This window comes from Tsuneonella troitsensis (genome assembly GCF_001441535.1).
In the GTDB taxonomy this organism is placed as follows: domain Bacteria; phylum Pseudomonadota; class Alphaproteobacteria; order Sphingomonadales; family Sphingomonadaceae; genus Tsuneonella; species Tsuneonella troitsensis.
In genome coordinates this window covers 506,097-563,767 of the sequence record NZ_LMAU01000003.1, presented here as the reverse complement: position 1 = coordinate 563,767, position 57,671 = coordinate 506,097, and the positions used below count along the sequence as shown (strand labels likewise).

Sequence of the window (57,671 nt, the reverse complement as noted above, 5' to 3'; positions counted from 1 at the left end):
GTACACCAGGCCGCCGCGCCGAAAGAGCGGTGCCTTGCGGGGGAATGCTTCGTATTCGCGCATGACGATCGCGCGGGGGACGAGGTGCGCGGTATCCTTCCCGCGCTCGGTCAGGGCAATGTCGGCCGTGAACCGGCGGTCGAGCTGGGTTGCGTGCGGATCGACGAGCAGCTTGGCCTCGTCGAACCACATTCCTTCATCAGGATTCCATTCGCCACGCGCGCGATAGCCGTAGGTTTTGCCGGTGAGGTCCTCGGCCACCTCGACAAACCAGTGTTCGCCGTTGGGATCGCGCTCCATCGCTATTCGACGTTCGCCACCCTCATCATCGAACAGGCAAAGGATCAACGCCTCGGCCCGAGGAGAGCGAACCCGGAAACGAGTCGTGCCATCGCTCACGATGGCGCCCATTTCGGCGCTCAAGTGACGACGTCCGGTGCGTTGCGCCCCGTGATCGCAGCGATGCCGGCGATTTCCTCTGCAATCGTAACCAGGTCTGCAAGCATGGCGCCGGTTTCTCCGTCGGTCGTTCCATCCGCCGGCTCGAACCGTTCGAGGTAGAGGCGGATCGTCGCGCCTTCGGTACCCGTACCCGAAAGCCGGATCACGAACCGCGATCCACCGTCGAACACCACGCGCAGCCCCTGGTTCCGGCTGATCGACCCGTCGACCGGGTCGGTGTAGGAAAAACTGTCCGCAGTAGCGACACTCAAGCCACCGAACCGCGTGCCCGGCAGTGTCGCAAGTCGCTGGCTCACCCGTGCCACGACCGCTTCCGCAAGCGCGCTTTCGACGCCCTCGTAATCATGACGGGCGTAATAATTCCGACCGAACCTGCCCCAATGCTCATGTGCGATCTGCAGAACGCTCTTGCCCGTTGCGGCAAGAATGTTGAGCCAGAGCAGGACTGCCCACAGACCGTCCTTTTCGCGGACATGATCGCTGCCCGTGCCTGCACTTTCCTCGCCGCAGATGGTCGCGAGGCGCGCATCGAGCAGCGTACCGAAGAATTTCCAGCCAGTCGGCGTTTCCCAAGCCGGAATGCCGAGCGCTTCCGCAACGCGATCCGCAGCCGCGCTGGTCGGCATCGAACGGGCAATACCCTTGAGGCCAGCCGCGTAGCCCGGCGCGAGGTGGGCGTTGGCCGCCAGCATCGCCAGCGAATCCGACGGCGTGACGAACATCTGTCGGCCGATGATCAGGTTGCGGTCGCCGTCGCCATCGCTCGCCGCGCCTAGGTCGGGCGCGTCGTCGCGCATCATGGTCTCGTACAGATCCCGGGCGTGGACGAGATTGGGATCGGGATGGTGGCCGCCGAAATCCTCCAGCGGAATACCGTTGCGAACCGTGCCCGCAGGGAAACCCAGGCGCCGCTCAAGTATCTCGGCGGCATAGGGCCCTGTCACGGCGTGCATGGCATCGAAAGCCATCGAAAGGCGCCCTTCCGCAGCCGCCGCGCGGATCAGGGCGAAATCGAAAAGCGTCTCCATCAGGTCGGCGTAATCGGCGACGGGATCGATGACTTCGACCTGCATGGTCCCGACCGAGGTAACTCCCGGCGCGTCGAGATCGATATCGGGCGCGCTCACCGCAAGCCACCGATCAATCGTCTGGGTCCGCGCGTAGATCGCCTCGGTCACGGCCTCGGGCGCCGGGCCGCCGTTCGCGATATTGTACTTGATGCCGAAATCCTCGCCCGGCCCGCCCGGGTTGTGGCTGGCCGAGAGGATCAACCCGCCGCTTGCACCGTATTTCCGGATCACATGGCTGGCCGCCGGGGTCGAGAGAATGCCCCCTTGACCCACGAGCACCCGCGCGTAGCCGTTGGCGGCTGCGATCCGGATCGTCTGCTGGATGACCGTGCGATTGTGATACCGTCCGTCACCGCCGATCACCAACGTGCTGGCTGCGGGCCGTTCGGCCACGTCGAACACCGATTGGACGAAGTTCTCGGCGTAGTTGGGCTGCTTGAACACCCGAACCTTCTTGCGCAGGCCGGACGTCCCCGGCTTTTGACCATCGAATGGCGTCGTCGGATGCGTCACGATCATTGCGCGTCCCCGGCAAGCTGGCGGTACAGCGCGGCGTAAGCGGCGCCGCTGGCTCCCCACGAAAAGTCGGCCTTCATCCCGTTGCGCTGGAGCCGGCGCCATTCGCCGGGACTTCGATAGAGCTCTACCGCCCTGCTCACCGCAGCGGCGAGCGACACCTGGTTGACTGCGGTCATCTGGATTCCCGTCGCGACACCGGCTGCCAGTGCGGCCGGGTTGGCATCGATGACCGTATCGGCCAGCCCGCCCGTGCGCGCCACGACCGGTACGCAGCCATAGGCGAGGCCGTAGAGCTGCGTCAGCCCACACGGCTCGAACCGGCTGGGCACGAGGATCGCGTCACCCCCGCCCTGCATCCGGTGCGAGAGCGCTTCGTCGTAGCCGATCCTCACCCCGATCCGCCCGGGGTGACGCAAAGCGGCGTCGGCGAACCCGTGCTCGATCGTCGCATCGCCGGACCCGAGAAGGGCGAGCCGACCGCCGATCCCGACGAGGTGGTCCAGCACCTCGATCAGGACATCCATCCCTTTCTGCCAGGTGAGCCGGCTGACGACCACGAACAACGGGCCCTCGTCCGTGCCAAGCCCGAACTCGCGCTCCAGCGCCCGCTTGTTCGCCTTGCGCCGGGCAAGCTGCCCCGCGCCGTACTGCGCCGCCAGATAGGGATCGCTGGCCGGCGACCATTCCGCCGGATCGATGCCGTTGAGAATGCCGTGCACGCGGTTCGATCGGGCAAGGACGATGCCCTCGAGCCCCATGCCGAACTCGGGCGAGCGAATTTCCTGCGCATAAGTCGGGCTGACCGTGGTGATGCCGTCGGCGAGCTGCATCCCGGCCTTCAGGAACCCGACCCCGCCATAGCTTTCGACGCCGTCGACGGACCATGCCTCATCGGTCAGTCTCAGTTCGGCAAATATCGCTGCGTCGAAGTATCCCTGGAACGCCATGTTGTGGATCGTCACGACGCTCGGCACCGACCTGCCCCCATCCAAGGGAGCGAACCGAAGGTAGGCAGGCGTGAGTGCGGCCTGCCAATCGTGCGCGTGTACGATGTCGAAGGCCAAACCCTTTGCCGCTCCGCCCGCTATGTCGGCGGCCGCTCTGGCAAGCGCGGCGAACCGGCGCCAGTTGTCGTCCCAGTCGCGGCCCGCCTCGTCGCCATACGGCCCGCCGACCCGGTCGAAGTATGCCGGAGCGTCAAGCACGAGTAGCGGGTTTCCGCCCAACTCGCCTGCCAGTAACCGGGCCGGCTGGCCCAACAGCATCGGCCACTTGTGGACGACCTTGGCCTTCTCGAGGCTCGACATCACCGAGCGATAGCCGGGGATCAGGGTCGTCAGCTCGACGCCGTGCGGCGCAAGTGCAGCCGGCAGGGCACCGGCAACGTCCGCCAGGCCACCGGTCTTGACCAGCGGCACGGCCTCCGAGGCGACGGACAGGACCCTCAGTGTCAAACCAGGCGAGCCATCATGTCGCGGGTGACCAGCACGACCCCCCGCTCGGTGACCCGGAAGCGCCGCGCATCGAATTCGGGATCCTCGCCGATGACCATGCCTTCGGGAATGCGCACCCCGGAATCGACGATCACGCGATTGAGCCGCGCGCCGCGCCCTACGTTGCAATAGGGCAGGATCACCGCCTCGTGAGCGCGCGAGTAGCTGCCCATCTTCACCCCGGTGAACAGCAGGCTTCGGCTGACTTGCGAGCCCGAAACGATGCAGTCGCCGGAAACGAGCGAGGACACCGCGTGCCCGCGGCGGCCGTCTTCGTCATGGACGAACTTGGCCGGTGCGGCGACCACCGCATCGGTCCAGATGGGCCAGTCGCGGTCGTACATGTTGAGCTTTGGTACCGTGTCGGTGAGGTCGAGATTGGCGTCGAAATACGCGTCGAGCGTGCCGACGTCGCGCCAGTATTCCTCGATCTCCTCGGCCGCGCGAATACAACTGGCCGTAAAACGGTGCGCGACCGCTTTCCCGTGCTTGACGATGTAGGGGATGATGTCGCCGCCGAAGTCGCGCCTTGAGTTCGGGTCCTCGGCGTCGCGGCGCAACTGCTCGAACAGGAACCGCGTCTCGAACACGTAGATGCCCATGCTGGCGAGCGCCATCTCCTCGTTGCCCGGAATGCCGGGCGGGTCTTTGGGTTTTTCGACGAACGCGGTGATCCGGTCGGTATTGTCGACGTGCATCACGCCGAAGCCGGACGCTTCCGATCGCGGAACGACGAGGCAGCCGACCGTCACGTCCGCCCCCGAATTGACGTGCTGCTGCAGCATCAATTCGTAGTCCATCTTGTAGATATGATCGCCCGCCAGGATGACCATGTAACGCGGCGCGTGGGCTTCGATGATGTCGATGTTCTGGAATACCGCGTCGGCGGTACCTTCGTACCATTGGCTCTCCGAAACACGCTGACTGGCAGGAAGGATGTCGAAGCTCTCGTTGCGTTCCGGGCGCATGAAGTTCCACGCGCGCTGCATATGCCTGATCAGCGAATGCGCCTTGTACTGCGTGGCGACGCCGATCCGGCGAATGCCCGAATTGATTGCGTTCGACAGGGCGAAGTCGATGATCCGGCTCTTCCCCCCGAAGTAGACCGCCGGCTTCGCTCTCCGGTCGGTGAGTTCCATCAGGCGGCTTCCGCGACCGCCGGCCAGGACATAGGCCATCGCATCGCGCGCCAGCGGTCTGCTACTCCATCCCTCTCGCATCCCAGTCTCCTGTTTTTCTTATCCTTCGTATCGCAGCATCAACGTTCCAAGCGGAGGAAGGGCCACGTTGGCCGCCCCGCTTTCAGCGAAAACCCCGCCAAGGTTTCCCTTGCCGCTGCCGCCATAGGATTGCGCATCGCTGTTCAGGACCTCGGCCCAGCGACCGTCTCGGGGGAGCGGCACGCGGTAATCGTCATGCCCCGTCGGCGTCATGTTGGCGATGATCGCCACCGGCGCCGCGCCCGGTGCCTTGCGGACCCACGCGAAGACCGAGTTGGCTTCGTCGTCACCGATCAGCCACTCGAACCCCTCGGCTTCGCAATCGCGCGCATGGAGCGCCGGCTCTGATCGATAAAGCCTGTTGAGGTCCGCCACGAGGCTGCGCACCCCGGCGTGAAGCGGCGACTGGTTCAGCTCCCAGTCGAGGCTCCTTTCCTCGCTCCACTCGCGGCGCTGGGCGAATTCCTGGCCCATGAACAGCAGCTTCTTACCAGGATGGCCCCACATCAGCGCGTAATAGGCGCGAAGGGAAGCGAACTTCTGCCAGTCGTCGGCCCCGCTCATCTTGGTGAGCAGGCTGCCCTTGCCGTGGACGACCTCGTCATGACTCAGCGGCAGCACGAAGTTCTCGCTGAAGGCGTAATGGAGGCCGAAGGTGATTTCACCATGGTGAAACTTCCGGTGGACCGGATCCCGCCCCATGTATTCGAGGGTGTCGTGCATGAAGCCCATGTTCCACTTGAAGCCGAAGCCCAGCGCGGTTCGCGGTCCTTCTTCGTACGCCGGGGCGGTAACGCCGGGCCAGGCCGTCGATTCCTCCGCGACCGTCATCACCCCCGAATGCGTGCCGTACAGCGCACGGTTGGTCGCGCGAAGGAACTCTGCCGCCTCCCAGTTCTCGCGCCCGCCGTGCTCGTTGGGGATCCATTCGCCGGCCTCGCGGCTGTAGTCGCGGTATAGCATGGACGCCACGGCATCGACCCGCAGGCCGTCGACGTGATACTTCTCAGCCCAGAACAGCGCGTTGTTTACCAGGAAGCTTTGCACTTCGCGCCGACCGAAGTTGTAGATCGCGGTGTTCCAGTCGGGATGGAAGCCGAGCTTGGGATCCTCGTGTTCGTAGAGCGCGGTACCGTCGAACCGGGCCAATCCGTGTTCGTCGACCGGGAAATGCGCGGGCACCCAGTCTATCAATACGCCAACCCCGGCGCGGTGCGCCCCATCGACAAAACGGGCGAACCCTTCGACATCGCCAAATCGGGCCGATGGGGCATAGAGACCCGTCGTCTGGTATCCCCACGACGGGTCATACGGATGTTCGGAAACGGGCATGAATTCGATATGGGTGAAACCCATTTCGACCACGTAGGGGATTAGCCGCTCGGCCAGTTCGTCCCAGGTCAGGAACCAGTCGTGCGGGTTGCGCTGCCAAGATCCCGGGTGGACTTCGTAGATCGAGATCGCCTCGCGCCGGGGATCGACCGAAGACCAATGGGCGCGATGGTCCTGGTCACCCCATTCCGCCTTGCCGGCCCGCGCGACGATCGACGCCGTCTTCGGGCGCAATTCGGAAGCGAAGGCGAACGGATCGGCCTTGAGCGGCTGCAAGGCTCCGTCAGCCCCGACGATCCGGTACTTGTATGCCTGCCCCTCGCCGATATCGGGGATGAAAATCTCCCAGATGCCGACGCTCTGGCGGGCGCGCATCGGATGGCGCGCGCCGTCCCAGTCGTTGAAGTCGCCCACCAGGCTGACGAGCCGGGCGTTGGGCGCCCAGACGGCGAAGTGGACCCCGTGACAGCCTTCATGTTCGATCGGGTGGGCACCCAACTTGTCGAACAGGCGGTAATGCGTGCCCTGCGCAACCAGCAAGTCGTCGACGGGGCCGAGCACCGGCCCGAAGCTATAGGGATCGGTGACCCACCACTCGTTTGCCTGCGACCGACAGCGATATTTGACCGGTTTGGGCTTTCCGCGCAGTTTTCCTTCGAACAGGCCCCGCTCGTCGACCCGTGTCAGCTTCCCCAGAATGCCGCCGCGAAGCGAATACGCGACCGCTTCCTCGGTCGCCGGAAGGATCGCCCGCGCGAACGTGCCGCCCGGCCCGTCGTGCGAGCCAAGCAGGGAGAAGGGATCGGAATGTGTTCCCGCCAGCAATGCGTCGATCGCGGCGGGCGGCGGCTTCAAGCGACGTTCCAGATTTCGCGGGCGTATTCGGAAATCGTCCGGTCGGATGAGAACCAGCCGACGTTGGCGATATTTCGGATCGCGCTTTCCCTCCACGCCCTGCGATCGCGCCAGCGATCGTCGACCGACCGCTGCGCGGCCGCATAAGCGTCGAAATCGGCGGCCAACATGAACCAGTCGCTCGACATCAAGCCGCCCATCCAATCCGCGAACCGCGAGGGATCGTCGGGACTGAAAACCCCGCTTGCGATGGAGTGCACTGCCTGCGCCAGTTCACTCGACCCCTCGATCACCGAGCGCGGGTCATAGCCCGCGTTTCGCTTGGCGGACACTTCCTCGGCCGTCAGGCCGAAGATGAACATGTTGTCCGCGCCGACGCGTTCGAGGATCTCGATGTTCGCACCGTCCAGGGTGCCGATGGTCAGCGCGCCGTTCAGGGCGAACTTCATGTTCCCGGTGCCCGAAGCTTCCATGCCCGCGGTGCTGATCTGTTCGGAGAGGTCGGCTGCGGGAATGATCCGTTCGGCCAGGCTGACGTTGTAGTTCGGGACGAACACGACCTTCAGGAGGTCGCCGACCGCAGGATCGCCGTTCACCCGACGCGCAACGTCGTTAGCGAGTTTTATGATCAGCTTGGCGTTGTGGTAGCTCGACGCCGCCTTGCCGCCGAAGATCTTCACCCGCGGTGCCCAGTCGCGTTCGGGATGGCTGCGGATCTGATCGTAGAGCGCGACCGTTTCGAGAAGATTCAGCAACTGTCGTTTGTATTCGTGGATGCGTTTGACCTGTACGTCGAACATCGCATCGGGATCGAGCTGGACGCCGGTGAGGTCGGTCAGGTGCTGGGCAAGGTCCACCTTGTTCGCGCGTTTGACCGCGTCGATCCGCTCACCGAACGCGGCATCGTCGGCATGATCGGCCAGCGCCTCGAGCTGCTCGGCGTCGTCGAGGAAGCCATCGCCGATGGCCTCGCGGATCAGGCCGGTGAGGCGCGGATTGCACTGCTGCAACCAGCGCCGCGGGGTGACGCCGTTGGTCTTGTTGTTGATGCGGTCCGGATAGAGCGAGTGCAGGTCCGCAAAGACGGTCTGCTTCATTAGTTCGGTGTGAAGCGCCGCCACCCCGTTGATGCTGTGCGATCCGGCGAATGCCAGGTTCGCCATGCGCACCCGGCGCTCGCCATGCTCGTCGATCAACGAGATCGAGGAGATCGCCTCCGGGGTGAGACCGGCCTCGCGCGCTTCCCGCAAAACCACCGCATTGATGGCATAGACGATTTGCATGTGGCGGGGCAGCAGCCGCTCGAACAGCGCGTGCGGCCAGCTTTCCAGCGCCTCGGGCAACAGGGTGTGGTTGGTGTAGCTGATCGTCCGCTTGGTTATGTCCCACGCTTCTGCAAAGGGTATCGCGTGCTCGTCGATCAGCAATCGCATGAGCTCGGCGACCGCGACCGAGGGATGCGTGTCGTTGAGCTGGATGGCCGCCTTGTCGGGCAACGTGCGTACGTCGCCGTGATACTGCGCGTGGCGGCGAACGATGTCCTGGATCGATGCCGACGAGAAAAAGAACTCCTGCCGCAAACGCAGTTCCTGCCCCGCGGGCGAACCGTCCGCAGGATAAAGCACGCGCACGAGGGTATCCGCTCGTAGCTGCCCCGCAAGCGCACCAAGGTGGTCGCCTGCGTTGAATTCATCGAGCTTGATCGGATCGAGCGCATTTGCGGTCCAGAGCCGCAGTGTGTTCACCCGCTTGCCGCGCCAGCCGACAACCGGAGTATCGACCGCAACCGCCTCGATCACCTCGGCAGGATTCCAGGTGGCGCGTTCCCCGTCCGCCACGACCTCTCCCCCGAAACCGACCGGATAGGCGCTTTCGGGCCTTTCGAATTCCCACGGATTGCCGTGCGCCAACCATGTCTCGGGCAGTTCCACCTGCCAGCCGTCGTCGATGCGCTGCCGGAACATCCCGTTCACGTAGCGAATGCCGTATCCGTAGGCAGGGATGTCGAGGCTGGCGAGGCTTTCCATGAAGCAGGCGGCAAGCCGTCCCAATCCGCCGTTGCCGAGCGCGGCATCGGGCTCGAGTTCCTCCACGGCCGCAAGGTCCAGGCCCAGGCTTGCCAGGGCCTCTTCCATCTCGCCCGTCAGGTCGAGGTTGGACATCGCATCGCGCAAGAGCCTGCCGATCAGGAATTCGAGGCTGAGGTAATAGACGCGCTTGCCCTTGGTATCGTGGGTGCGGGTGGTCGACGCGATCCACGCATCGATCACATCGTCGCGCAGGGCATAGACGGCGGCGTTGTACCAGTCGTGCGGCTTGGCGGCGCGCTCGTTCTTGCCCACGCGGTGACGCAGGACCTTGACGATCCGCTGTTCGAGGGCGTGCCTGGTATCCATTGCGTGCCGAAAGTCCCTGTCTTCCGGGATCGCAGTTGCGAACCCTGGTTTGAGAATGCGCATCCGTCCCGACCGGACCGATCGGCCGCCCAGCGTTGGCCGACCGCGGGAGCAAAGTCGACTCGCATACGATTGCAGCATGCTGCACTGCATCAAGAACACTTGCCAGCGGGACATCGAGCGATGATGCAGGATCCGCTTTGTCGCGACCCCCATGCCCACGAGGACCCTATCGACCCGCTTCACCAGTTAGCCGCCGCCGCCGGTCTCGCCCGACACTGGCGCGATGTCACCGGTCGCGAGCGCGTTGTGCCGGATGAGACGCTCGAAGCGATTCTCGCTCGGCTGGGGATGGACCGCGCGACAGTAGAACAGGGCCTTCCGTCGCTCATCGTGGCGGACGCGGGCAAGCGTTTCGAGTTGCCGTTCGTGCCGGTCCGGGCCGAGGCAACCGGTGAAGACGGGGCGACGTTGGGGCTGATCGTCGACGGGGCAGGGTTCCTGGCCCCCGATCGGCCCGGTTATTACGACCTCTCGATCGACGGCCAGGCGACCCGGCTGGCGGTCGCGCCCCAACGCGCGCCCAGCCTGCCTGCATCGGCCCGCAAGTGGGCGGCGGCAATCCAGATACCTGCGCTACGGGGTGATCGATCGAGTGCTTTCGGCACCTTCGCGGAACTTGCTGCGGCCGCACGCGCATTTGCCGGCAGGGGTGCAGCAGCCTTGGCGATCAATCCTGTCCATGCCCTCTTTCCCGGCGAGGGGCGCGATTTCAGCCCCTATTCGCCTTCGAGCCGGATATTCCTGAACGGAGCGATGGGCGATCCGGCGCTCGCCGGCCTCCCGCCCCTGCCTCAGGCCAAGTGTGCACCACTTATCGACTGGCAGGATGCCCTTCCCGCGCATTTCGCGCAGCTGCGCATGGCATTCGCAAGCCTCGACCAGCAGACCCGCGCACGGATTGCGGCAGATCCGGCGAACGACGAATCCGACCTGCGCCGCCACGCGTTATTCGACGCGCTCTACTGCCACTTCGCCCCCCGCGGAGCGCGCGGATGGCGGAACTGGCCGAGCGGGTACCGCGATCCTGCGAAACCGCTCGTTGCCCAGTTTGCACGCGAGAACGCGGACGAGATCGAGTTCCATCTGTTCGTCCAGTGGCTCGCCCGCTCGGGTCTCGCGGCCAGCCAGTCTGCCGCGCGCGAAGGGGGGATGAGCTTGGGCCTGATCGCCGATCTGGCAGTGGGCGTCGATCCCAACGGTAGCGACTGCTGGTCGCTGAGCGACACGATGCTGGAGGGGCTGACCGTGGGCGCTCCCCCGGACCCGCTCGGCCCGCTGGGGCAGAACTGGTGCCTCAGCACCTTCTCGCCTGCCGGGCTTCGACGTGCGGGCTATGCGCCCTTCATCGAGATGCTCCGCGCCGGCTTTGCAGCTGGCGGCGGCCTGCGGGTCGACCATGCTTTCGGTCTTGAGCGGCTGTGGGTCATCCCCGACGGTGGCGGAGCCACCGATGGGGCATACCTCGGCTATCCCTTCGAGGATCTGTTGGGGTTGCTGGCGTTGGAAGCCGGCCGGGCTGATGCAATCGTGATCGTCGAGAACCTGGGCACCAGTCCCCACGGATTTGCCGAGGCGGTCGCACGGCGCGGCCTGCTCGGCATGGAAGTGCTGTGGTTCCAGCGCGCGTACGACCATGGCTTCATCGGCTCTCCAGATTACGCGTCGGACTCCGTCGCGATGACCGGGACCCATGATACGGCCACGGTCGCCGGCTGGTGGAGCGGACGCGACATCGACTGGGCAGAGGATTGCGGCCGCCTGCCACCGGGAATCGAGCGCTCCGCAGTCGAAGCCGATCGCGACTGGGACCGGGGCCTGTTGTGGTCCACCATCGGTCGGGGCGCCCCGCGACCGGCGCCCGAAACGCCCGAAGCTGCGATTGATGCCGCGATCGCCCACGTGGCCGCTACGCCCTCGCCACTCGCCATTATTCCGATGGAAGACCTTTTGGGAGACATCGAACAGCCTAACCTTCCCGGCACCACGGCACTGCACCCGAACTGGCGACGTCGACACAATGCACCGATTGGGGATTTGCTCGCGCAGCCGGTTGTGACCCAAAGGCTCGGACTGCTGAGTGAGCGTGCGGAGCCAAACGCCACTGGAGACGGCAAACTTTAAGGCCGCAAAGCCCTTTTGCCATCGAACCGACGCGCGGGCTATGCCACTGGCGCCCGCAACTGCTGCGAGAGACCAGACCCTTATTCATGCCTTCGACGTTGACCCATCTCGAGCGGCTCGAGGCCGAAAGCATCCACATCATGCGTGAGGTGGTGGCCGAGGCTGACAGGCCGGTGATGCTCTACTCGATCGGCAAGGACAGCGCAGTCATGCTGCACCTCGCCAAGAAGGCCTTCCATCCCGCGCCCCCGCCTTTCCCGCTCCTTCACGTCGATACCACGTGGAAATTCAAGGCGATGTACGAGCTGCGCGAGAAGAGCGCGCGCGACGCGGGCATGGAACTGCTGGTCCATCGCAATCCCGAAGCCGAGGCAAAAGGTATCAATCCGTTCGACCACGGGCCTTTGCATACCGACATGTGGAAGACCGAAGGTCTCAAGCAGGCGCTCGATCACTACGGTTTCGATGCGGCGTTCGGCGGCGCGCGGCGGGACGAGGAGAAAAGCCGCGCGAAGGAACGCATCTTCAGCTTCCGCACCGCCAGCCATGGCTGGGACCCGAAGAACCAGCGGCCCGAATTGTGGAACCTTTACAACGCGCGGATCAGGAAGGGCGAGAGCATTCGGGTGTTTCCGCTGTCGAACTGGACCGAGCTCGACATCTGGCAATACATCATGGCCGAAGGCATCGAGATCGTGCCGCTGTACTTTTCGGCCCCGCGCCCAACCTACGAACTCGACGGCGGGCTGTTCATGGCCGACGATATCGACCGGCTCGAAAGCGTGCTCGGTTACCGCCCCGAAATCACCGAGCGGTCGATCCGCTTCCGCACCCTCGGGTGTTTTCCGCTGACCGGTGCGGTCGAGAGCGAAGCCGCGACCTTGGCCGACGTCGTGCAGGAAATGCTGCTGACCACGACGTCCGAGCGCCAAGGCCGCGTCATCGATCGTGACGGCGGCGATGCCTCGATGGAGAAGAAGAAGCAGGAGGGCTATTTCTGATGCCCGCCGATCCGACTTTCCGCACCGACGCGCTGATCGCCGAGGACATAGACGCCTACCTCTCGGCGCACCAAGCCAAGACCATGCTGCGCTTCATCACCTGCGGCAGCGTGGACGACGGCAAATCGACGCTGATCGGCCGGCTGCTCTACGACAGCAGGATGATCTTCGAGGACCAGCTCTCCGCGCTAGAAAGCGACAGCAAGCGGGTCGGCACGCAGGGACAGGAGATCGACTTCGCCCTCCTCGTCGACGGCCTCGCCGCGGAGCGTGAACAGGGCATCACGATCGACGTCGCCTATCGCTTTTTCGCGACCGAGAAACGCAAGTTCATCGTCGCCGATTGCCCGGGCCACGAACAGTACACGCGCAACATGGTCACCGGCGCAAGCACGGCCGACCTGGCGGTGATCCTCGTCGACGCGCGCAAGGGCGTGCTGGTCCAGACGCGGCGACACAGTTTCCTCTGCCACCAGCTCGGCATCCGCAATCTCGTGCTGGCGGTGAACAAGATGGACCTCGTCGGCTTCGACCAGGCCACATACGATGCGATAGTGGCCGACTATGCCGCTTTCGCCGAGAGCATCGGGATCGAGCGTTTTACGGCCATTCCGATCTCGGGCTTCAAGGGCGACAACATTACCGCGCGCTCGGACAATACGCCGTGGTACGACGGACCGCCGCTCATCGAGCATCTCGAAAATGTCGAGGTGAATGCGGCTAACGACGCCGAGAAGCCGTTTCGAATGCCGGTGCAATGGGTCAACCGCCCGAACCTGGACTTTCGCGGGTTCGCCGGATTGATCGCCAGCGGGACCGTGAAACCCGGCGACGCGGTGCGCGTGCTGCCGTCGGGCAGGACGAGCACGGTCAAGTCGGTCGTAGCCTTCGGAGGTGACCTGGCTCAGGCGCAGGCTGGCCAGTCGGTCACGCTGACGCTGGACGACGAGATCGACTGCTCGCGCGGGAACGTGATCGCGGCTGCCGACGCGCCGCCCGAAGTCTCTGACCAGTTCGAAGCGACGCTGGTCTGGCTCGACGACGAAGCTCTGTTGCCGGGACGTGGCTACTGGCTCAAGCTTGCAAGCCAAACGGTCACCGCCACCGTCGCGGAGCCGAAGTACGAGATCAACGTCAACACGCTGGAGCATCTCGCCGCCAAGACGCTCAATCTCAATGCGATCGGCGTGGCCGAGATCACCACCGACAAACCCATCGTGTTCGAGGCCTATGCGGACAATCGCTCGCTCGGCGGGTTCATCCTGATCGACAAGCTCACCAACCGCACGGTCGGAGCAGGCATGCTCCACTTCAGCTTGCGCCGCGCGCAGAACGTGCACTGGCAGGCGACGAGCGTCACGCGAGAGGATCACGCCGCGCTGAAGAACCAGAAGCCGCTGGTGCTGTGGTTCACCGGCCTGTCCGGATCGGGCAAGTCGACCATCGCGGACGCGGTGGAAAAGCGGCTCAACCTGATGAACCGTCACACCTTCCTGCTCGACGGCGACAACGTGCGCCACGGGCTGAACAAGGATCTCGGGTTCACCGGAGCGGACCGCATCGAGAACATCCGCCGCATCGGCGAAGTCGCAAAGCTGATGGCCGACGCGGGCCTCATCGTCCTCACCGCCTTCATCAGCCCGTTTCGCGCCGAGCGCCAGATGGTGCGCGACATGCTGCCCGAAGGCGAGTTCGTCGAAATTTTCGTCGACACCCCGCTCGAAGTCGCCGAGGCGCGCGACGTGAAGGGATTGTACAAGAAGGCGCGCGCCGGACAGCTCAAGAACTTCACCGGGATCGACAGTCCGTACGAGGCGCCGGAAAACCCGGACATCGTCGTCAACACCGTCGAAATGAGCGCCGACGATGCCGCCGAAGCGATCATTCGCAAGCTCCTTCCGCTGCGATGAACGACGCCGAACTCGCCGCGCACCTGGCCGCCGACGCGGGGCGCATTCTGCTCGAAGTGCGCGAGAGTGGTCGCCACCACGGCAAGGATCTCGGACGTGCGGGTGATGCCGAGGCGAATGCGGTGCTGGTCGCAGCCTTGCGCGAATTGCGACCGGACGACGGACTTCTGTCGGAGGAGGAAAAGGACAACCCGCTTCGCCTGAACAAGGAGCGTGTGTGGATCGTCGATCCCGTCGACGGGACGCGCGAATACGGCGAGGGCCGCACGGACTGGGCGGTTCATGTCGCGTTGGCGGTCGGCGGTCTGGCCGAAGTCGGGGCGGTGGCGCTTCCTGGACTCGGCATGGTGCTGCGCACCGACCGGCCGCAGCCGTTGGCGCAAGGAGCCGAACGACCGCGAATGGTGGTCAGTCGAACCCGCCCCGCCCGCGAAGCTGTGGCCGTTTGCGAAGCGATCGGTGGAGAGCTGGTTCCCATGGGCAGCGCGGGCGCAAAGGCGATGGCCGTCGTTCGTGGCGAAGCGGAAATCTACCTGCACACCGGCGGACAGTACGAATGGGACAGCTGCGCCCCCGTCGCCGTCGCCCGCGCGCACGGCCTGCACTGTTCGCGGGTGGACGGCAGTCCGCTCGTTTACAACCGCGCCGACACCTACATGCCGGACCTGCTGGTCTGCCGTCCGGAGTGGAGCGCGCGGGTTCTGGACGAGGTCCGCAGGATACCTCTCGGCAACTTCGGCCAGGAGTAGGGCTGCCTAGTCCCTGGGCGGTGCCCATCGCGCGGCATCGGCATGGTCCGCTTCGACCGGTTCGATCCATCGGCTGCCGAGCGCGGTTTCTTCGCGCTTCCAGAAGACCGCCTCGGTCTTGAGCCGGTCCATCAGGTAATCGGCCGCCTCGAATGCTGCGCGGCGGTGGGCCGATGCCGTGGCGACGAAAACGATCGCTTCCCCCGGTGCAATATGCCCGGCGCGGTGGACGACCATCGCGCGGGTGATTGCGAATCGTGAAGTCGCACTGGCGGCGATCGTTTCCATCGATCGCAGAGTGGCTCCGCGATGACTTTCGAGCACCAACGACTCGAGGGCCGTGCCATCGGCTGCCGTCCGCCGCGCGTGGCCGGAAAAGCTGACCACCGCGCCCTCCTCTTCAAGCAAGCGGGTGAACTGCCCCAGCAATTGCATGGGGTCGATCGGCTCCAGCGACAGTCGGACGTCGACGCTCATCCACCCGACACCGGAGGAAACAGGGCGATCCGGTCATGCGGCAAGAGCCGCGCCTCCGCGGAAACCACCGCATCGGTGATGCAGACCTTCACTCGTCCCAGGTCGATATCATCCTTAAGCGCCGGGCAATCATGCGCCACGCATGCAAGCAGCTCAGCTGCAGTGCACCCCGCAGCGGGGATTGCGACCGAAACGAATGGGTCGCCGGCGTCCGCCAGCCGACCGCACAATTCGACCGTGACGGTAATGCAATCCTTCGTCGCCGACATCGCGTCAGGCAGGCCGTCTCGCATACCAGCCGAAGCCCGCGATGATGGCATAGCAGATCGCCGGGAGGATCATCGCGGTGGCCAAGCTGCCGCTGGCATCGGCGACCATCCCGGTGAGGAGCGGGATCACCGCGCCGCCGAAGATCGCGATGTTGATGATGCCCGATCCGTCCGCGGCCCGTGCGCCGAGCTTTTCGCACGCCAGGCTGAAGATCGTGGGAAACATGATCGAGTTCATCAGGCCGATGGCGAGCAGGCTGTACCCGGAAATCGGACCAGTCGTGTTCGTGCTGATCGCCAGGAGCGTGATCGCTCCGACCGCGACCGCCCCCAGAACTAGGCCGGGGCTCACCACGCGCAGCAGCGCCGAGCCGATCAGTCGGCCGACCAGCGCGCCGCCCCAATAGTAACCGATCATTTGCCCGGCAGACTGCTCTTCCAGGCCCATGACGTTGGCCTGCATCAGGTAATTCACGATCAGCGAACCGATGGCGACTTCGGCACCGACATAGAGGAAAATGCACAGCGCGCCGTAGCCGAAGCGGGTCCGCTTCAGCAGCTGGAACCCGCCCGAGATCGAGCTCTGCTCGTGAACTTCGCCCTGCAGGCGATTGCGGAACATCCACACGACGGCGGCAATCACCGCCAGCGCCGCGGCGAGTCCGATGTAGGTGCTGACGATCGCGCGGCTTTCGGCGGTGCGATAGGCGTCGAGCGCGGGGCCGGACAGTTCTGCGGCCGTCACGCCGGCGAGGCTTCCGAGGATCAGGGTCGCGCCCACGATCGGGAAGATCGTGGTTCCCAGGCTGTTGAACGCCTGTGCGAAGGTCAGCCGGCTATGCACGGTCTTCTGCGGGCCGAGCAGGCTGATGAGCGGGTTGGTCACCACCTGGACCACCACGACACCGCTCGCCAGGATGAACAGCGCGAACAGGAACAGGCCATACGTCGCCGTCTGGCTCGCCGGGATGAACAGCAGGCATCCTGCCATCATCGTCAGCAGGCCCACCACCGCGCCGCGCATGTAGCCGATCCGCTTGACCAGTTGCGCACCGGGGATGCCGATCACGAGATAGGCCGTGAAGAAGCAGAACTGGACCAGCATGGCCTGGGTGTAGTTGAGCGTGAACAGCTCCTTCAGCTTGGGCAGGATCACATCGTTCAAGGACGTGATGCCGCCGAAGATGAAGAACAGCGCGAAGACGAAGTAATTCAGGCCCGGCGCATGGATCGGTGTCCCCTCGCCCTCGACCGGATGGCTATCCGTACTCGTGGCGACAGACGGTGCGATGGCCATGAATCGATCTCCCCTCGATGTGAGCGTTCACATCTACAGACTGCCTGCGCTTCGGCAACTGCCTTCGGCATCTTGTCCGGTTAGCGCAAACGTATTCTGAAGCGACTCGGGGCTCGCGTCCATCTGAAGTCAGCGGACCTACAAGGTGCGTATGATCCCACTGAAATCGACGTCGGCATTACCGGCGCCCACGAAGTCTTCGTAAAGCGCCCGCGCCCGCTGGGCGAGCGGAACGGCTGCGTCGGCCTGGTCGGCGGCGTCCATCGCCAGGCGCAGATCCTTCAGCATCAGTCCTGCTGCAAAGCCCCCCTTGTAGTCGTTGTCCGCAGGCGTCGTGGGTCCCACCCCGGGTACCGGGCAATAGCTGGTCATCGACCAGCACTGGCCGCTGCTGACGCTCGATATGTCGTAGAACGTCTGCGGATCGAGTCCGAGCTTCTCGGCCATCGCGAAGGCCTCGCAGGTGCCGATCATGTGGATGCCGAGCAGCATGTTGTTGCAGATCTTCGCCGCCTGACCGTTCCCGGCGGCTCCGGCGTGAATCACGGCCTTGCCCATCGCCTCGAGGATCGGCTTTGCTCGTTCGAAGGCCGCTTCGCTGCCGCCGACCATGAAGGTCAGCGAACCACTGTTCGCCGCCGCGATACCGCCGCTGACAGGTGCGTCGACCATGTCGAAGCCGCCGCCTTCCGCCGCCGCGATCACCTCGCGCGCGGTCGCAACATCGATCGTCGAGCAATCGAGCAAGATCGCACCGGCAGGGGCATGCCCGATGACGCTCTCGGAATAGACCGACTTCACGATCGCGCCGTTCGGCAGCATCGTGACCACCGCGTCCACGCCGCGAACCGCCTCGCGCGCGTCGGTGAACGCCGCGCAGCCGTTCTGCTTTGCCGCCGAAAGCGCCGTTTCCGAAAGATCGAACGCGTTAACGGAGTGCCCCGCCTTGACGAGGTTCGCGGCCATCCCGCCGCCCATGTTGCCGAGGCCGATGAATGCGATTTTCATGGTCCGGTCCCCCTCAACCCATCGTCGGAATGACGAAAGCGTTGGCATCGTTGCCGACGCCGCCGTCGGGCCAGCGCTGGGTGACGGTCTTGACCTTGGTCCAGAACTTGAGCCCCTCGGTGCCGTACTGGTTGGTGTCGCCGAATGCGCTGCGCTTCCATCCACCGAACGAGTGATAGGCGACGGGCACCGGGATCGGCACGTTGATGCCGACCATGCCTACGTTGACGCGGCTGGCAAACTCGCGCGCGGCGTGGCCGTTGCGGGTGAAGATTGCGACGCCATTGCCGTACTGATGCTCGCTCGGCAGGCGCACCGCCTCTTCGAAATCCTTCGCCCGGACGATCTGCAGCACGGGGCCGAAGATTTCTTCCTTGTAGCTTTCCATGTCGGGCGTCACGCGGTCGAGCAGCGTGGGGCCGACGTAGAAGCCCTTTTCATGCCCTTGGAGAGTGAAGCCGCGCCCATCGATGACGACTTCGGCGCCTTCGTTCTCGGCGGTGTCGATCCACGCTTCGACCCGCGCCTTGTGCTCGGGCGTGACGACGGGACCGTAGTGCGCGTCCTTGTCGGTCGAGACGCCGATGCGCAGCGCGTTGATCGCGGGGATCAGCTTTTCGCGCAGGCGGTCCGCCGTGTCCTCGCCCACCGGGACGACCACGGGGAGCGCCATGCAACGCTCGCCGGCAGAGCCGAACGCAGCACCGGCAAGGTCGTTCACGACCTGGTCGAGATCGGCGTCGGGCATCACGATGCCGTGATTCTTCGCGCCGCCCATCGCCTGCACGCGCTTGCCCGCCGCGACGCCGCGCTTGTAGACGTAGTGGGCGATGTCGGATGAGCCGACGAAGCTGACCGCTGCGATATCGGGATGGTCGAGGATCGCATCGACCATTTCCTTGTCCCCGTGGACGACCTGCAGCAGCCCTTCGGGTGCTCCTGCTTCGAGGAACAGCTCGGCCAGACGCACCGGAACGCTGGGATCGCGCTCGCTGGGCTTGAGGATGAAGGCGTTGCCCGCCGCGATCGCCATGCCGAACATCCACATCGGGATCATCGCCGGGAAGTTGAACGGGGTGATGCCGGCACCGATGCCGAGCGGCTGGCGGGCCGAATACACGTCGATCCCGGGACCCGCGCCAAGGGTGTACTCACCCTTCAGCACCTGCGGGATGCCGCAAGCGTATTCGATCACTTCGAGCCCCCGCTGGATGTCTCCCTGCGCGTCGTCGATTACTTTGCCGTGTTCGCTCGACAATAGATGGGCGAGTTCGTCTCGATTCGCTTCGACCAGTTGCTTGAATGCGAACATGATACGCGCCCGCCGCTGGGGATTGGTAACCGCCCACTCAGGCTGGACCTTCTTCGCCGCCGCAACCGCACGGTCGAGCAGCGCGGCATCGCCGAGCGCAACCTCCGCCTGGATTTCTCCCGTCGAGGGGTTCCAGATGCTGTGATTGCGGCTGGACGAGCCTCCGGCTCCACCCACGATGAAATGGTCGACCTGGCGCATGGGACTACTCTCCGATTTTCGTTTGCCATTCCTTTTGCGCCCCAAGAAATTTGCAGACAACAGATATTCGTGCGGATAGGGCCTGCATTTATGCAGGCAATGGACTGGAGCGATCTTCAGGTATTCCTCGCCGTCGCGCAGACGGGCCAGCTGGGCCGCGCCGGTGCCGCATTGCGGATTGACGCCACGACGGTCAGCCGGAGATTGCGCCGGCTGGAGGCAGCCGTTGGCGCCAACCTGTTCGAACATACCCGCGAAGGCCAGGTTCTAACCGAGGCGGGCGAAGCCCTGCTCGTCAGGGTCGAGCGCATGTCGCACGAAGCTGCCGGAATCGATCATGGCGGCGATGGCCAAGGCGCTCGGTTGTCCGGCACCCTGCGGATCAGCGTGGCCGAGGGTTTCGGCAGCTGGGTTCTGGCCCGGCGCCTCCCCCAGTTCGCACAGGCGCATCCCCGACTGACCATCGACCTGGTCGCCAACAGCGGCTTTCTCAGCATGTCGAAGCGCGAGGCGGACATCGCAGTCATGCTGTCGCGACCCAAAGCCGGCCCTATCATCGCAGGAAAGCTGTCGGACTACGCCCTCGGCCTTTATGCATCGCTCGACTATCTCGAAATGCACGGCGCACCGGCACGCGGGGCGGATCTTGTCGCCGGACACAGCCTGATCGGGTACATTCCCGACCTGCTCTATGCGCCGGAGCTTCGCTATCTGGACGAAATCCATCCAGGACTGACCCCGCGGCTGCGCTCTTCCAGTATCAACGCCCAGCACCAGCTGATTGCGGCGGGCGCGGGCATCGGCGTGCTCCCTTGCTTCATTGGAAACGCCGACGCTACCCTGTCGCCAGTCCTTCCCGACAAACGCATCTTCCGCACCTTCTGGATGGTGACCCACAAGGACACACACCAGCTTGCCCGGGTCCAGGCTGGAAAGGAATGGATCGTCGCGATGATCGAACAATGCCGCGACCTGCTCGTGCCGAGGGCCGCGCAATGATCGCCTTGTCCACTCGTGCGGAGTTGGCAGGCGTGACGCAATGATCACCTTCGACGAAGCGTATCGACATGTCTCGCAATTGGCGGTCCCCTTGGGAAGCGAGCATGTGGCTCTGGCCGAGGCGGCAGGCCGCGTCCTCGCGGCCGCCGTCACAGCGCGCCTCGACGCGCCGCGATTCGATCAGTCGGTGATGGATGGCTACGCGGTCCGTAGCGCTGACTTGCCGGGCAGGCTGACCGTTATTGGCGAGTCGCTGCCAGGTGCGGCATTTGCCGGGACGGTATTGCCGGGTACTTGTGTCCGGATCCTTACCGGGGCGCCGGTGCCCGCCGGAGCGGACCGGGTCGTCATTCAGGAAATCGTCGAGCGGGACGGCCATCTCGCCACTATCGCCACGCGCCCGGAAGACGGCGCATATATCCGCCCGGTCGGTAGCGATATTCGTGCGGGCGAAGTTCTCCTGAATTCCGGCCAACACCTCAGCGCGCGGGCCATGGTCGCTGCAGCAGCCGCCGACGTTGCCAGTCTGGAAGTGGTCCGCCGGCCGCGCATAGCCATCCTCGCAACAGGCGATGAACTCACCGAACCGGGCAAGGCGCATTCGAACGCACATGCGGTTCCGGAAAGCGTGTCGTTCGGCATCGCCGCTCTCGTCGACGACTGGGGCGGTGAGATCGTCGGTGTTCGCCGCCTCAGGGACGAATTGGACACCCTGAAAGCCGCGGCGCGCGAAGCGCTCGGCCACGCCGACCTCGTAGTGGTGACCGGCGGCGCTTCGGTGGGCGATCGGGATTTCGCTCAGGCCATGTTCGCCGGGCCCGGATTGGAGACGATCTTCTCGAAAGTCGCCATGAAGCCTGGCAAGCCGGTCTGGCTCGCAAGATCCGGCGGACGCCTGGTGATCGGCCTCCCCGGAAATCCGACCTCTGCCATGGTGACCGGACGCCTGTTGCTTGCCCCGCTCGTAGCGGGAATGGCAGGTCGTAGCGGCGCGGCGGAGTGGATGAATGTGCCGCTAGCGGGGCCACTTCCGGCGACCGGAGATCGCGAGACGTTCGTGCGCGCCTGCCAAACAGAGGGCGGGGCCGTCCCCGTGACCAACCAGGATTCGGGATCGCAATCGGCTTTGATCGCATCGGACCTGCTCATTCGATGCGCACCGAACAGTCCGAGTGCTTCGCCCGGTACGGAAGTCCCGGCGCTGCGGTTCTGATTGCACACGCCCGGCAAGTCAGCCCCACTAGCCCCCGGTCACACTCATATGACGATCGACCGCCGGCGCGGCGGACGGGCCGATTACGAAGTCATGTCGGCGTGGCTTTCCTGCGAGCAACCTGTCGAGCAGGGAATCGACTTCCTCCCGCCCCCCGCTACGCAGCGCATCGCGCAGATCCACGTTCTGCTCGTGCCCCAGGCAGCCATACACGGTCCCGGTCGCGGAAACGCGAATCCGATTGCAGCCATCGCAGAAGTTGTCGGTGAGCGGCGTGATGAAGCCGATGCGAATCCCGCTTCCGGCCAGATCGAAATAGCGCGCCGGACCGCCGGTTCTGATCACCGACGGCAGCAGTTCGAATTCGCGCGCCAGCAAGCGGCGCACCTGGTCCAGCGGTAGGTAACGGTCGGTCCGATCCTCTTCGATCGATCCAAGGGGCATTGTCTCGATCAAGGTGAGATCGTGACCTTGCCCCGCGCACCAGCGAACCATTTCGCCGATTTCGTCTTCGTTGATCCCGGCAAGAGCGACCATGTTGATCTTGATCGCCAACCCAGCGTTGCGCGCTGCCTCCAGACCACGCAGCACGGCCGAAAGGTCCCCGCCCCGCGTGATGTGCGCGAACCGATCGGGACAAAAGCTGTCCACACTGACATTGATCCGCCGCATGCCCGCAGCATGGAGCGACGAAGCAAACCGTTCGAGCAGCGTGCCATTGGTCGTGAGAGTCAGCTCGTCCAAGCCCGATCCAACCTTCGACCCGATGGCCTCGGCAAGCTCGACGATCCCTCGCCTGACAAGCGGTTCGCCCCCCGTCAGGCGTATCCGGCGAACCCCGCGACCAACGAAGAGCTCCGCGAGCCGGGCGATCTCTTCCAAGGTCATGACTTCACGCCGGGGCAGGAACTTCATGTTTTGCGGCATGCAGTATCGACACCGCAGATCGCACCGATCCGTAACCGACATTCTTACGTATGTGATGCGCCGCCCGAAGCTGTCGATCATCCCGTTCGACCGCTCAGGGCTCTCTACCGCAGGGTCGGAAGTGGGCGCGATCGGCATGAAGACACCATAGCGCGCGCCCGAGCGCTGCCAATCACGATGATGACCGGATATGACGGGACCGATTTTCGAAGATTGGTAGCGGAGGAGGGACTCGAACCCCCGACACGCGGATTATGATTCCAACGGAACTGATCCGTAGACGCGTCTACGTAAACGCGTCTACATAGCTAATTTACCAACGATGCTTTGCCTGTTCCCCACAAGCAGGTGACGAAGTCCAACTCAACCTGTGGGCACGAGCGGTTAGCACTTCGCTGCACATTGATCTTCGCCGCTAGTAGGTTGCCACTGCCGTCGTAGTGCTTTTGGGCCAAAGAACCAATCATGAGCACATCAGGTGGGGAGGATACGACCCTGCCCCAGATTGTCGCACTTTCCCTCATATAAATTGTCCATAAACTGATATACGATGGCACTAGTCATTAGTTAAATCCAAATACCAGACTAACGATCAGATAAAGTTAATGCGAAATCAGCCACATCTCACGTATTGAATTGTTGTATATTTCAGACTCTTCTATAGCATTGCATGTTGTGATAACTCTCCGAGTCGAGGTGTTAGAACCTCCAACTCCAAAAGGTCGCGTCGACGCCGCCAGCAACAGTAGTGCCGGTGGCTTAACTGCAAGCCAGGAGTGTGCACATGCCAAATCCAACGGTCAAAATGAATCCGATTCAGGCGCAAATCGTCCTGCGGCACCTACGAACTGAAGTGAAAGAAAATCGCGACTTTGCGGAGACGGTGTCAGATAATCCGATTGACACCTTGGTGCAATTTGGATTCTCCAAGAAGGCGGCCGCAGCCATGATCGCCCAAGAGGTCGGGCTAGGGTCCAAAATGGGCATTACTGACATTACGACATGTTGCGCCACGAACATCACCTCTTGCTGCGTGAGCAACAAGGGCATTTTCGATCATGCAATTCGGACGAAGTCATTGCCCGATGTCAACGACTCAAAAGCTTGGAAAGCACTTCTTTCTGGAAGATGATGTTTTCGGGAGGCATCAGCGAAGTAGATAGTCGAAGTTTCTCCTCTTGAAGGTCCCGACACTCTCGACGCCGCGAGATGCCTCCCGTCATCAACATTGCCTAGCGACTCTGTTGAGGCGCCCCGCGATTGGCTATCGCAGACGACTCTATTTGTCCGGCCACGTTCGTTTTCTGTCGTTTGACCCGATCGCACGTCGCACCCCGCGTCAAGGGTGGAAACTGCATCTGAGTGCGACAGTTCCGGCTTACACAGAACTCCTGCGCCGCACGATCCCCCTGCTTCGAGCTGAGCGCGCCGCGTTCAAAGTTGCCGCCGACTTGCCGAGCGCGATGCACATCAATTCTGGCCGCGGCGGGCTAAGCCAAGTTGGAAAGCTGATTACTGTCTATCCTCGCGACAGGATTCACGCCCAGCGCCTGGCTCAAGCGCTCACCCGCGTCACTGTCGGCCTACCGGCCCCTGATGTTCCAGGCGATTTCCGGTTTTGCAAGGTAGGCTGCGTCTTCTTGCGCTATGGAGCATTCGCTTCTCGGTGGACTTCGGACGTCGACGGCCTACCCCAGCCAGCGCTTCGCGGACCAGATGGTGAATTGAGGGCGGATGTTCGCACGCTGCAGCCAGCAAAACCACGCGGAGTTCGGCCGCTGCTTCGCGCCGATCGCCAAGAACGTAATGCAAGCGTGGCTCGCGGCCGATATTATCTATTCGGAGAGATTGCACGAAATCACAAAGGTGCCGTCTTCGCGGGTTTGGACTTACGCACTCGGGAAGGTTGCGTTGTGAAACGCGCATTCGCGAACGCACATCCCTACGGTGATAGGATCACCGCAGTAAGCCTAGCCCGGTCGGAGCGAAACGCGCTTGGTGCTATCGCGGATCTTTCAGTCGCGCCCCGGCTCCTGGACTATTGGGAGACGAGAGATCAGGCGTTCCTTGTTCTCGAAATGGTCAACGGCCTTGATATTCAGAGCAAAATGAAAGCAAATGCAGCAGAAACTGGGCTCGGAGGACTTTCTTTCGAGTGCATTTCCCAGATAGCTTCTTCTATCTCTGTCGCGATAGATTCAGTTCACAAGCGAGGCTGGGTTCACCGTGACATTAAGCCTGGCAACATCATTGTCGGATCTGACGAGCCCGCTCGCATCTTTTTGATCGATTGGGAAACCGCTGCTCGGGAAGGCTCCCACCGTTTATCTGCCTCAACCCGCGGGTATAGATCTACGATAGATACCCGCGCTGTGGCGTCGCGATCTGAGGATTGGCAGGCGTTTGGCAGAGTGCTCATTTTTCTTTGCACCGGGTTCGACCTCTCCAAGCTACCCGACGAAGATATCGATCCTCGGCTAGTCTTGGCGCTTCACAGGCGCGATTGCCCGAAGTGGTTATCCGCGCGAATTGATGCATGCCTCGCCGGAGGGCAGTGGAGTGATACTAATCCAGTGCAGCATGCGTTGAGGCCATCGCTAAACCTCGGTGGCCGTAAGCAGATTGCCGGCGCCCGCGAGGCACTGTTTGCAACGCTTGCCGCACAGGCTGAATTTTCTGCACCTGATCGATGCACTTGGCGCAGCGGACAACCGTATGCATTCGGTCAACCAACGCCCTACATCAACATTGGCAGCGCAGGTGTCGTTTTGTATCTGGCAAGACGCCTGACTCGTATTGGCGATCTTCGCACACGTCGCTTGTTGGTCGCCGGTCTTCGAGGACTAAAGGGACAGGCAAACGCCCCGACATCTCTTCGGCCGGGGTTGATGATGGGCGCGGATGGCGTGAACCTCGCCGCTCGAGCCGCCGCGGAGGTGACAGGAGAACCTTGGACGCTCGTGCGTTCCAAAATGCCGGACTGCTTGGACTTCTTTGATGGGCTGGCCGGAAGCCTGTTTGCTACGTCAGCGCTGCAAATTTCGTCTACCGCAACTGCCAAGCGCCTTATTGCTGCTGTGCAGGACTCGAACGTGGAGGTCGAGGCTCTTGCATCCGATCGCTGTGAAGGGCGACTGGGCTATGCCCACGGAGTCGCTGGCATAGCAGCTGCGCTTGCGCTTCACGCCGCCAGGACCGGAATGTCTCAAGCACAGGAATTGGCCTTTCAACTGGGCAACCAGTTGCTTGATCATTGTCGCTCGATACCCGGCAGGCCTGCACAGAAAGTGTGGCCAGCTGCTCTAGGCGATCTGTCGGTGAGTCATGGTTGGTGCCATGGCACCGTCGGCTTTGGAAAGGCATTCCTCGGCCTACATAACGCCACCGGTGAACATCGATTTCGCTCCGCTGCGGAAGCGGCTGGTCAGACACTGATTGAACATTGCGGCTCACTCGACAGCACGCTCTGTCATGGTCTTGCAGGCGTCATCGATTTCATGCTGGACTTGGCCATGACGACCTCAGATCCAAGGGAGCGAGAGCGTTGGACGGCTGAAGCCGGTGCGGTTGCTGATTGTATGCTGCTTCGGTCCGCAGTCCGTGGGGGGCACCTAATCTTTGTTTCTGAAACGCCGGAAATAGTGACATGCGACTACATGGTTGGAATGGCGGGTGCTGCGGCAGCGCTCGAGCGTCTTGCCGCACCAAATCTTCCCTCGTGTCTCCCGGCCCTTTGAATCCGGCCGTAGACTACGCGTCGGCCAGTGTTCACTGACGGATTGGGAGCGCTGGCAGCAGACTGCGACGCGCTCCTGCTTTTGCGAGACGGCCAGCGACAAGCGATACGCCGCTCGCCAGCAGCTGAGCAGCCGATCTATATCGCTTCAGTAGGCAAGGTTCTAGCGGCCCTAACGGTTGGTGTGCTCGTGGACCAGGGTAGGATCCAGGGGGTGCACGAACCCCTCGCGAATTGGTTTCCTACTTGGCGTGAAAGTTCTCACGCGTCGATTACTTTGGACCATGTTCTGTCCCATCGAAGTGGGCTTCAAGCTGCCACCGATGCGGTGGAGCTCGAGATTGCGCATGATGTTGTATCACTTGCGCTTAGAAGCCCCCTCTCGGAAACGCCGGGATTGGTGGCTCGCTACAACAACAAGGCATTTGCTCTCATCGCGGGCCTAGTCCGGAATGTGAGTGGGCTCCGCTTTGACCGGTTCTTTGATCAAGTTATCGGTGAGCCGCTTCGCATTGGCCATCATCAGTGGTTCACAGACGGGTCGGGCACGCCGGCAACTTATGGTGCATTTTCAACCTTACCCGATGACCTACTCACACTTGGATCGCTGTTCGTCGGGCATTCGGAGCCTAAATGCGCGGCTGTAATCTCGCGCGAATGGTTGCAATACATGTGCACACCAAGCGGTTTGGATACTCCGGAACTGTGTCATCCTTGGCATCGACGGGTGGTGGGGACGACGGGCAAGTCGACGGAAGTCTTTTTCCACGGAGGGTATCGCGGAAATCTGCTCGCGGTGATTCCATCCAAGAACATTGTCTTATTGCGCATGGTCACCGCAGAAACCTTTGCTGCTGGGCCCGGTGCGCTCGATTTTACTCCTCAGCTTCTAAAGTGGTGTGCCGGCTTGTGAGATGCACACAGAGGGTCGAGGCCTGCTCGGGACGAAGCGCCTAGCTCCGCGTTTGTCGCCTCTAATTCGGTTATAACACTGCCTAGATGATTGTTCGCTCTGTGGCGGAAGAGCCGCAGATTATGATTCAAACGGAAGCACGAAGTAGACGCGTCTACGTCGAACGGGTTCCTTATTGTTTCGATTGGATCAAGGGTGAAAGTAACCGACCGTCGTCCACGCTGCCCTCCTGACTTCTAACTGCGCCTAACAACCCGAGTTTTGGCGATAGGGTGTCGTCCAGCCTAGCTAGGCGTGCTGGGTTACTAAATACGTCAACAAGAACGTTGATATCGACCGGCGCTTACGCTCACCCGTCTTGCTGGCGAGCCCTGCCTACGGCATGTCAAACACGCTTAATTGCCAGGGGAGTTTCGATGCCGAGTGTCGAGCAGTTATTGGAGGCTCTCGCGGATTGGGGCCAACAGGCGGTGAAATCCCTCGGCGCAGACGGTGTATATGCCTTCGGCAGCCTAGTATACCTTCGAGGCGAGCAGCTTACACCCACAAGTGACATCGACATTGCGGTCCGGCTCCCGAGCTCTCTCACCGATGCTGTTAGCCGTGCAGAATGGCTCGAAACTTTTTTCTCACATAAGGCCGCTTTGGAACTCAAGCTTCTTCAGGTTCTTGAACGGCAAGTCATAGAAGAGCCCTTTGCCAGTGTCATTCCGGTGACTCAGCTCGAGGTTGAACTTGATTTACACAAGCAGAACCTGCCTGAGTTCTACTCAGCCAATCAGTTCCTTGATCTCGCCTCGCAGAAGGTAGAGGATGGCTTGGCGGGGGCGGCTTCCAAGCCGTGTCATCGGTTCGCCGCGGGCAGCATAAGCATGACCCAGGGCATACGTCACAGTTTCCTCGGAGTTGCAGCCAACACGAGGCGGTCGCTTGAGCCTTTCGATGGTGTTGATCCTATCCCAAAGCCCATCATGCGCGCCGCTGCGATGGCTCGTAGGCTGACTGAGCCGACCGCTCCACCGGGCGCAGAATATGATCTACGGCTTGGTTTGGACCACGTAAGCCAATTTCTTTTAAGCCACGAAAGCAGCTCTGCGCGACTTAAAACACTAAGTATGCTCGTCTCCGAGCGGAGAGGTGGCCGCGGGCATGGCGGACCACTATCGGACGCCGACCAATTGCTGCTTGCTGAAATTGTCTACGATCTCGCTGCCACAGCCGTGGAGTCTGCCGGCTCTCCGCCGGGTGATACAAGCTCGAATGGGACCAAATCTGCGCCAAGGCTGCCGGAACCGGTGGGTCGCGACGACGGCATGGCAATGATGCACTTTCGACAGCATCCCCCTGCCGGCACAGGCAGTAAGCCTGAGCCTGCCGGCACAGGCAGTAAGCCTGACGGCGAGACCAGAACAGATGGTGAAGTTGTTGACATGCCAGCAGCAAAGCGCCCCCTTTTCGGAGACCAGACCTCACTCGTTTTCTTCCATGACCGCTTTATGCAAGCCTTCCCCGGCACGCGTGAGATCAGCTGGTTCGATAAACCTGAAGACATTATTGAGCGCCTATGTCGCCTCCTGAACGAGCCGATCAAGTTTGCTGACGCCTCTCCCATCTGGTGGTGGCGAGGGGGGAATTTCCAGATCGAGCGATTTGAGCGACTTGACGCTGACATGGCTCTGATGAACTATGAAGAGTTAAAGATCAGTCGCGCAGCCGCAGTGCCGGGCCCCAGTTACAAATGGAATTTTGTTTATATCGAAACTGAAGCTATGGCTCCTACGGGACTTTATGACTATAGTGAGTATTCGATCGAGGAACGCGCGGGAGACCGCAGCTATGTTTCTGAAGAGTATGGATTGGTCAACGGCGAGCACCACATAACTAGAGCGGAGTATGACGACGGAGGCGCTTACATCGGCGGCTCATACGTTAACACTGTCGGGCAAGCTGCGCTGAGAGTAAGATACATCACACCATATAACTTCGTCATTGCGCCTCAGGCTTCCCCGATCAACAACGCAGCCTTCGATCGTGAGCTGGTTGCGCTACTGGATTCTGCGTTGGCCGGGGAACGTGAGACAGTCATCAGCAAGCTGGCTGAGGAGGTTGCACGATTGCCCCTTCGACGGGAATGGTAGCTACGTGTGGCGGCCTATCGTCAGCCAAGGCTGGCGCACCAATTACGCTGCGAAAAGCTCCCGCTCCATCTCGCCCATGAGGTCCACACCCTTCGCCGGATCGTGAAACAGATGACCGTAGACGTCATTAGGTCATGGTAATGGACGAATGCCCCAGCATGGTCTGGATCTTCTTCGGCGCCCATCCCTGCTCGATGAACAGAGAAGCGGCAGCTTGGCGCAGCGCGTGCATTAAGAACCGCGTCGCGCCCTCGTTATCGACGGTCTCACCTTTGAACAGCAATAGCTTGGAGATGTGGAATGATTTTCAACTTTGCAAATGCCGTTGAAGAAGACCAAGTCCAGCAACACGATAGGGCGAGCGAGCTTTCCATGAAATTTATAAGTCAGTTTTTCTGTTGATGGAGTTTGCTTCACTCTACTGCTAAACGCAGAGCTTCGAGACTCCCCAGCGCGATCGGCTTCGTAAGAATGACATCTGAGCTTGCGGCAAGCGCTTTCGCACTTTTAGTAAAACCTGCTGGAGCGCAGACCACGGCGTAGTCTGTTCGATAAAAAGACTTGGCCGCGAGCGCCTGCTGAACGGCAGCATTACCTACCGCCTCTGCGTAGTCCTTACACTGGACAGCATAGGTGAGCCCGTCCTTCTCCGCGATTAGATCAGCTCCTTGATCACCAGTCGCACCAACGCGCCTGATGCTAAACCCCGCATTAGTTAGGATTACTGCGGTTTCCGCCTCGAACTGGGCCCCGCTGACGGAGAGTGGAGCACCCGCCCGACCGATAAGTGACTCTTCGATCGGGTAACGCGAGATAGCGAGCTCAATGGCCGCGCGAAATAGGTCGTCATCCTCGTAAAAACCCATAGCTGGTGCAATCTGCTCGCATAGCTCGTCAGCTGCCAACGACAGGCGCTTAGCCAGCCACTGTGTATTTCGTCGATATCCGCTGAAGTGCCTGATGCACGCGCGCTCTACATCCTTCGTGTAAGTGACCTGCACAGAACAGCCGAGCTGAATTGCGCTACTTACGCCTTCAGCGATGTTCCTCATTTGGCCCTCCAATTGCCCCGCAAGCGTGCCCAAAGGACCGCCCGCGCCGCCACTACTTTCGATAGTTGCGAAAGCCCCAGAGAAGCGGGATCTGAATGATGAGCTTTCGAGAACAAGGTGCAGTCCTCGCTCGTCACCAAGTATATCACTGGTGCGCTCGGTGAAATCACCGCTGTCGTCGGCATAATCGTTCAGCACAGATGCAGCGATGGAACCAAGATCCGATAGCGCCGACGGATCTGATGTCGTTTGAATGTAGTGAGCGCCAAGCTCCGCAGCGCTAAGTTCTATCCCTGATGCCTTAAGCGCACCGACCAGGCGTGGTGAGTTCAAGCAAAGCATACGCGTTGTCACACCACCAGCATTGAAATCGAGTGATGAACCTGCCTTTATCAGCACCTTTAGAGCCACTGGGAGCCTTAGGTATGCCGCCAGATACGAACTAGTGATGATTAAACCGCTGCTGTCATTGATCAGAAAATCAACATCGCCGAGCTCAGCAACCATTTCTCGAATAGCATTCTCATCCTGGCTCATCAGGATGCTGACTACGTCTGGTTTTCCATCAGTCACCGTATATCCCCGAAATTGCGGAAATCGCCCTTAGTCATTTATCTTAGTCACTTCCGACTAGATGATCGATCTTAGGCGCTCAGGTGACGCGATTGCCGACGTGACATCGACTATTGCGCCGCAACTGGGGCAGTTCGGTGACTGGTCAGAAACCTCGCGCCCACACTCCCCGCATCGTATCAAAGCCATCACTATCCCCCTGAAATCTAGACGAGAATGCACATGGCGGAGTCGAATTGCAATCGTGGCACCGCTGGCGTCGTCAACATTTCAGGCAAGGAACACGATGACAGCAGCTGCACTAAGCTGCCAGCAACCCTCTCTCCATCTCGCCCATGAGATCGACGTCTTTCGCAGTGTCGTGAAACAGGTGCCCGTAGACGTCATACGTCCAGCCCAGACGCGCTTCCTTTGACGCTATGACTTTCCGCCGCGCCCTCGCCGTCAACCTCCCAGCTATTTGAACTGGCAACTCGTTACTCGGCTGGTCTCGGCGGCTCGCTTGTCGCAGTTTGGGGAGCGTCTGGTAGAGCCTGGACGACGGGTTCAGAGATGAACTGGACCTGCTCCGTTGGCTCCGTCGCTGGGGTCGGCTCTTCTGGCTGCTCGGCTGGTCCAGTCGTCACGCTATCGATAGCTTGAGGGAGATCACTAGGTTCTGCATCCTCCAGGTAATCCTCTGCCGGCGGCTCTCCAGCCTGCGCCTCCTCGATCGTCTCGCCCTGTTGCCGATTGTCGGCCCCATGGGATCCAAGATTGCTCAGGACCAACACGACCGCACCTAAAACGAGTAGTGCAACGAAAGCGAGGCAGCCTTCCTTGCGCTTAACGCTGTCGATCTCGTCCTCGGTCATGCCTCGAGCACGCATGCTCGCGATCCTATCGCGCTCGCGTTCGAGGCTCATCCTTTCCTCGTGCCGACGGTCTTCCGCCTCGGCTTGTTGCCTCAGACGTTGCTCCTCCTTCCACTCGCGTTGCCGTCGCTTTTCATCGTCAATCCAGTCCGACATGCTTGCCCCCATGAAGCTTGTTACCAAAGCAAATCAGGTTTTTATCCGTTTGCAAAGGCACAATCGCCGTCCTGCGGAACGGCGAATGTTGCTCTACTTCTTTGCGTGGGCACGCTGTTATTTTCTTTCTACGCCGCCAGTAGTCCCCGCTCCATCTCACCCATAAGATCAACGTCCTTCGCGGGGTCGTGAAACAGGTGTCCATAGACATCGTAGGTCATGGTGATCGACGAATGCCCCAGCATCGTCTGGATCTTCTTCGGCGGCCAACCTTGTTCGATGAAAAGCGAAGCAGCGGCATGCCGCAGCGCGTGCAGTGAGAACCGCGGCGTGCCCTCGTCATCAACGATCCCGCACTCGAGCATCAGTGGCTTGAAGATGCGGTTGTAGATGTTCGAGTGGGTTTCAACCTTGCCCACGCCGTTGGGGAACACCAGGCCGAGCTCACCGGCGGGGCAAGAGAGCTTCCACTCCTTGAGCACCTTAGCGAGCTGCGGCCCCATCGGGATCTCGCGTCGACCCGACCGGCTCTTGGTATTGCCCATGTCGCAGTAGCGGTCGGCGCGCTTCCTGACGGTGATGATGCTCCGCTGAAAGTCGATCGCAGCCCATGTGAGCCCACGAAGCTCCGACATGCGCATACCGGTGAAGATCGCGGTCAGAATGAGCGGCTGGTGCCTCGGCGGTGCAGTTGCGATCAGCGCCTTGATCTCGGCCTTGGTGGGGAACACGCGGTCGGGTTCATGACGTTCAGCACGACGAAGCTTCACGTCCCTCGCAACATTGTGCAGCACCAGGCCTCGCTCCTGCGCTGCGCTGACGATCGACCGGAGCGTCGTGAGGCATTTCTTCGCCATAGCGCGTGTGCTGTCGCGCAGCATGTCATCAAGGAACTCGCGAACGTGAACGGCGCTGAGATCGGTGAGCAGCAGATGACCTATCTTCCGCTCAATATGGTTCGCGACATGGCCGCGGTAGGAATGGAGGGTCGCGCGCTCCAGCTTCTCGAGCTCGCACCGCGTCATCCAGATTTTGGCGGCGTCACTGATGGTAATCACGTCTACGGGGGTAATCATTTTGCTTATCCTAAGTGGTTAGTATGTCCCACTATTCTAGGAGAAGCGGAGTGATCTGTCGGGCTGTTTCCCATCCTAGTCGGTGGGTTTTTGCGCCTTCAACGCCCTGAGATCGTCTGCAACCTCGCGAACCGCTCTGTTAACATCTTTCAAGTGTGCGAGGACAAACCGCTTACGCTCCTCGGCGCTCGCCCGCGTCCAGTGGTAGGACAGCTTGGCGGCTGGTGATCGAGGCCCCGACTTGCGGTAACCGGCAAGCTGGGTCGCCTTATAGACGGTGATTTCGCCGAGTTGAACGCGGTCGAGAAGAGTGTCGTGGCCGTCCTTCTTCAAGCGCTTGGTCCAGTAGGTGTTGTTGCGTTCGCTCGGCACGGTCATTCATGAGCCTGTAGACGCGTCTACGTTACCGCGTCAATGATCTTGGAAACAGGAAACGCACTGTGTCTCGATTTTCCCACGATTGGGCGTCGGCTCGCTCTTTTCTGTCCATTTGGAATGCCGGCGGTGATATACTGAGCGCAAGTCATTTCTGGCCCGCGACAAAGGGTTAGCCACCGCGAGTTGTCATACGCACAGGGGATTGGAGCCGATACCCCACGGCAAGATGGTAGCCGAGACGAAGATCGGAGCCAGGCGAGTGCGCGTTAAGGGAAAATCGGCCGGCACCACCGGCAGGTGAAAGCCCGGCTCCGTCAGAGGGAGTGAAAGATTGCAACAAGATGGGGGCAGTGAGCCCCCTGCCCTGCTCGAGTTGAAGGAAAGCTCAGCAGGGTGCTTCCAGCGTGTGCTGGATAACCGGACGGGCCGAGAGGCCGGGGTTTCGGAGCAAGTCGATCGGTAAAGCGTCCCACCGATCCCAGTTGTCGCTCAACTCAATGCTCTTCACCACTTCCCATGGATAACACCACGGAATGACCCCCTCGCAGCTGTGATGATCTCTTTTCACGGCTGCGGGGGGATAAGAGTCTTCCCATGATTGGTTCGTGAAAATTTGAACCTCGTCCGAAGATCTAAGAAAAGCAAAACCGATGCTGCGAAGCAGCGTCGGTTCGACGCCGGGCGCAGCCCGGTGTTATTTATTTCAACGTTCTCATGCATCATTCACAAGAACTAAAATCCTTCCCTTCAAAACATTGCCCCTCGCTACGCGAGTGGCAAAACGAACTCGGTGTGTCTTACGCTCGCTGCGCTCGCGCTCACACACCGAGCGTCGTTTCTTCTTAGAAACAAGATTTACATCTAATGTTCCAGATGTAACTCGAACTGATAACTCATGCAATGTTCTAGATCAGGGACTTATTAGGAAATCAATTTAATAACATCTTCGGAGTGCTTAGGAGTAGTAACTCCTACATTTAGATTCCCCAAGATACTAGAAGTCGGGCACCGAGCCAATCAAGGAAGTCCTAGAAACTAGCCGCCTGTATGACCAGGATGGCGCCGAAATCCCTCTACTTCCGGCTTAGTGCCATCCACCGGCGAGTCCTTTACCCGCTGATCCCCCACCTCCTTGGGCGCAGCATCATGGCTGGCAGCGGCGTGTCTCAGTGAACCCCATGGCGGCGCCGATAGGCGCGGCTACCATTGTTCAACCCTGCCAAGGCTCCATCGACGGTAAATACGAGCGCGGCCCGGTAAGCCCCTTATGCAACATGTTGCGCTCCTGGTGCTCACCGTTCGGTGGTCGATCGTAGGGGTCTTGGCCGAGTATCCCGAGCAGGTTGTCAGCGCCATGCCGGCTGGTAACGCACCTTGTCGCGATGCAGGCATGGTATCGATGGCTGTCCCGACGAAGGCCGCCGCAACGCCTCTTAGGGTGGACGCGGCAGTTGTTAAAAGTTGCACCAATCTGGAATATTTTTGCCCTTCACTGGCGGTGCTCGGATCCCATCGTGCGCAGCAAAAATGGGCTCTCCCGCCTGATTGATTTAGACAACCAGCGGTGCGAACCGGTGCAGAATGTGCTATACTGCGAGATGATCAATGCACCTCATTCGCCCTCACGAACAAGACGGCTTACACCGACCGAATGGTCTACCATCGTCGACCTTTACGAGTTCGGTGATACGAACCAGCGACAGCTTGCGGAACGCTTCGGTGTGACTTCCGCTGCCATTCAAAAGGGGCTGAAGAAGCGAGGTGCGATAAAGGGCCGACGCGTTGGAGAGCATCCCGCCCTCATCCATTTGAAGCGGGAACTGAGGGTCAGATGGCGAGCCAAGCAAGCAGCCGAGGCCGCATCTTTTGAGCGCATGAACGAGCGCACGGCGTTCGTTGCGGCCTTGACGGAAATGCTCTTGCGTGCGGACAGCAGCGGCACGCTGGATCAGTTGCCCCCCCTGTTTAGCGAGCTTCGTCGCGGGCTTTGACCGTTGTTGCCAGTTGCCTTCACGGTCGCGAGGCGCACCTCAGGATCGGTCCTCAATAGCTTCGGCTGTCATTGGTCGACCAGTTCTATGAAACCTTTGCGGAGATCATAGCGAATATCGTCTCGGCGAAGGCCTGCAGAAATTGCAGCACCGACGGTTGTAACGCCTGGTTGGAAGTAACCCTCGAAACGCTGGGCTGCCTGCGAGCCTGGTTGCTTAGGGTTACCCTGCACCTTAAGCGTTATTCTCGCAGTGTCTGGGATTCTGCCGCTGGTTGGTTCTTGAGCCGCAAAGGGGCGCTGCCGTCCCGCCGCCGGACTTTGCTCCCTCAGAAGGAGTTTAGCGACCACGGAGGACACTTGATTGGCGTATCCGTCCGCCGCAACTTGCCGAATCTGGTCCCTAAGCCAGTTAGGCGAATAGAACTGCCAGCCCTTCTCATCGAATAGCTCGCGCAGCCGCGTTTCGTCTCCTCTCTTGATCTTGCCGGCCACAAGTCCGAGTTTCACGTTGGCGCCCGGCTGACATCGGCCCTCCTCCGCCAATTGTAACGCCAATCTATTTAGGACGGTCTCCCGCAACCCCTGCTCCCGAAACAGCTTATACCTAGTGCTTCTATGACCATCTTCGAACTCGACAAACTGAACGCCAGTCGAGTCTAGAAAGCTCTTGCACTCCAGCGCGACGATCTCGTTTCGGGCAGCGTGATAGGCAACTACGTCTATTTCCCAACGCGGAGATGAGTGTCGATTAACCTGGCGCTTTTCCTCCTTGGTGAGCTTTACCTTCAACGAAGTCTGGACCCAGTAGCCTTCCATGAAGAAGAGCTCCGCCACTAGCTGCTCAAACGCATCCATTTCGGTATGCTCCTAAACGAGCGCTCGGGGATGCGGCCGGCTGGTGCCGTCAAAGCAATCCCCGCGAGAGCAGCCGACGTGACGCTCATAGTGCTCCATGTGCGCACGCTGACCGGTCGAGCCCTCTCGGTGAGCGCGAACCCTCCCCTGACACTCAGGGCAGCGCAAGACACGACTTCGCGGCATGCTAAGGGCGTGCTCGACCGAGATTAAGTTCCAGCGCTTGTTCGCGAATAGCTCTGCTGCTTGCTCGTAGCGTCCATCATCCATGCCGGTTCTATTCTGGGTTTGCGGCAAATGATCAAGCGTGCGGGACATCGGAGTTAGGGAGTTGAAGAGGCCCCAATCGGTCGAAGATAAGCGACGTGAAATCCTAGAGACAACTGGTCGCACTGACCAGGATGCAGCCGAGGTTCGATCAATAGAGAGCTTCTGCCATCCACAGCCGATGCGGTCGAGGGCTGCGAAGGGGTTCGGCAGTTTGGCACACAGGAAGATCCGTGGCGCCCCGACGAGCCATGCTGGCCGCGGTTCGGGTCAGGTTTGGACGCTGACCGGTATGTGAGCGAGTTTCTGCCCTCGCAGACTAGTCACAAGCCAACACGAAGCCACCCGCAGGCCACCGCAAGCGGTGTCACAACCTCATGGTCAACAACCAAGAGGTAATCACATGAAACTATACAGCATTCACATTCGCGAGACCGGCGAAAATCTGTGTGTCGCAGCGCGATCGGCTGACCATGCAGCCGAGGTGCTGGTCACCTTTTGGTGCGCACGCTCCGGCACCATGCCCGGCCGGTTCTATATAACCGCCGGCGCCCCGCCGCTCTACAAGGGCGATACGTTGGTGCGGCGGATAGCTCGAGGTAAACTTGCCGGCGTGATCATCCGTCAACTCGACGGAACCATGATCTTCGAACCGGCAATTACATGACCATGAGCCGGGACATGCACAATTCACGGACGCCGCGGAAAGAGCCTTCTTACAAAGCCTACCGTATCACAAGCCCCGGCCACGAGACCAAGATCGTGTTCGCTGCCGACATCTGGAGCGCGGTAGGCGCTCTTCTCCAATGGCGTGTCACAAACGGAATCAACCAGGTCGGTTTCAGCCTCGATCCGGGGTGGGCTCATTGTCTGGAAGGAGTGGCTCGCGAGCACATTTATCACGCACGCGCGCACTGCAAGGGGCCTCGCATCGGCGCTCGATACAGGGCTGACGTGGGCTGGGGTCTCATGGCCCCCACGGTCCGGGAGAAGGAGCCCGACTAACTGCGCGATGATCATGCAACGCCGTGAAACTTGCAGTGAAACGGTAATAGGAAAGCACCTTGCCTCGAAACGGCTTACCGTTTTTGGGCAAGGTTTCCCGCTTGCCCCCTTTCTGCCCCCTTTGCGGTGTGGGGAGAGTCGAGCATGCCGATCGACGGCGCGCCCCGCCTGTTTCGCATTCACGATGTTTCGGTAGGGCTTTCGGAGCGCCAGCGCGAACTGTTGGCCACCAACCTTGAGTTCGGACCCATCGGTGTGGCGACCTGGGACGAAGACGAATGCTGGACCGTGCAACCGCCGGCGTGATGATCATGAAATTGAACATTGCTCCGCGAAATCAGAGATCTTCGCTCGCACGGTAGGAAGTTGAAGCGACGCTCCGTAACGAACTGCCCCAAAGCCATCTATCCAGCCAGCCATCTCAGTTGAGGTGACGATGCGAATTAGATCTGCCTCGCTAACTTGCCTCTCTATCCACACCACGCTGTCGGACGCTTTCGCACCCGTATTGCCTGGAATATCGAGAAACTCTTCCCCGTCCAGTTCCAGGTATGATCGCTTTTGGTTTTCGGCAAACATTGCGCTGGAAGTGGGATCGGTCACCATCCCAAACATCATGCTGAGCTCTCGTTCGTAACAAAGGAAGAGAACGCGTGTGGTAACGTCGTGATGGTCTTGCTGGATGCGGAGATACGGAACCATTCCCGCTAATTTGATCTCGGCCTCTGGCGCATCGCTGCCGTTATTCGCGAACTTCAACCCGAGGGCGTCATCAGGAGAAAGCCAGATCATCCCGTCGGGGTTCGCGATCGTCGAGATTGAGAACGCCTTCGCATCTACACCCATCTGATCGAGGTATGCGACGATCAAACCACTGATTTGTTGCACCTCCTCGTTTGACGTGGCCGATCCCGGTGCCGAGTAAAATTGGTGGATACCAAGCTTGCCAGTATACTGGCTAAGGAAGCGGCTTGTTCCACCTGCATACGCATAGGCGCAAGCACTTGCACAAATGGAGGCAGAGTCAGCATCGGGATCATAGCTGGGTGTGTAAACGCCTACGGAGGTGAAAAAGCCGAGCGAGCGGATGGCTCGACCTAGTTCTATGCCTTCTGCGAGGGAACCACCCGGAGAGTTGAAGTGAATTTTAGCTGCCTCGACTTGTCTGGAGCGCACGAAAGCGAGAAATCTGTCCTTTGTGCCTTCGGTGATTTCACCGGATGCGTAGATGTCCTCTACTCCGCCTCTCAGCAATGCCGCAGCCAGTCGACTCTGCTGGTCGGACTCCATGAAGAATGTCATTGGTTCGTTAGCGGAAGCGGGCGTAGCAACGCACGCTATGGCAAACACCCAGCAGGCAAACTGCTTGATGATTTTCATCTGTTACGTCCTTTAATTGCTCACAGATGCATGGAATGAAAGATACTTGGTTACAATTCCGTTCGCACTGAGAAGAAGGCCGTATGCTGTCGCTCATCATTCTATTGCTGGCTAACTTGCCTGCTGGTGTGTCGTTCAGCTGCACCCCGATCGCAGTTTGGGATGGTGACGGCCCGATTTGGTGCGCTGAAGGTCCGCGCATTCGACTCGCCGGTGTCGCTGCACGCGAAATGGACGGTTCTTGTATGACAGATCACCCTTGCCCCTCTACGACCGCTGTAGAAGCTCGTGACGCGCTTGTGCGCCTTGTAGGAGAGCCTACCGGCGTCGGTCCTCATGGTCACATCCTTGTCCGAGGTCCAGCCATGACATGCCTCTCGAAAGCCTCCGCTGGTGGCAACCGCACGGCGGCTTGGTGTTTTTCCCCGCGGGGCGGCGATTTGTCCTGTGCGATGGTCGCTGGCGGCTGGGGCGCAAAGTGGGCGAAATATTGGGAGGGGCATGAATGCTAAAGCGGAACCCACAAGCCAAAAGAGCGCGTAACTCTTGGCTTTGGATCGAAGCGTGGGCACTTTGTCTGTTGATGGTTGAGGGGTTATTGCTTTCCGCATGGCAGCTTGTGTCTAGCACTGCGGTCAGAGCGCACCCCGGTGGTCTCGCCGCTGATGGCTGCCATAATGATCGCAAAAATGGCGGAAGACACTGTCATGGCGGATCGGGAGCGTCGGTTCCTGTGCAAAGACCCCAGCAGCTCCTTGGGGGTCCAACCTACTATCCCAACTGTGCCGCGGCGCGCGAGGCTGGTGCTGCGCCTGTGCGCCGGGGTGATCCGGGTTATGGCTCACACCTCGACCGGGATAACGACGGGATTGGTTGTAAATGAACGATCTGCATTCCACGACGCACGGTGATCGACGCACCATGAAGCAAGTGGCAGCGGCCATAGCGATTAGCGGCGGTAAGGTGCTTGTGACGAAGCGGGCAGGAGACCAGGCTCTCGCTGGCATGTGGGAGTTTCCCGGCGGTAAGCTCGAACCAGGTGAAGACGTTCAGAGTTGCATCGTCCGTGAGCTGCGAGAGGAACTCGGCGTGTGCTCAACGGCTGGTGAGGTGTTCATGACCTCCGACTACATCTATCCTGGCGGTGCGATTTCATTGATCGCGATTGAGGTCGCGCTGCACAGCCATTGCCTCGCGCTGACTGTGCACGACGAGCATGCCTGGATTGCGCCAGGAGAGCTCCTGAGCCTCAATTTGGCACCAGCGGATATCCCGATAGCGAAGGAGCTCATGAAGCGTCATGCCGCAAATTGACGACCTGATACCAGGTGATGAGCTTACCAACGGAGACCTTGCAGCGACTTTCAGGGTTGGCAACATGGGCGGAATGCGCCGCTCGCTTGAGACGAATACGCTCGTGATCGTCAGCGATCCATTCAAGGGCCTCTACATCGATCGCTGGGTGGGCGACGTTCTCCATTATACCGGAATGGGGAAGTCAGGAGATCAATCACTCTCCTTCATGCAAAACAAGACGCTTGCCGAGAGCCCCACGAATGGCGTGGCTGTTCACCTCTTCGAAGTGCACAAGCCAAGTGTCTATTCATACTTCGGTGAGGTTAAGCTTGCGTCCGCGCCTTACCAAGACACTCAGAAAGGTGAGGATGGCGTCAGCCGCAAGGTCTGGATCTTTCCTGTTGCTCCGAAAGTAGAGAACGCGGTGCCGATCTCGGTCGAAGCTCTTAGAGCTGAAGCGGAGGCTCAGGCGAAGCAAGCTCGTGCGCTGAACGATAGCGCACTGAGAGCTAGGGCAATTCAAAGCGGCACCGCCAAGGTGGGCACTAGGACAGCAACTACGCAGCAATACCAGCGTAACCCATGGGTTGCTGAGTATGCGTTGCGACGGGCAGGCGGGAGCTGCGATCTTTGCAAGAGACCCGCTCCGTTCATGAAGAGACCCGGCGAGCCCTACCTTGAGGTTCATCATATTGAGTGGCTATCGAAGGGCGGAGCCGACACGATCGAAAACACTGTCGCGCTGTGTCCCAACTGCCACCGGAAAATGCATGTTGTGCAGAGTGCCGATGATGTTGATTTTTTGACCGTGGCTGCAACACAATGACAGGTGCCAGTAACAAACCAAGACAGCAGCTCAAGTAATCGCAAATGGATCAGCACCTGGGTCGGACCCAATCAGCTCAACGAGTGCGTTCAATTGGCGGGTGAGTCGATCGCGAGTGAGTGGCCTCTGATCAAGCACAGCCGATCGCAGGTGGGCCGCAAACTGTTTCATCCAAGCACGCTCTTCCGGGAAACGGCGATCAATAGCGCCGTGCTCATATCTGGCACGCAATCCGGCGAACACGCGCCATTGCTTTGCCGGATGCAACTGAAGCATTGCTGCCACCAGCTCATTCACCGGCATTGCAGTCATCACCGGCACTCTCGCCAGCGTGCTGTCATCTCCGCCCTCGGGTGATATTCGTCTTTCGAAGAGATCAGGATCCTTCACCAGCTCCGCCAGAAGCTTCTGAGCCAACGAAGGAAGTTCCTCCTCAGCGGCCGCGGCGCGCTTCTCTCGAAAGTATGCCCACAACTCCTTCATCTCTTGGAGCTCGAGCGAGCGAATTTGCAGACCGCCCCATCCGCCATATCTAAGATCATCATCGGCGCCTGCGGGCAGCGGCTCAAGATTCCGAGCCTTATAAAGATCGTCCACGTAGGTCTTGCCTTCAGCTGTTACCTCCGCGAGCGCAGCGGAAAGCTCTCCAATCTCGCTCAGCCACAGCCGCAGACCGAACATGTGAACTATTTCACCGGGCTCAGTAATGGCTCGTTCCTGGACCTGCTGCTCAAAGGTCTTGAGCGCCCCTTCAAACTCGGCTTCTGAGCGCTCCCATCCATACCAAACCGTGCGCCATGCCGGCTCCTCGGAGCTGGTGACGTAATAGGTGCTCCGTGAGATCGTGGATCTAATCTGCTCGACGTCGATCGAGCCGTTGACCAAGATGTTCTCCAAGACCTCATCGGAGAGTATTTGGTCGCCAAGGTTCACTTCAGGATATCGTTCGATGGCTCTGCGTATGGGGTGATCCTCCGGCGCGGAGCGGATCCATCCACTTGGTCCAACAATTGCTGATCGCTTCGACAACACATCGGCCGCGAGTCTGCCGGACTTCACCTCGAACGACAGGGCGAAGAAAAGTCCGACAAGGGCCCTAACGCCTTCCTCACACTCCCTCATTTCTGCGGTCAGCGATGCACCTGCTCTTTCGAAATCCCACAGCGTCTGCTGAAGGATCCGAAGATTGTTGGTCCCGGACTGAATGAAAATCGCTTCGATCAAAGAGGAGTTGGCAAGCACGAGGTCTCTTAACTCCGCGTCAGAGACCTCCCCGACGAATGATGTTAGGGCCAGATTAAGAGCAGGCTTTACCAGCAAAGTCTTGCCGATGACCTTCTCTCGGATGAATCGGTAATTCTCAGCAGTGATTTCGGCCTCGTTGGCGATGATCAACACCTTTCGGCCCATTTGCTCAACAAATTCGTTGATGTAGCCGAGAGTCTGGTTTGGTTCGAGTTGAGCCCTTTCCAGATCATCGAAAATGAAGACTTTATCCACGTCAGTGGGGAGAACGTCGGTCAACCCAACGTCAGTATCGACGCCGCCGAACTTCAGAGCTGCCCTGACGAGATGCCCCCCAAGCTGTGCGATCTTGGTTCCCACAATGGGGTAGACCGCCCGGAGGACAGCCTGATCAATTTCCTCTGTCGACTTCAACCCATACAAGCTGACGTAGACGGTGCCGTTAGGCCGGGCCAACCTGCTCATCAAGTTCTGAACGAAGAAAGTCTTCCCGGTGCCCCAAGCACCATTCAAAAGCACAGCGTAGCGAGGCTCCTGTCGCATACCCACGTAGTAAGTAAGATAGTCCTCTACGTGCTTGTTCGGATCCACGAGTCTGCTCTTCCTCGGCTGCGCGCCCCGCCAATTAGCCGGACAGGTTGTGCGAGCCTACTAGAGGTAGGATTGAATACTGTCGCCCCCCATAGCGTCGACGGCGACCTCAGGATGGCTTCGCAAAAGACGAAGAGAGGGATCGATCGCAGATCCGCAAGTGAGCAGATAAGATTGGTAGCGGAGGAGGGACTCGAACCCCCGACACGCGGATTATGATTCCGCTGCTCTAACCGGCTGAGCTACTCCGCCCCAAGGGCAGGCCCGGCGCGTCGGGCGCTGGGCAGGCGGCGCATTTAGGGCCGGGAAATGGCCCGGTCAACCTGCCAATTCGCAGCAAGCCGTTGCCGCAAATCGTGGACGCTCATCCGCGAAATCGCCATCGCTGAACGAACTCCCAGGGACCGCCGCGATATCTGTGCAGTTCGAACCCGCGGAAGGCGAAGTCGGTTGCCGCGATCCGCGGCGCAAGCGTCTGCTGAAGCGCCCGCGCCTCGGACGCTGAGACCTTGTTCTGGATCGTGACATGGAGCCGGGGCGTCTGCTGGTCCTGCGGGGTCAAAAGCCCGTGAAAGCGATCTGCCAGCCGCTCCCGAATTGAAAGCATCTCGGGCGAAGTAATCCGCAACGCGGTGCCGCGCCCCAGGTTCATCACATCTACAAGTCGCGCCGCTACCGGACGTGCCCGGGCCTCCTGCGCCAGGGCATCGCGCACCTCGCCCTCGGCGAACGAGGGCAGAGCATGGAACAGGGTTACGTGCGCCTTCAGGAAATTACGCTCTGGCGGGAAATGCGCCTGCCGCAACTGGTCCGCACGGGACTGGAGCGCCTCGGGCAGTTCGGCGGTTACGATCAACGGCGCCGGGTCTACCGAACTCAGTCGAGTTCTCCCCGAGCCCGCCGGATGGCGAACCACTTACGGACGTTTTCATTATGCTCTGCAAGGGTCACCGCGAACTCGTGCCCGCCCGTCCCGTCGGCGACCATGAACAGCGCATCGGTCTTGGCCGGGTTCAGCACCGCAGCGATGCTTTCGCGGCCTGGATTGGTGATCGGGCCATTGGGCAGCCCGCTCATAGTGTAGGTGTTGTATCCGTTGACCGCGGCGATCTCGCTCTGGCGGATACGCCGGCCGAGCGGCTTGCCCTTGGTGATCGGATAGATGATCGTCGGATCGGCCTGCAGCGGCATGCCCTGCTTGACCCTGTTCGAGTAGAGACCCGCGACCATGCGGCGCTCGCGGGCGACGCCGGTCTCCTTCTCGACGATCGAGGCGAGCGTGATGGCTTCTTCGGGGCTCGACACCGCGATGCCGGGCACGCGCTTCGACCAAGCCTCTGCGAGGTAGTTTCGCATCGCAGCCTGCATGCGTGCGAGGACCGCGGTGCGCGCTTCGCCGCGTTCGAAGTCGTAAGTGTCCGGAAGCACGGAGCCTTCTTCCGGAATCGGGATCGGGCCGGTGAGCAGTGGCTCCGCCATAAGCCGCTCATAGACCATGATCGACGGCAGACCTTCGGGAATGGTCACGAAGCGCCGGATGACCTGGCCGTGCTGAAGCGTGTCGAGGATCGTGGCGGGACTTGCCCCGGCGGGCAGCGCGAACTCGCCCCGCTGCACGGGGTCGCCGCTGCCGAGTATCTTGGCGCGCAAGAGAAACGCGTCCGACGAAGCGATCAGGCCCTGTTCTTCGAGCGACCGCGCGACGCTCGTCAGAGTAGCGCCGTCAGGTACCGTAAACGCAGTTTCCTCGTCGATGTTCGCGGCGCCGTACCACCCCCATGCGAACCAGCCGCCGATCAGCAGGCCGATCAGCGCAAGCGCAAGTATCAGACGCTTCACGTCAATCGACCTTCTTGAAGATCACGCTCGCATTGGTGCCGCCGAAGCCGAAACTATTCGAGAGCGCGGCCTTTACCTTGCGCTTTTTCGCGTGGTGAGGAACGAGGTCCACGCCCTCGGTGCCTTCGTCGGGATCGTCGAGATTGAGCGTCGGCGGAACCACCTGGTCACGGATCGCCAGCACGCAGAAGATCGCTTCCACGGCCCCTGCCCCGCCGAGCAGATGGCCGATCGCGCTTTTCGTGCTGCTCATCGAAGCGCCCGATAGATCGTCGCCCAGCACGCGCTTCACCGCGGCCAGCTCGATCGTGTCGGCCATCGTGCTGGTGCCATGTGCGTTGACGTAATCGATGTCGCCGGGCCCCAAATGGGCCTTGCGGAGCGCCATCTTCATCGCGAGTTCGGCCCCCTTCCCTTCGGGATGCGGCGCGGTGACATGATAGGCATCGCCCGACAGGCCATACCCGACGACCTCAGCATAGATCTTCGCGCCGCGTGCCTTGGCGTGCTCGTACTCCTCGAGCACCATCACGCCCGCGCCTTCGCCCATCACGAAGCCGTCGCGGCCCTTGTCGTAGGGTCGGCTCGCCCGCGTAGGATCGTCGTTCATGCTCATGTTGAGCGCCTTGGCCTGCGCAAAGCCGGCGATCCCGATCGGGTTGATCGTGCTCTCCGCGCCGCCCGCAAGCATTATGTCCGCGTCATCGTCCTTGATCATGCGCGCCGCGTCGCCGATCGAGTGCGCGCCGGTGCTGCAGGCGGTGACGACCGAGTGGTTCGGACCCATCAGACCATACTTGATGGAGACTTGTCCGCTGGTCAGGTTGATCAGCCGCCCGTGCACGAAGTGCGGCGAAACGCGGCCGGGACCTTTCTCGGCCAGAACGAGCGATTCGCTTTCGATGCCCGGCAAACCGCCGATGCCCGATCCGATCGAAACGCCCGCGCGTTCCTTCATCTCGTCGGACATATGTTCGAGGCCGGCATCCTCGATCGCCTGGCCAGCGGCATCGATCGCGTAGACGATAAATGGATCGACCTGGCGCTGGACCTTGAAGTCTACGCGCTTGTCGGGATCGAAGCCCCACTCGTGGTCCTTGGGCTTCACCTCGCCCGCGATCTTCGCCTTCTGGTCGCTGACGTCGAAGCGGGTGATCGGACCGATCCCGCTTTTTCCCGCGATAAGGTTGGACCACACGGTTTCAACGTCCGCCCCTAGCGGGGTGACAAGTCCCAGTCCGGTTACGACCACTCGGCGCATTCTGCTCTCCGTAAATGCAACAGGCTCGAACCCCGCAAAGGGTCGAGCCTGTCGTAGCCCCGCCGACTAGCCGTCAAGCGAGCGCGGCGGGATGGGCGATCAGCCCTTGTGCTCTTCGATGTACTTGGTGGCGTCGCCGACGGTGGCGATCTTTTCGGCCGCATCGTCGGGAATTTCGACACCGAATTCTTCTTCGAACGCCATCACCAGTTCGACGATGTCGAGGCTGTCCGCGCCCAGATCGTCGATGAAGCTGGCTTCCTGGGTGACCTTGTCGGCTTCGACGCCAAGGTGTTCGACAACGATCTTCTGCACGCGGTCGGCGGTATCGCTCATGAGTGTGCCCTCTTGGATTGGGGGATTAAAGTTGCCTGTCGCCCTAATGAACGGCGATGGGGCTGGCAAGTGCCCGGCGCGGGATTAGCCCGCCGCAGGCTTCTGTTGCTCCATCAGCCGCACGTGCACGTCGCGCAGCGCACGGGCGGGCACTTCGCTGGGCGCACCCATCATGAGGTCCTGCGCCCGCTGGTTGAGCGGGAAGGCGATTACCTCGCGGATGTTCGGCTCGTCGGCCAGCAGCATCACGATGCGATCGATACCCGGGGCCGAGCCCCCGTGCGGCGGAGCGCCGAGCTTAAACGCCTCGAGCATCCCGCCGAAGTTGGTCTCGACGTCCTCGCGGGTGTAGCCGGCTATCTCGAACGCCTTGTACATGATGTCCGGCCGGTGGTTCCGGATCGCGCCGGAGCTCAATTCGTAGCCGTTGCAGACGATGTCGTACTGCCAGGCAAGGATATCGAGCGGGTCCTTGCTCTCCAGCGCGTCCATCTCGCCCTGCGGCATCGAGAAGGGGTTGTGGCTGAAGTCGACCTTCTTGGCGTCCTCGTCGTACTCGAACATCGGGAAGTCGACGATCCAGCAGAAATCGAAGCGATCGTCGGGGATGAGGCCGAGTTCCTCGCCCACGCGAGTGCGCGCGGCGCCGGCCAGCTTGACCGCGTCCTTTTCCTTGCCCGCGGCAAAGAACAGGCCGTCGTTTTCGCCCAGGCCCAGCTCGGCATAGAGCCTTTCCATGCCCTCCGTGCCGTGGTTCTTGGCGATCGGACCGCCGAACTCGCCGCCCTTGCGGGTAACGTAGCCGAGACCCGCAAAGCCTTCGCGGCGCGCCCAGTCGTTCATGTCGTCGAAGAACTTGCGGCTCTTTTCGTGGGTCGCGGGCGCGGGAATTGCGCGAACAACACCGCCGGTGCCGACGATCTTTTCGAACAGGCCGAAGCCGCTCTGGGTGAAGTGGCTCGATACGTCGGCGATGATCAGCGGGTTGCGCAGGTCGGGCTTGTCGGTGCCGTACTTGAGCATCGACTCGCGGTAGGGGATGCGCGGGAACGTGCCAGCCGGAGTTACCGACTTCCCGCCCGAGAATTCCTCGAACACGCCGGCGAGCACCGGTTCGATCGCCTGGAACACGTCTTCCTGCGTCACGAAGCTCATCTCGAAGTCGAGCTGGTAGAATTCCGGGCTACGATCGGCGCGCAGGTCCTCGTCGCGGAAGCACGGCGCGATCTGGAAGTAGCGGTCGAAGCCCGCCACCATTAACAACTGCTTGAACATCTGCGGCGCCTGCGGAAGCGCGTAGAAACGACCCGGGTGAAGCCGGCTTGGCACGAGATAGTCGCGCGCGCCCTCGGGACTGCTCGCGCCCAGGATCGGGGTCTGAAACTCGGTGAAGCCCTGCGCGATCATCCGGCGGCGCAGCGATGCAATGACGTTCGAGCGCAGCATGATGTTCGCGTGCACGCGCTCGCGCCGTAGGTCGACGAAGCGGTACTTCAGGCGGGTCTCTTCGGGATAATCTTCCGCGGAATTGACGATCAGCGGCAGATCCTCGGCGCGGCTCTGGACGGTGACTTCGCGCGCGAAGACCTCGATCTCTCCGGTCGGCAGGTTGGGGTTCACCGCGGCTTCGGCACGCGCCTTGACCGTTCCGTCTATGGTGACGACCGATTCCAGCTTCAGCTTTTCCAGCACCGGCAACGCAGGGCTGTCGCTGTCGGCGACGACCTGGGTGATCCCGTAGTGATCGCGCAGATCGACGAAAAGGACACCGCCGTGATCGCGCTTGTTGTGCACCCAGCCCGACAAACGGACGGTTTCGCCAACCTGTCCCTTGGTCAGGGCACCGCAGTTGTGGGTACGATAGGCGTGCATCTAAAATCTTTCCATTTTCGCGAGTATGGCGCTAGGGGCGCAGGCCGCGCGCTTCCCTAGGCGGAAACGACGCGCGCTAACAGGGGAACGACGGTGCTTTGTCAAGGCAATGGCTTGACGGGCGCTGCCGGTCCCGAGGGCGGTACTCCGCTCAGGACATAGAAAAGACCGATGAAGATACACGACCTGATCACCACGACCGCCGCGCTAGCCGATTTGTGCCAGCGCCTCGCGAAATCCGATTTCGTCACGGTCGATACCGAATTCATGCGCGAGAACACCTACTGGCCCGAGCTGTGCTTGGTGCAGATCGCCAATAGCGAAGAGGCCGCGGCGATCGATCCGCTGGCCGACGGGATCGACCTTACCCCCCTGCTCGACCTGCTGTGCGAGAACGAGGACGTCCTGAAAGTCTTCCACGCCGGGGGCCAGGACGTCGAGATCGTCTACAACCTGACCGGCAAGACCCCGCACCCGATCTTCGATACGCAGATCGCGATGATGGCCATCAGTCAGTCGGAGCAGATCGGCTATGCCAATCTCGTCGAAAGCTGGCTGGGCTTCACGGTCGACAAGGGCGCCCGCTTCACCGACTGGAGCCGCCGTCCACTGACCGACCGGCAGATCGAATATGCGATCGGTGACGTGACGCACCTCGCCCAGATATTTCCCCGCATCCTCAAGAAGCTGTTCAAGACGGGTCGCGGCGTCTGGCTCGATGCCGAAATGGAACGTCTCGCCGACCCGTCCAACTACGCCAACGACCTCGAGACCGCGTGGGAGCGAATTCGCCCGCCCAGCCGCAGCGCGGTGGTGCTCGGTCGGCTGAAGGCGCTCGCCGCCTGGCGCGAGACCGAGGCGCAGCACAAGAACATCCCGCGCGGACGGATCATGCGCGACGAGACGCTGGCCGATCTTGCCAGCCATCCGCCGAAAACGCAGGCCGATCTTGCGAAGGTGCGTGGATTGAGCGCCGCCTGGCGTGATAACGACATCGGCAAGCGGCTGATGAGGGTCCTGGAAAAGGCCGAACCGTTGCATGCCGACGAGATGCCCGACAAACCCAAGCGCGGTGCGCCGCTGGGCAAGGAAGGGGCGCTGGTCGCGGACCTGCTCAAGTTGTTGCTCAAGATCCGCAGCCGCGAAATCGACGTCGCCCCGCGACTGCTCACCCGCGCCGACGAGATGGAGGCACTCGCAGCCGGGACACGGGACTTGCCCGTCCTGAAAGGCTGGCGCTTCGAAGTGTTCGGCAAGGACGCACTGGAACTGGTCGAGGGCAAGCTTGGGTTCGGGGTGGAGCACGGCCGGCTGAAGATGACGCGCATCGTGCCGCCGGAACCCGAAGCCGAGCAGGATGACGAGGGGGCGCTGGCGGCGGAGTGAGCACTTACCTGCCGACCATAAAGCAACTCCAGTATCTCGTGGCGCTGCACGAGCACGGCCACTTCGGCCGCGCTGCGGACGCAAGTTTCGTATCCCAATCCACCCTGTCGGCGGGCATCCGCGAACTGGAATCGCTGCTCGGCGTCACGCTGGTGGAGCGCAGCCGCCGCGTCGTGCGGTTCACGCCGCTAGGCGAGCAGGTGACGGCCAAGGCACATCGCCTATTGCGCGAAGCGGAAGAACTCAGCGACCTCGTCCAGGCGAGCGGCAAGCCGCTGTCCGGCGAACTGCGCATGAGCGTGATCCCCACGATCGCGCCGTTCCTCCTCCCGCGCATCCTGCCGCGCCTGCGCCGGGAACGGCCTGCCCTGAAGCTCTTCCTGCGAGAAGAAACAAGCGATCACGCCGTGGAAAGCCTCCACCATGGGCGCGCCGATTGCGTGTTGCTGGCCCTGCCCTTCGCTACCGGCGAAGTCGAGCATGCGCACATCGCGGACGACCGGCTATTCGTGGCGTTTCCCAAGAACGATCCGCGCGATCCGCCGGCCGAAATTCCGCCGTCGATGATCGACGAAGGGCGGCTGCTGCTGCTCGAAGACGGGCACTGCCTTCGCGATCACGCCTTGGCCGCGTGCAATCGGCCCGACCTTCGCGCCAGCGCGACGATGATCGGCACCTCGCTGCACACCCTGGTGCAAATGGTCGACAACGGCCTGGGGGTTACCATGCTGCCCCAAATGGCGATCGACGCGGGCATCCTACACGGAACCGACGTGGTCGCCCGCCCTCTGAAGGGCAAGGCGCCAAGCCGCGAGATTGCACTGGTCTGGCGCAAGAATTCTCCGAGAGCGGACGAATTCAGATTGCTGGCGGAGGAACTGCGCGCAGGCTGACCAGCCGGACTCCCGGTCTGGTCCTGTCCGTGATACACTGGCAGAGGCAAGTCAGGGTCGCTCAACCACTCCCACTGGAGGGTTAGCGATGATGCGGATTTTGGGCTTCGCGACTTTGGCGCTCGCTTCGAGCGCACTATCCACGACAGCCATTCCTCCACCACAGCCTAGCGAAGATGCTCTGGCGGTGTTCGACCCTACACGGATCGCCCGAACGATCTGCGGAGCGGGAGCGCGACCGTCGACCGATCGGGAGCGGCAACTGCGGCTGGCAGCCATCCATGCGGAAAATTCACCGGTCGGAGCCATGCGGCTTGTGGAAGGGATTGGCCGCTCGCAAATTCCGGCATCCGGCTTGGAAGGCGAAGCGCGACGCTATTTCGACCAGGGTCTGGCGCTCACCTTCGGCTTCAATCACCGCGCGGCGATAGCGGCGTTTCGCCAAGCGGCCCGGCTCGCCCCCGAATGCGCGATGTGTGCGTGGGGCATCGCGTTGGCCAATGGCCCCAACATCAATGCGGGCATGGACGATGCGCAGAACGCGTCCGCCCTTGCCGCACTGGTCGAAGCCGAGCGCTTCGCAGTGGATGCCACGCCCATCGAGCAGGCTCTGATTACGGCGCAAAAGGCCCGTTACTCGGCGGGACCCGGTGCCGACCGCGCTGGTCTTGATGGGCAATACGCCGACGCCATGCTGGCGCTCGCCCGCGATAACCCGGGCAACGACGACATCGCCGTACTCGCAGCGGAAGCTGCCATGAACACCTCCCCATGGAACTACTGGAAGGAAGATCGCACCAGCCCAAATGCCCGGATCGGCGACGCGTTGCGCTTGATCGAGGGCGTCGTTGCCCGGAATCCGGCGCATCCGCAGGCATCGCACCTTTACATCCACCTGATGGAGAACCACGCCGACCCGACCAGGGCCGAGGCGGCAGCGGACCGGCTGGCGAAGAACGCCCCATCTGCGCTGGGCCATCTCGTCCATATGCCGGCGCATATCTATTACCGGATCGGTCGCTACGCCGACTCCATGCAGGCCAACGTCCTGGCCGCACGCGCGGACGAACAATACCTGGCCGATATCGGGGACGACGGGCTCTACCGCTACGGATACTATCCGCACAACGTCCACTTTCTTCTGGCTTCGGCCCAGATGGTCGGCGCGATGTATTCGGTCGCGTCCGAGAGTGCGCGGCTGCAGCGCATACTCGACGTCGAAACCGCAAAAGCTCTTCCATGGGTCCAGGCGATCCATGCCGCGCCGGCATTCGCGATTGCGCAATTTGGCAGTCCCGAGGCGATTCTGGCGCTCAACGACCAGCCGAGCGAACTCGCTTACGTCGAAGCCATGCGCCGCTACGCACGCGCGGTTGCATACGCCCTCCAGCGCGATGAAGCCGGATTCAAGTCTGAGATAGAAGCTCTCGATGCACTTGCATCGGCTCCCGGCGTGACAGCGATGGCAGATGCGGGCTTCCCCGCCGCGGACCTGGTACGGCTAGCCGGGCTGGTTGCGCGCGGACGTCAGGCGCAATCTGCAGGAGAGCCCCGAAGGGCCGCGGAGCTGTTCGCGCAAGCCGAAGCCATCGAAGCGACGGTTCCCTACAACGAACCTCCGTATTGGTATTATCCGGTTGCCCAGTCGCGGGGCGCGGCCCTGTTCGAAGCGGGCCGCTACGACGAAGCTCGCGATGCCTTCATGAAGGCGTTGATCAGGGCGCCGAACGACGGGTGGGCGCTCTGGGGTCTGGCCCGCACGCAACGCAAACTCGGCAACAGGCTGGAAGCTGAGGCAGCGGACCGCGCCTTGGACAGGATCTGGATCGGCGATCGATCCTGGCTGCGCATGGACCGCCTCTAGGTGATCAATCCATGTGTTTCAGGCCAACGCGCAGATAATCCCAGCCTGTCACCAGCGTAAGGATCGCTGCCGCCCACAGCGCGCCAAGCCCGACGAGGTGAATCCACTGGTCGGCAAGAGGTCCGCAGTCGCCGCGCACCTCGCATGGCGCGCCGTGCACAGCCCCACCCAGGATCAATGCACCGAGGCTGACGAGTTGAAACGTGGTCTTCCACTTGGCGAGCTTGGATACCGGCATCGATATCTGCAACGGCCCGAGAAACTCGCGCAAGCCCGACACCGCGATCTCGCGAAGCAGGATGATCAGCCCGGCGATCACGTGCAGGTCGCCCACATAAGGGCCGCGCATGTATCCCTGCGCTGCCAGCACTAGGATCACGGCTGCGACCATGATCTTGTCGGCGATCGGGTCGAGGAAGACCCCAAGCTTGCTGACCGTTCCTTGGGCCCGCGCAAGGTATCCGTCGAGATAATCGGTGAATCCGATCAGGCAGTAGACCACGAAGCCCACGCCGTAGCCGAAGCGCCAGTCCGGCCACCACAATAGGAATGCAAGCAGCGGAACCGCGAAGATGCGGCTGAGCGTCAGCAGGTTCGGAAGGGTCAACATATCGCCCCGCACTAGCCCAGCGAGTTCGTTCGCAAAAGCGTCGTTATCGCTTGTTACCTGCTCGCCAGCCGCTAGAGCGCGGGATTGGAGAGGCTGGCAACAGGACCCGCATGACCGTTTCCACGCACATGCTACGCCGCCGGCGCTTCCTGCCGCTGTTCGTCACCCAGCTACTCGGCGCCTTCAACGACAATCTCTACAAGACCGCCATGGTGCTTTTCGTCGTGTACGAGGTGTACCGGTCGGAAGAAGCGGAAGGCATTTTCAGCGCCGTGGCGAGCGGCGTCTTCATCCTTCCGTTCTTCGTCCTCTCCGCTTTGGCGGGCCAACTCGCCGACATGCGCGACAAGGCGAAGATCATCCGGATCGTCAAAGCGGCCGAGATCGTCATCATGACCGTCGGTGCGACCGGCCTTCTCCTGGCGTGGAAGGGCATCGCGGTCGATCTGGTGGCCATACCGCTACTGATGGCGGCATTGTTCGCCATGGGCGTGCATTCGACGTTCTTCGGGCCAATCAAGTATGCCATCCTCCCACAGCATCTGCATGACGAGGAAGTGTTGGCCGGCACCGGGCTGGTCGAGGCTGGCACTTACATCGCAATCCTCTTCGGGACGATCCTCGCAGGCTGGATACCGGTCGAATTCGCCGCGATCGGCGTCGTCCTGACGGCGGTGATCGGCTACCTGGCCGGCCGTCAGGTTCCACCGGCGCCGGCACAGGGTGAAGTCGAACCGCTCGACTATCACATCGTGCGCAGTTCGATCGCCTTGGTCCGGAATACTAGCCACGACCGCAGGGTTTTCCTCGCCATCATGGCGATCAGCTTCTTCTGGACCATCGGCGCGGTCCTTTTCATCCAGTTCCCGCCTCTCGCCAAGAACGTCCTGACAGCGAGCAAGGAAGTGGCCAGCCTGTTTCTGGTGATTTTCTCGATCGGCGTCGCGATCGGGTCGGTCTCGGTCAATGCACTGCTCAAGGGGACGGTGTCCGCCCGGTATTCGCCGGTTGCGGTGATCGTCATGGGCCTGTTCGTCTTCGCATTCTATCTGGTTTGCCGGACCTGGGTGCCCGAGACGGACGGGACGCTACTGAACGTCAGTGAGTTCATCGGGCACGCGATGGCGATCCCTCTCCTCCTATGCCTTCTGGGCATCGCCATCGCCGGCGGCATGTTCGTCGTTCCGTTGTACGCGTTCCTGACGACTTTCGTGCCCAAGACACAAACCGCGCGAACCATTGCCGCCAACAACATCGTCAATTCGGGCGCTATGGTTTTGGGTTCCTTGCTCGCGACAGGCTTGAGTGCGCTGGGCGTCGAACTTGTTCACCATCTATTGCTAAGCGCAGCGATGTGCCTCGTCTCTGCATGGCTTGGACTTCTGCTGGTGCGCGCAGAGCGCGCGGCGACGTCTGGCTAGATTATGAAAACCGTAACCGCGACGAGCGAGGCGAAGTAAGCCCCCGCAAAGCCGTACAGATCGTCGCGGCTGATCGCCCAGGTCACTCGCTCGATAGTCACCTTCGGGGAGCGGCAGACGTGGGGGGGAAGCGAGGCCCGAAATGGGTGTCTGGCCTGTTCGTCGGTAAGGACAAGTGAGCGTCGCATGATGGCTGCTTAACGAAGCGGAAACCATCGCGCTCCCCGGGAATCCGCGGCGTAGCGCACTGGGACATTAAGGTTGTTCGTTCAGCACGCGCGGGAATGATCCCAAGTGGCCGACACGAAAAAGGCCGCCCTTTCGAGCGGCCTTTCGTTCTTCGGGCAGATCGTTCAGATCTTGTCGCCAAGCGCGCCCTTCACTTCACCCTTGAGGTTCTGGGCTTCGCCCTTGCGCTCTTGCGCCTTACCTTCGGCATGAAGCGAAGGGTTGTCGGTCGCCTTGCCGGCAGCCTGCTTGGTGTTGCCAGCGATCTCGTTACCCAGGCCCTTGGCCTTGTCGGTGAGTTCACCCATGAGATTTCTCCTTGTTGCGGGCCGCAGCAGAAAGCCGCGGGCTTCAAGGATCGAACGACCCCGATGGGAATATTGTTCCCGCTATCTCTTTGAGAGTGCGATGATCCGTTTCCACTCCTCGGGTAGGATTTCCGCTACCGACAGGCGAGACTGCCGGAGAAGTTCGATTTCCGCGAACGAGGGATCGGCCTTTATTTCCTTGAGGGTAACGGGCCGACGGAGCTTCTCGACCGGTCGGACCTTCACCGCCGCCCACTTCCCGGTGTCATCGGTCGGATCGGGCAACCCGGACGCGCTGATCTCGACAATTCCGACGATCTCCTTGCCAATGTTAGAATGGTAGAAGAACGCCAGGTCCCCCACTTCCATCGCGGCAAGGTTGTTGCGCGCACGGTAGTTGCGCACGCCGTCCCACGTGCCTTCACCTTCCGTTACGAGATCATCCCAGCCATAGGCGTCGGGTTCTGATTTCATCAGCCAGTAACGCGGCACGTCCGGTTCTCCTGTGTCGTGGCCCGGCAAACGCCGCTTTAACGCAATTTTCAGCCAGATAGGCGATATGCGGGCGTTCGCAACAGCGGGGGCAAAGTTGCCGCACGACATTTCCAATTCGTCAGGTTCCGTCGAGCCGGATCGCGCGCTTGTCCGCGCAGAGCGCGATCTCGTTGCACTCGGGATTACCGTCGCAGCGATCGTGCTTTTCGTTGCGACCGGCGGAATGGTTCTGCCGCAAGTCGTGCGATCGTGGATGGGCACCGGTGTCGCCCCGGACCCGCTGCTGGTCAGCGTACTCCTGCTCAACATCGCACTCGTTATCTTCGGATGGCGCCGATATTCCGAGTTGACGTCCGAAATTGCCGAACGACGAAGAGCAGAGGAACGTGCGCGCCGTCTGGCGGAAACCGATCCGCTGACCGGAAGCCTCAACAGGCGCAGCATCGGACCGGCGACCGACGCCCTCCTCACCCTTGCCAAGGACGATGGACGAAGCGTGGCATTCGTCATGGTCGATCTCGACAATTTCAAGACGATCAACGACGTAAACGGCCACCAGGCGGGAGATATCCTGCTTTGCGCATCTGCAGACCGGATCCGCGCGCTGCTCCCCCGCGACGCGCTGCTCGCTCGGCTCGGCGGAGATGAATTCGCCTGCGTAGTCCCGTACGATCCGCGATATTCGGACCGGATAGACCATCTGGTCGGAATGCTGATCGACCGCATTGCCCAGCCTGTCGATTACAACGGACTGTCACTGGAGGTCACTGTCTCCGTGGGGGTCACGGCCAACGCCGACATCGAATGTCTTCAAACTGGCGAGAGCGAAGCGCAGGTCCTTATCCATCGCGCGGATATCGCGATGTACCACGCGAAGAAGCAGGGCAAGAACCGCTTCTTCTGGTTCGAAGAGCCGATGGAGGCGGAACTACGCTTCCGCAGCGAACTCGAAACGGGGATACGGCGCGGCATCTCGCGCGGCGAGTTCGTCCCGTATTACGAACAGCAGATTGACCTCGCGACCGGCGAGCTTGCCGGTTTCGAGATGCTGGCGCGTTGGAATTCCCCGTCCCTCGGGCTGGTCGGGCCGGACGTGTTCATCCCGGTCGCGGAGGAAATCGGCCTGATCGGGGATCTCAGCGAACGATTGATTGAGCAGGCGCTGCAGGACGCCCGCGAATGGGACCCTCGCCTGTCGCTCTCGGTCAACATCTCGCCGATCCAATTGCGGGATCCCTGGTTCTCGCAGAAGATACTCAAACTGCTGGTAAAGCACAATTTTCCGCCGCACCGTCTCGATATCGAAATTACCGAAAGCTGCCTGCACGAGAACATCGGTGTGGTGCGCTCGATCATCACCAGCCTCAAGAACCAGGGCGTGACGATCAGTCTCGACGACTTCGGCACCGGCTTTTCCAGCCTTACGCAACTGCGAACACTGCCTTTCGATCGGCTCAAGATCGACCGCAGCTTCGTGTCGGAAATCGGCGCGACAGAGGACAGCGACAAGCTGGTGCGCGCCATCGTCTCGCTCGGGGACGGTCTCGACCTGCCCATCACGGCCGAAGGGATCGAGGATATGGACATCCTCGCCAAGCTTCGGACCATGGGGCCTTTGAAGGGCCAGGGCTATCACTACGGGCGACCTGAAACCACCGAAGCCGTGCGCCAGCGACTGGAAGCTGCGGGCCTGCTCGTGTCCGGCACACCCGACCGGTCGACTCCTGAACCGGAGAGTACGGAGCACCGCAAGACCGGGTAGGCTCTGCGACACTGGACGCGAGGTCTGCCCCCGCATAGAGCCGCGACATAGATGCGGGTCCCCTTCATCAAGATGCACGGTCTCGGCAACGACTTCGTCGTGCTCGATGCCCGAAGCGAGGCGTTGCCTCCGATCGGCCCGGCGACCGTCGCCGCGCTCGCCGATCGG

The 57,671-nt window shown here is 61.4% G+C and carries 50 protein-coding genes and 1 tRNA gene (2 of these 51 cut by a window edge); 22 read left to right on the top strand and 29 right to left on the bottom strand.

Translation table 11 applies throughout. From position 1 onward, the window contains the following. The 6 genes in view from glgX to AR323_RS09415 are tightly spaced (at most 18 nt apart) and all read right to left on the bottom strand, a layout consistent with a single transcriptional unit that may run on beyond the window. Positions 1-411 carry the 5' end (the start) of a glycogen debranching protein GlgX gene (glgX, locus tag AR323_RS09440; RefSeq protein ID WP_057883772.1) on the bottom strand. It extends 1,365 nt beyond the left edge of the window, so the window shows 411 of its 1,776 coding nt (coding positions 1-411); the start codon lies at positions 409-411; the stop codon falls past the left edge of the window. A gap of 8 nt (positions 412-419) precedes the next feature. Then, positions 420-2,051, bottom strand: a complete 1,632-nt coding sequence (locus AR323_RS09435) for an alpha-D-glucose phosphate-specific phosphoglucomutase (RefSeq protein ID WP_057883677.1) — start codon at positions 2,049-2,051, stop codon at positions 420-422. Continuing rightward, positions 2,048-3,505, bottom strand: a complete 1,458-nt coding sequence (glgA, locus tag AR323_RS09430) for a glycogen synthase GlgA (protein WP_057883676.1) — start codon at positions 3,503-3,505, stop codon at positions 2,048-2,050. Before glgA ends, AR323_RS09435 begins: the two co-directional genes overlap by 4 nt. Then, a complete protein-coding gene (gene glgC / locus AR323_RS09425) occupies positions 3,502-4,764 on the bottom strand; it encodes a glucose-1-phosphate adenylyltransferase (RefSeq protein ID WP_057883675.1) in 1,263 nt (420 codons plus the stop codon). Before glgC ends, glgA begins: the two co-directional genes overlap by 4 nt. Before the next feature lie 18 nt (positions 4,765-4,782). Beyond that, on the bottom strand, positions 4,783-6,951 hold the full coding sequence (gene glgB / locus AR323_RS09420) for a 1,4-alpha-glucan branching protein GlgB (RefSeq protein WP_057883674.1): 2,169 nt from the start codon (positions 6,949-6,951) through the stop codon (positions 4,783-4,785). After that, on the bottom strand, positions 6,948-9,347 hold the full coding sequence (locus AR323_RS09415; protein WP_057883673.1) for a glycogen/starch/alpha-glucan phosphorylase: 2,400 nt from the start codon (positions 9,345-9,347) through the stop codon (positions 6,948-6,950). Before AR323_RS09415 ends, glgB begins: the two co-directional genes overlap by 4 nt. A 183-nt stretch (positions 9,348-9,530) precedes the next feature. On the opposite strand from AR323_RS09415, the gene malQ reads away from it, so the two are divergent. The 4 genes from malQ to AR323_RS09395 all read left to right on the top strand — a co-directional run bounded on the left by malQ (position 9,531) and on the right by AR323_RS09395 (position 15,191). Continuing rightward, positions 9,531-11,531 (top strand): 4-alpha-glucanotransferase, encoded by a 2,001-nt coding sequence (gene malQ / locus AR323_RS09410; protein WP_235510523.1) that lies wholly within the window; start codon positions 9,531-9,533, stop codon positions 11,529-11,531. An 86-nt stretch (positions 11,532-11,617) separates the two neighbouring features. Then, positions 11,618-12,532, top strand: coding sequence for a sulfate adenylyltransferase subunit CysD (gene cysD / locus AR323_RS09405; RefSeq protein WP_057883672.1), 915 nt, complete (start codon positions 11,618-11,620; stop codon positions 12,530-12,532). Continuing rightward, complete coding sequence (gene cysN, locus AR323_RS09400) at positions 12,532-14,442, top strand: sulfate adenylyltransferase subunit CysN (RefSeq protein WP_057883671.1); 1,911 nt, start codon at positions 12,532-12,534, stop codon at positions 14,440-14,442. Before cysD ends, cysN begins: the two co-directional genes overlap by 1 nt. After that, positions 14,439-15,191 (top strand): 3'(2'),5'-bisphosphate nucleotidase CysQ, encoded by a 753-nt coding sequence (locus tag AR323_RS09395; RefSeq protein ID WP_057883670.1) that lies wholly within the window; start codon positions 14,439-14,441, stop codon positions 15,189-15,191. The genes cysN and AR323_RS09395 overlap by 4 nt, the downstream gene beginning before the upstream one ends. A gap of 6 nt (positions 15,192-15,197) precedes the next feature. Here the strand turns inward: AR323_RS09395 and AR323_RS09390 are convergent, their stop codons facing one another. From AR323_RS09390 to AR323_RS09370, 5 genes are all read right to left on the bottom strand, one after another. Beyond that, positions 15,198-15,668: a molybdenum cofactor biosynthesis protein MoaE gene (locus AR323_RS09390; RefSeq protein WP_057883669.1), complete on the bottom strand. Its 471-nt coding sequence runs from the start codon at positions 15,666-15,668 to the stop codon at positions 15,198-15,200. Continuing rightward, positions 15,665-15,937 carry a MoaD/ThiS family protein gene (locus AR323_RS09385; protein ID WP_161808734.1) on the bottom strand — a complete coding sequence of 91 codons (273 nt, stop codon included), beginning with the start codon at positions 15,935-15,937 and terminating at the stop codon, positions 15,665-15,667. Before AR323_RS09385 ends, AR323_RS09390 begins: the two co-directional genes overlap by 4 nt. Positions 15,938-15,941: 4 nt before the next feature. Next, on the bottom strand, positions 15,942-17,234 hold the full coding sequence (locus tag AR323_RS09380; protein ID WP_057883667.1) for a sugar MFS transporter: 1,293 nt from the start codon (positions 17,232-17,234) through the stop codon (positions 15,942-15,944). A gap of 138 nt (positions 17,235-17,372) precedes the next feature. Continuing rightward, positions 17,373-18,242, bottom strand: a complete 870-nt coding sequence (mmsB, locus tag AR323_RS09375) for a 3-hydroxyisobutyrate dehydrogenase (RefSeq protein ID WP_057883666.1) — start codon at positions 18,240-18,242, stop codon at positions 17,373-17,375. A gap of 13 nt (positions 18,243-18,255) precedes the next feature. Continuing rightward, positions 18,256-19,755 carry a CoA-acylating methylmalonate-semialdehyde dehydrogenase gene (locus tag AR323_RS09370; protein ID WP_057883665.1) on the bottom strand — a complete coding sequence of 500 codons (1,500 nt, stop codon included), beginning with the start codon at positions 19,753-19,755 and terminating at the stop codon, positions 18,256-18,258. A gap of 99 nt (positions 19,756-19,854) precedes the next feature. Here AR323_RS09370 and AR323_RS09365 point away from each other — a divergent pair, with 99 nt between their 5' ends. Together AR323_RS09365 and AR323_RS09360 are read left to right on the top strand one after the other, a co-directional pair. Next, positions 19,855-20,754: a LysR family transcriptional regulator gene (locus tag AR323_RS09365; RefSeq protein WP_321164542.1), complete on the top strand. Its 900-nt coding sequence runs from the start codon at positions 19,855-19,857 to the stop codon at positions 20,752-20,754. A gap of 40 nt (positions 20,755-20,794) precedes the next feature. Further along, entirely contained in the window at positions 20,795-21,967 is a 1,173-nt protein-coding gene (locus AR323_RS09360; RefSeq protein ID WP_057883663.1) for a molybdopterin molybdotransferase MoeA, read from the top strand. Positions 21,968-21,994: 27 nt separating this feature from the next. Here AR323_RS09360 and moaA read toward each other — a convergent pair whose 3' ends face one another. Then, entirely contained in the window at positions 21,995-22,975 is a 981-nt protein-coding gene (gene moaA / locus AR323_RS09355) for a GTP 3',8-cyclase MoaA (RefSeq protein WP_083495331.1), read from the bottom strand. 724 nt (positions 22,976-23,699) lie between these two features. Between moaA and AR323_RS14660 the strand changes: the two genes are divergently transcribed. The 4 genes from AR323_RS14660 to AR323_RS09345 all read left to right on the top strand — a co-directional run bounded on the left by AR323_RS14660 (position 23,700) and on the right by AR323_RS09345 (position 29,681). Beyond that, entirely contained in the window at positions 23,700-24,026 is a 327-nt protein-coding gene (locus AR323_RS14660) for a hypothetical protein (protein WP_161808733.1), read from the top strand. Between the two features lie 46 nt (positions 24,027-24,072). Then, positions 24,073-26,631, top strand: a complete 2,559-nt coding sequence (locus AR323_RS14440; protein ID WP_456119701.1) for a class III lanthionine synthetase LanKC N-terminal domain-containing protein — start codon at positions 24,073-24,075, stop codon at positions 26,629-26,631. Positions 26,632-26,658: 27 nt separating this feature from the next. Beyond that, positions 26,659-27,543 carry a serine hydrolase domain-containing protein gene (locus tag AR323_RS14435; RefSeq protein WP_083495329.1) on the top strand — a complete coding sequence of 295 codons (885 nt, stop codon included), beginning with the start codon at positions 26,659-26,661 and terminating at the stop codon, positions 27,541-27,543. A 416-nt stretch (positions 27,544-27,959) separates the two neighbouring features. After that, the gene (locus AR323_RS09345; RefSeq protein WP_057883660.1) at positions 27,960-29,681 is read left to right on the top strand and encodes a nucleotidyltransferase family protein; all 1,722 of its coding nucleotides are present in this window, start codon (positions 27,960-27,962) and stop codon (positions 29,679-29,681) included. A 127-nt stretch (positions 29,682-29,808) separates the two neighbouring features. Here the strand turns inward: AR323_RS09345 and AR323_RS14975 are convergent, their stop codons facing one another. The 5 genes from AR323_RS14975 to AR323_RS09325 form a co-directional block, all read right to left on the bottom strand. Further along, positions 29,809-29,964: a tyrosine-type recombinase/integrase gene (locus tag AR323_RS14975; RefSeq protein ID WP_083495328.1), complete on the bottom strand. Its 156-nt coding sequence runs from the start codon at positions 29,962-29,964 to the stop codon at positions 29,809-29,811. 130 nt (positions 29,965-30,094) lie between these two features. Further along, complete coding sequence (locus tag AR323_RS09340) at positions 30,095-31,306, bottom strand: restriction endonuclease (RefSeq protein ID WP_057883659.1); 1,212 nt, start codon at positions 31,304-31,306, stop codon at positions 30,095-30,097. Positions 31,307-31,782: 476 nt separating this feature from the next. Further along, positions 31,783-32,175, bottom strand: coding sequence for a hypothetical protein (locus AR323_RS09335; RefSeq protein WP_152980323.1), 393 nt, complete (start codon positions 32,173-32,175; stop codon positions 31,783-31,785). A gap of 269 nt (positions 32,176-32,444) precedes the next feature. Beyond that, entirely contained in the window at positions 32,445-33,392 is a 948-nt protein-coding gene (locus tag AR323_RS09330; RefSeq protein ID WP_057883657.1) for a tyrosine-type recombinase/integrase, read from the bottom strand. A 75-nt stretch (positions 33,393-33,467) separates the two neighbouring features. Continuing rightward, a complete protein-coding gene (locus AR323_RS09325; protein ID WP_057883656.1) occupies positions 33,468-33,770 on the bottom strand; it encodes a hypothetical protein in 303 nt (100 codons plus the stop codon). Between the two features lie 1,451 nt (positions 33,771-35,221). Here AR323_RS09325 and AR323_RS09320 point away from each other — a divergent pair. Continuing rightward, positions 35,222-35,761 carry a hypothetical protein gene (locus AR323_RS09320; protein WP_152980322.1) on the top strand — a complete coding sequence of 180 codons (540 nt, stop codon included), beginning with the start codon at positions 35,222-35,224 and terminating at the stop codon, positions 35,759-35,761. Positions 35,762-35,829: 68 nt separating this feature from the next. On the opposite strand, the gene AR323_RS09315 is transcribed toward AR323_RS09320, so the two are convergent. Beyond that, the gene (locus tag AR323_RS09315) at positions 35,830-36,618 is read right to left on the bottom strand and encodes a hypothetical protein (protein ID WP_057883654.1); all 789 of its coding nucleotides are present in this window, start codon (positions 36,616-36,618) and stop codon (positions 35,830-35,832) included. 670 nt (positions 36,619-37,288) lie between these two features. Between AR323_RS09315 and AR323_RS09305 the strand changes: the two genes are divergently transcribed. Next, positions 37,289-37,552, top strand: a complete 264-nt coding sequence (locus AR323_RS09305; RefSeq protein ID WP_057883652.1) for a hypothetical protein — start codon at positions 37,289-37,291, stop codon at positions 37,550-37,552. Positions 37,553-38,034: 482 nt separating this feature from the next. After that, complete coding sequence (locus AR323_RS14830) at positions 38,035-38,196, top strand: hypothetical protein (RefSeq protein ID WP_161808731.1); 162 nt, start codon at positions 38,035-38,037, stop codon at positions 38,194-38,196. A gap of 3 nt (positions 38,197-38,199) precedes the next feature. On the opposite strand, the gene AR323_RS09295 is transcribed toward AR323_RS14830, so the two are convergent. Further along, the gene (locus AR323_RS09295) at positions 38,200-39,270 is read right to left on the bottom strand and encodes a COG3904 family protein (protein ID WP_057883650.1); all 1,071 of its coding nucleotides are present in this window, start codon (positions 39,268-39,270) and stop codon (positions 38,200-38,202) included. A gap of 505 nt (positions 39,271-39,775) precedes the next feature. Between AR323_RS09295 and AR323_RS09290 the strand changes: the two genes are divergently transcribed. From AR323_RS09290 to AR323_RS09280, 3 genes are read left to right on the top strand one after another with little or no spacing between them, the layout of a single operon-like run. Then, positions 39,776-40,153, top strand: coding sequence for an excalibur calcium-binding domain-containing protein (locus AR323_RS09290; protein ID WP_123321805.1), 378 nt, complete (start codon positions 39,776-39,778; stop codon positions 40,151-40,153). After that, the gene (locus AR323_RS09285; protein ID WP_200956694.1) at positions 40,150-40,584 is read left to right on the top strand and encodes a (deoxy)nucleoside triphosphate pyrophosphohydrolase; all 435 of its coding nucleotides are present in this window, start codon (positions 40,150-40,152) and stop codon (positions 40,582-40,584) included. The genes AR323_RS09290 and AR323_RS09285 overlap by 4 nt, the downstream gene beginning before the upstream one ends. Beyond that, positions 40,571-41,392, top strand: coding sequence for an HNH endonuclease (locus AR323_RS09280; RefSeq protein WP_057883647.1), 822 nt, complete (start codon positions 40,571-40,573; stop codon positions 41,390-41,392). The genes AR323_RS09285 and AR323_RS09280 overlap by 14 nt, the downstream gene beginning before the upstream one ends. Before the next feature lie 30 nt (positions 41,393-41,422). Here the strand turns inward: AR323_RS09280 and AR323_RS09275 are convergent, their stop codons facing one another. From AR323_RS09275 to aspS, 7 genes are all read right to left on the bottom strand, one after another. Continuing rightward, positions 41,423-43,228, bottom strand: a complete 1,806-nt coding sequence (locus AR323_RS09275) for a P-loop NTPase fold protein (RefSeq protein ID WP_057883646.1) — start codon at positions 43,226-43,228, stop codon at positions 41,423-41,425. 175 nt (positions 43,229-43,403) lie between these two features. Further along, a tRNA-Met gene (locus AR323_RS09270) sits at positions 43,404-43,480 on the bottom strand. A gap of 112 nt (positions 43,481-43,592) precedes the next feature. After that, positions 43,593-44,084: a 2'-5' RNA ligase family protein gene (locus AR323_RS09265; RefSeq protein ID WP_235510520.1), complete on the bottom strand. Its 492-nt coding sequence runs from the start codon at positions 44,082-44,084 to the stop codon at positions 43,593-43,595. Between the two features lie 20 nt (positions 44,085-44,104). After that, a complete protein-coding gene (gene mltG / locus AR323_RS09260; RefSeq protein WP_057883645.1) occupies positions 44,105-45,067 on the bottom strand; it encodes an endolytic transglycosylase MltG in 963 nt (320 codons plus the stop codon). Position 45,068: 1 nt separating this feature from the next. Continuing rightward, positions 45,069-46,328: a beta-ketoacyl-ACP synthase II gene (gene fabF, locus AR323_RS09255; protein ID WP_057883644.1), complete on the bottom strand. Its 1,260-nt coding sequence runs from the start codon at positions 46,326-46,328 to the stop codon at positions 45,069-45,071. 99 nt (positions 46,329-46,427) lie between these two features. Further along, the gene (locus tag AR323_RS09250; protein WP_057883643.1) at positions 46,428-46,664 is read right to left on the bottom strand and encodes an acyl carrier protein; all 237 of its coding nucleotides are present in this window, start codon (positions 46,662-46,664) and stop codon (positions 46,428-46,430) included. Positions 46,665-46,748: 84 nt separating this feature from the next. After that, the gene (gene aspS / locus AR323_RS09245; protein ID WP_057883642.1) at positions 46,749-48,536 is read right to left on the bottom strand and encodes an aspartate--tRNA ligase; all 1,788 of its coding nucleotides are present in this window, start codon (positions 48,534-48,536) and stop codon (positions 46,749-46,751) included. 171 nt (positions 48,537-48,707) lie between these two features. Between aspS and rnd the strand changes: the two genes are divergently transcribed. The 3 genes from rnd to AR323_RS09230 all read left to right on the top strand — a co-directional run bounded on the left by rnd (position 48,708) and on the right by AR323_RS09230 (position 52,679). Beyond that, positions 48,708-49,922 carry a ribonuclease D gene (gene rnd, locus AR323_RS09240; RefSeq protein WP_057883641.1) on the top strand — a complete coding sequence of 405 codons (1,215 nt, stop codon included), beginning with the start codon at positions 48,708-48,710 and terminating at the stop codon, positions 49,920-49,922. Then, the gene (locus AR323_RS09235) at positions 49,919-50,815 is read left to right on the top strand and encodes a hydrogen peroxide-inducible genes activator (RefSeq protein WP_057883640.1); all 897 of its coding nucleotides are present in this window, start codon (positions 49,919-49,921) and stop codon (positions 50,813-50,815) included. The genes rnd and AR323_RS09235 overlap by 4 nt, the downstream gene beginning before the upstream one ends. 187 nt (positions 50,816-51,002) lie before the next feature. Further along, positions 51,003-52,679 (top strand): tetratricopeptide repeat protein, encoded by a 1,677-nt coding sequence (locus tag AR323_RS09230; protein WP_235510518.1) that lies wholly within the window; start codon positions 51,003-51,005, stop codon positions 52,677-52,679. Positions 52,680-52,683: 4 nt separating this feature from the next. Here the strand turns inward: AR323_RS09230 and pgsA are convergent, their stop codons facing one another. Beyond that, entirely contained in the window at positions 52,684-53,289 is a 606-nt protein-coding gene (pgsA, locus tag AR323_RS09225) for a CDP-diacylglycerol--glycerol-3-phosphate 3-phosphatidyltransferase (RefSeq protein WP_057883639.1), read from the bottom strand. 110 nt (positions 53,290-53,399) lie between these two features. On the opposite strand from pgsA, the gene AR323_RS09220 reads away from it, so the two are divergent. After that, a complete protein-coding gene (locus AR323_RS09220) occupies positions 53,400-54,710 on the top strand; it encodes an MFS transporter (RefSeq protein WP_057883638.1) in 1,311 nt (436 codons plus the stop codon). Between the two features lie 353 nt (positions 54,711-55,063). Here the strand turns inward: AR323_RS09220 and AR323_RS09215 are convergent, their stop codons facing one another. Beyond that, positions 55,064-55,246 (bottom strand): CsbD family protein, encoded by a 183-nt coding sequence (locus tag AR323_RS09215; protein ID WP_057883637.1) that lies wholly within the window; start codon positions 55,244-55,246, stop codon positions 55,064-55,066. A gap of 81 nt (positions 55,247-55,327) precedes the next feature. Beyond that, the gene (locus AR323_RS09210; RefSeq protein ID WP_057883768.1) at positions 55,328-55,720 is read right to left on the bottom strand and encodes an EVE domain-containing protein; all 393 of its coding nucleotides are present in this window, start codon (positions 55,718-55,720) and stop codon (positions 55,328-55,330) included. Between the two features lie 85 nt (positions 55,721-55,805). Here AR323_RS09210 and AR323_RS09205 point away from each other — a divergent pair, with 85 nt between their 5' ends. After that, entirely contained in the window at positions 55,806-57,503 is a 1,698-nt protein-coding gene (locus tag AR323_RS09205) for a putative bifunctional diguanylate cyclase/phosphodiesterase (protein ID WP_083495324.1), read from the top strand. Positions 57,504-57,554: 51 nt separating this feature from the next. Beyond that, on the top strand, positions 57,555-57,671 hold the 5' end (the start) of the coding sequence (gene dapF / locus AR323_RS09200; protein WP_057883636.1) for a diaminopimelate epimerase. It continues 696 nt past the right edge of the window; 117 of the gene's 813 nt are visible here — the first part of the coding sequence; it begins with the start codon at positions 57,555-57,557; its stop codon lies beyond the right edge, outside the window.

What these genes read in the sequence shown, in the direction of transcription:
- AR323_RS09305 (WP_057883652.1), top strand. Translation starts at nt 37,289, where the DNA reads ATGAAACTATACAGCATTCACATTCGCGAGACCGGCGAAAATCTGTGT.
- aspS (WP_057883642.1), bottom strand. Translation starts at nt 48,536, where the DNA reads ATGCACGCCTATCGTACCCACAACTGCGGTGCCCTGACCAAGGGACAG.
- pgsA (WP_057883639.1), bottom strand. Translation starts at nt 53,289, where the DNA reads ATGTTGACCCTTCCGAACCTGCTGACGCTCAGCCGCATCTTCGCGGTT.
- AR323_RS14830 (WP_161808731.1), top strand. Translation starts at nt 38,035, where the DNA reads ATGCCGATCGACGGCGCGCCCCGCCTGTTTCGCATTCACGATGTTTCG.
- AR323_RS09380 (WP_057883667.1), bottom strand. Translation starts at nt 17,234, where the DNA reads ATGGCCATCGCACCGTCTGTCGCCACGAGTACGGATAGCCATCCGGTC.
- AR323_RS09325 (WP_057883656.1), bottom strand. Translation starts at nt 33,770, where the DNA reads ATGACCGTGCCGAGCGAACGCAACAACACCTACTGGACCAAGCGCTTG.
- AR323_RS09415 (WP_057883673.1), bottom strand. Translation starts at nt 9,347, where the DNA reads ATGGATACCAGGCACGCCCTCGAACAGCGGATCGTCAAGGTCCTGCGT.
- AR323_RS09345 (WP_057883660.1), top strand. Translation starts at nt 27,960, where the DNA reads ATGCCGAGTGTCGAGCAGTTATTGGAGGCTCTCGCGGATTGGGGCCAA.
- fabF (WP_057883644.1), bottom strand. Translation starts at nt 46,328, where the DNA reads ATGCGCCGAGTGGTCGTAACCGGACTGGGACTTGTCACCCCGCTAGGG.
- cysD (WP_057883672.1), top strand. Translation starts at nt 11,618, where the DNA reads ATGCCTTCGACGTTGACCCATCTCGAGCGGCTCGAGGCCGAAAGCATC.
- AR323_RS09315 (WP_057883654.1), bottom strand. Translation starts at nt 36,618, where the DNA reads ATGGATGCGTTTGAGCAGCTAGTGGCGGAGCTCTTCTTCATGGAAGGC.
- AR323_RS09385 (WP_161808734.1), bottom strand. Translation starts at nt 15,937, where the DNA reads ATGTCGGCGACGAAGGATTGCATTACCGTCACGGTCGAATTGTGCGGT.
- AR323_RS09360 (WP_057883663.1), top strand. Translation starts at nt 20,795, where the DNA reads ATGATCACCTTCGACGAAGCGTATCGACATGTCTCGCAATTGGCGGTC.
- AR323_RS09280 (WP_057883647.1), top strand. Translation starts at nt 40,571, where the DNA reads ATGCCGCAAATTGACGACCTGATACCAGGTGATGAGCTTACCAACGGA.
- AR323_RS09365 (WP_321164542.1), top strand. Translation starts at nt 19,855, where the DNA reads ATGGACTGGAGCGATCTTCAGGTATTCCTCGCCGTCGCGCAGACGGGC.
- AR323_RS09290 (WP_123321805.1), top strand. Translation starts at nt 39,776, where the DNA reads ATGCTAAAGCGGAACCCACAAGCCAAAAGAGCGCGTAACTCTTGGCTT.
- AR323_RS09395 (WP_057883670.1), top strand. Translation starts at nt 14,439, where the DNA reads ATGAACGACGCCGAACTCGCCGCGCACCTGGCCGCCGACGCGGGGCGC.
- cysN (WP_057883671.1), top strand. Translation starts at nt 12,532, where the DNA reads ATGCCCGCCGATCCGACTTTCCGCACCGACGCGCTGATCGCCGAGGAC.
- AR323_RS09285 (WP_200956694.1), top strand. Translation starts at nt 40,150, where the DNA reads ATGAACGATCTGCATTCCACGACGCACGGTGATCGACGCACCATGAAG.
- malQ (WP_235510523.1), top strand. Translation starts at nt 9,531, where the DNA reads ATGATGCAGGATCCGCTTTGTCGCGACCCCCATGCCCACGAGGACCCT.
- AR323_RS09220 (WP_057883638.1), top strand. Translation starts at nt 53,400, where the DNA reads ATGACCGTTTCCACGCACATGCTACGCCGCCGGCGCTTCCTGCCGCTG.
- AR323_RS09370 (WP_057883665.1), bottom strand. Translation starts at nt 19,755, where the DNA reads ATGCGCCAGGTCGACCATTTCATCGTGGGTGGAGCCGGAGGCTCGTCC.
- AR323_RS09215 (WP_057883637.1), bottom strand. Translation starts at nt 55,246, where the DNA reads ATGGGTGAACTCACCGACAAGGCCAAGGGCCTGGGTAACGAGATCGCT.
- rnd (WP_057883641.1), top strand. Translation starts at nt 48,708, where the DNA reads ATGAAGATACACGACCTGATCACCACGACCGCCGCGCTAGCCGATTTG.
- mmsB (WP_057883666.1), bottom strand. Translation starts at nt 18,242, where the DNA reads ATGAAAATCGCATTCATCGGCCTCGGCAACATGGGCGGCGGGATGGCC.
- glgC (WP_057883675.1), bottom strand. Translation starts at nt 4,764, where the DNA reads ATGCGAGAGGGATGGAGTAGCAGACCGCTGGCGCGCGATGCGATGGCC.
- AR323_RS09295 (WP_057883650.1), bottom strand. Translation starts at nt 39,270, where the DNA reads ATGAAAATCATCAAGCAGTTTGCCTGCTGGGTGTTTGCCATAGCGTGC.
- AR323_RS09390 (WP_057883669.1), bottom strand. Translation starts at nt 15,668, where the DNA reads ATGAGCGTCGACGTCCGACTGTCGCTGGAGCCGATCGACCCCATGCAA.
- AR323_RS09205 (WP_083495324.1), top strand. Translation starts at nt 55,806, where the DNA reads ATGCGGGCGTTCGCAACAGCGGGGGCAAAGTTGCCGCACGACATTTCC.
- AR323_RS09435 (WP_057883677.1), bottom strand. Translation starts at nt 2,051, where the DNA reads ATGATCGTGACGCATCCGACGACGCCATTCGATGGTCAAAAGCCGGGG.
- AR323_RS09330 (WP_057883657.1), bottom strand. Translation starts at nt 33,392, where the DNA reads ATGATTACCCCCGTAGACGTGATTACCATCAGTGACGCCGCCAAAATC.
- AR323_RS09210 (WP_057883768.1), bottom strand. Translation starts at nt 55,720, where the DNA reads ATGAAATCAGAACCCGACGCCTATGGCTGGGATGATCTCGTAACGGAA.
- moaA (WP_083495331.1), bottom strand. Translation starts at nt 22,975, where the DNA reads ATGATCGACAGCTTCGGGCGGCGCATCACATACGTAAGAATGTCGGTT.
- AR323_RS09335 (WP_152980323.1), bottom strand. Translation starts at nt 32,175, where the DNA reads ATGCGTGCTCGAGGCATGACCGAGGACGAGATCGACAGCGTTAAGCGC.
- AR323_RS14660 (WP_161808733.1), top strand. Translation starts at nt 23,700, where the DNA reads ATGAATCCGATTCAGGCGCAAATCGTCCTGCGGCACCTACGAACTGAA.
- AR323_RS09250 (WP_057883643.1), bottom strand. Translation starts at nt 46,664, where the DNA reads ATGAGCGATACCGCCGACCGCGTGCAGAAGATCGTTGTCGAACACCTT.